Annotated in this window: 47 protein-coding genes (1 of these 47 running past the window's edge); 36 read left to right on the plus strand and 11 right to left on the minus strand. The window is 65.6% G+C overall.

Annotation, left to right across the window (positions count from 1 at the left end; all coding sequences use genetic code 11):
- Window positions 1-332: 332 nt before the first annotated feature.
- The 4 genes from ACIP9X_RS20355 to ACIP9X_RS20370 are packed head-to-tail and all read left to right on the plus strand — an operon-like array spanning window position 333 to window position 2980.
- Entirely contained in the window at window positions 333-1892 is a 1560-nt protein-coding gene (locus ACIP9X_RS20355; protein ID WP_400481559.1) for a phage tail sheath family protein, read from the plus strand.
- 25 nt (window positions 1893-1917) lie between these two features.
- Entirely contained in the window at window positions 1918-2361 is a 444-nt protein-coding gene (locus tag ACIP9X_RS20360) for a phage tail protein (RefSeq protein WP_400481560.1), read from the plus strand.
- Window positions 2358-2825, plus strand: a complete 468-nt coding sequence (locus ACIP9X_RS20365) for a hypothetical protein (protein WP_400481561.1) — start codon at window positions 2358-2360, stop codon at window positions 2823-2825. Before ACIP9X_RS20360 ends, ACIP9X_RS20365 begins: the two co-directional genes overlap by 4 nt.
- Complete coding sequence (locus tag ACIP9X_RS20370) at window positions 2822-2980, plus strand: DUF6760 family protein (protein WP_395403622.1); 159 nt, start codon at window positions 2822-2824, stop codon at window positions 2978-2980. The genes ACIP9X_RS20365 and ACIP9X_RS20370 overlap by 4 nt, the downstream gene beginning before the upstream one ends.
- Before the next feature lie 1188 nt (window positions 2981-4168).
- Here ACIP9X_RS20370 and ACIP9X_RS20375 read toward each other — a convergent pair.
- Window positions 4169-4342 (minus strand): hypothetical protein, encoded by a 174-nt coding sequence (locus ACIP9X_RS20375; protein ID WP_400481562.1) that lies wholly within the window; start codon window positions 4340-4342, stop codon window positions 4169-4171.
- Between the two features lie 708 nt (window positions 4343-5050).
- Between ACIP9X_RS20375 and ACIP9X_RS20380 the strand changes: the two genes are divergently transcribed.
- The 8 genes from ACIP9X_RS20380 to ACIP9X_RS20415 all read left to right on the plus strand — a co-directional run bounded on the left by ACIP9X_RS20380 (window position 5051) and on the right by ACIP9X_RS20415 (window position 13201).
- A complete protein-coding gene (locus ACIP9X_RS20380) occupies window positions 5051-5911 on the plus strand; it encodes a hypothetical protein (protein ID WP_400481563.1) in 861 nt (286 codons plus the stop codon).
- A gap of 7 nt (window positions 5912-5918) precedes the next feature.
- Entirely contained in the window at window positions 5919-6353 is a 435-nt protein-coding gene (locus tag ACIP9X_RS20385) for a phage tail protein (RefSeq protein WP_400481564.1), read from the plus strand.
- A gap of 15 nt (window positions 6354-6368) precedes the next feature.
- The gene (locus ACIP9X_RS20390) at window positions 6369-7214 is read left to right on the plus strand and encodes a peptidase M23 (RefSeq protein ID WP_400481565.1); all 846 of its coding nucleotides are present in this window, start codon (window positions 6369-6371) and stop codon (window positions 7212-7214) included.
- Complete coding sequence (locus ACIP9X_RS20395; RefSeq protein WP_400481566.1) at window positions 7204-9024, plus strand: VgrG-related protein; 1821 nt, start codon at window positions 7204-7206, stop codon at window positions 9022-9024. The genes ACIP9X_RS20390 and ACIP9X_RS20395 overlap by 11 nt, the downstream gene beginning before the upstream one ends.
- 40 nt (window positions 9025-9064) lie before the next feature.
- Window positions 9065-9478, plus strand: a complete 414-nt coding sequence (locus ACIP9X_RS20400; RefSeq protein WP_400481567.1) for a GPW/gp25 family protein — start codon at window positions 9065-9067, stop codon at window positions 9476-9478.
- Window positions 9478-11427: a putative baseplate assembly protein gene (locus ACIP9X_RS20405; protein ID WP_400481568.1), complete on the plus strand. Its 1950-nt coding sequence runs from the start codon at window positions 9478-9480 to the stop codon at window positions 11425-11427. The genes ACIP9X_RS20400 and ACIP9X_RS20405 overlap by 1 nt, the downstream gene beginning before the upstream one ends.
- 1 nt (window position 11428) lies before the next feature.
- Window positions 11429-12004 carry a phage tail protein I gene (locus ACIP9X_RS20410; protein WP_400481569.1) on the plus strand — a complete coding sequence of 192 codons (576 nt, stop codon included), beginning with the start codon at window positions 11429-11431 and terminating at the stop codon, window positions 12002-12004.
- 750 nt (window positions 12005-12754) lie between these two features.
- A complete protein-coding gene (locus ACIP9X_RS20415) occupies window positions 12755-13201 on the plus strand; it encodes a hypothetical protein (protein ID WP_400481570.1) in 447 nt (148 codons plus the stop codon).
- 3 nt (window positions 13202-13204) lie between these two features.
- On the opposite strand, the gene ACIP9X_RS20420 is transcribed toward ACIP9X_RS20415, so the two are convergent.
- Entirely contained in the window at window positions 13205-15682 is a 2478-nt protein-coding gene (locus tag ACIP9X_RS20420; protein ID WP_400481571.1) for a BTAD domain-containing putative transcriptional regulator, read from the minus strand.
- A 612-nt stretch (window positions 15683-16294) separates the two neighbouring features.
- Complete coding sequence (locus ACIP9X_RS20425) at window positions 16295-16924, minus strand: L-threonylcarbamoyladenylate synthase (RefSeq protein ID WP_400481572.1); 630 nt, start codon at window positions 16922-16924, stop codon at window positions 16295-16297.
- A gap of 59 nt (window positions 16925-16983) precedes the next feature.
- Between ACIP9X_RS20425 and ACIP9X_RS20430 the strand changes: the two genes are divergently transcribed.
- Window positions 16984-17190 (plus strand): hypothetical protein, encoded by a 207-nt coding sequence (locus tag ACIP9X_RS20430; protein ID WP_400481573.1) that lies wholly within the window; start codon window positions 16984-16986, stop codon window positions 17188-17190.
- 42 nt (window positions 17191-17232) lie between these two features.
- Here the strand turns inward: ACIP9X_RS20430 and ACIP9X_RS20435 are convergent, their stop codons facing one another.
- The gene (locus ACIP9X_RS20435; RefSeq protein WP_400481574.1) at window positions 17233-17967 is read right to left on the minus strand and encodes a hypothetical protein; all 735 of its coding nucleotides are present in this window, start codon (window positions 17965-17967) and stop codon (window positions 17233-17235) included.
- A gap of 248 nt (window positions 17968-18215) precedes the next feature.
- Between ACIP9X_RS20435 and ACIP9X_RS20440 the strand changes: the two genes are divergently transcribed.
- Window positions 18216-18662, plus strand: a complete 447-nt coding sequence (locus tag ACIP9X_RS20440; RefSeq protein WP_400481575.1) for a VOC family protein — start codon at window positions 18216-18218, stop codon at window positions 18660-18662.
- Between the two features lie 25 nt (window positions 18663-18687).
- Here the strand turns inward: ACIP9X_RS20440 and ACIP9X_RS20445 are convergent, their stop codons facing one another.
- Complete coding sequence (locus tag ACIP9X_RS20445; RefSeq protein ID WP_400481576.1) at window positions 18688-21087, minus strand: phosphoketolase; 2400 nt, start codon at window positions 21085-21087, stop codon at window positions 18688-18690.
- Window positions 21088-21260: 173 nt separating this feature from the next.
- On the opposite strand from ACIP9X_RS20445, the gene ACIP9X_RS20450 reads away from it, so the two are divergent.
- The 4 genes from ACIP9X_RS20450 (at window position 21261) to ACIP9X_RS20465 (ending at window position 24018) form a co-directional block, all read left to right on the plus strand.
- Window positions 21261-21689 carry an HAD domain-containing protein gene (locus tag ACIP9X_RS20450; protein WP_400481577.1) on the plus strand — a complete coding sequence of 143 codons (429 nt, stop codon included), beginning with the start codon at window positions 21261-21263 and terminating at the stop codon, window positions 21687-21689.
- A gap of 274 nt (window positions 21690-21963) precedes the next feature.
- Entirely contained in the window at window positions 21964-23190 is a 1227-nt protein-coding gene (locus ACIP9X_RS20455; protein WP_400481578.1) for an anion permease, read from the plus strand.
- Complete coding sequence (locus ACIP9X_RS20460; RefSeq protein ID WP_400481579.1) at window positions 23187-23408, plus strand: hypothetical protein; 222 nt, start codon at window positions 23187-23189, stop codon at window positions 23406-23408. Before ACIP9X_RS20455 ends, ACIP9X_RS20460 begins: the two co-directional genes overlap by 4 nt.
- Before the next feature lie 52 nt (window positions 23409-23460).
- Entirely contained in the window at window positions 23461-24018 is a 558-nt protein-coding gene (locus ACIP9X_RS20465) for a dihydrofolate reductase family protein (protein WP_400481580.1), read from the plus strand.
- 7 nt (window positions 24019-24025) lie between these two features.
- Here ACIP9X_RS20465 and ACIP9X_RS20470 read toward each other — a convergent pair whose 3' ends face one another.
- A complete protein-coding gene (locus ACIP9X_RS20470) occupies window positions 24026-24562 on the minus strand; it encodes a hotdog fold thioesterase (protein ID WP_400481581.1) in 537 nt (178 codons plus the stop codon).
- Between ACIP9X_RS20470 and polA the strand changes: the two genes are divergently transcribed.
- The 3 genes from polA (at window position 24561) to rpsA (ending at window position 30470) form a co-directional block, all read left to right on the plus strand.
- The gene (gene polA, locus ACIP9X_RS20475; protein WP_400481582.1) at window positions 24561-27380 is read left to right on the plus strand and encodes a DNA polymerase I; all 2820 of its coding nucleotides are present in this window, start codon (window positions 24561-24563) and stop codon (window positions 27378-27380) included. The genes ACIP9X_RS20470 and polA overlap by 2 nt on opposite strands.
- An 81-nt stretch (window positions 27381-27461) precedes the next feature.
- Window positions 27462-28766 (plus strand): GNAT family N-acetyltransferase, encoded by a 1305-nt coding sequence (locus ACIP9X_RS20480; protein ID WP_400481583.1) that lies wholly within the window; start codon window positions 27462-27464, stop codon window positions 28764-28766.
- 228 nt (window positions 28767-28994) lie between these two features.
- On the plus strand, window positions 28995-30470 hold the full coding sequence (gene rpsA / locus ACIP9X_RS20485) for a 30S ribosomal protein S1 (RefSeq protein WP_026537355.1): 1476 nt from the start codon (window positions 28995-28997) through the stop codon (window positions 30468-30470).
- A 112-nt stretch (window positions 30471-30582) separates the two neighbouring features.
- Here rpsA and ACIP9X_RS20490 read toward each other — a convergent pair whose 3' ends face one another.
- Window positions 30583-31149: a type 1 glutamine amidotransferase domain-containing protein gene (locus ACIP9X_RS20490; RefSeq protein ID WP_400481584.1), complete on the minus strand. Its 567-nt coding sequence runs from the start codon at window positions 31147-31149 to the stop codon at window positions 30583-30585.
- 93 nt (window positions 31150-31242) lie between these two features.
- A complete protein-coding gene (locus ACIP9X_RS20495; protein ID WP_400481585.1) occupies window positions 31243-31923 on the minus strand; it encodes an IMPACT family protein in 681 nt (226 codons plus the stop codon).
- Between the two features lie 94 nt (window positions 31924-32017).
- Between ACIP9X_RS20495 and coaE the strand changes: the two genes are divergently transcribed.
- From coaE to ACIP9X_RS20515, 4 genes are all read left to right on the plus strand, one after another.
- Entirely contained in the window at window positions 32018-33274 is a 1257-nt protein-coding gene (gene coaE, locus ACIP9X_RS20500) for a dephospho-CoA kinase (protein WP_400481586.1), read from the plus strand.
- Between the two features lie 40 nt (window positions 33275-33314).
- Entirely contained in the window at window positions 33315-35414 is a 2100-nt protein-coding gene (gene uvrB / locus ACIP9X_RS20505; protein ID WP_400481587.1) for an excinuclease ABC subunit UvrB, read from the plus strand.
- Between the two features lie 252 nt (window positions 35415-35666).
- Complete coding sequence (locus tag ACIP9X_RS20510; protein ID WP_400481588.1) at window positions 35667-36704, plus strand: TerC family protein; 1038 nt, start codon at window positions 35667-35669, stop codon at window positions 36702-36704.
- A 140-nt stretch (window positions 36705-36844) separates the two neighbouring features.
- Window positions 36845-38230 (plus strand): MFS transporter, encoded by a 1386-nt coding sequence (locus tag ACIP9X_RS20515; protein WP_400481589.1) that lies wholly within the window; start codon window positions 36845-36847, stop codon window positions 38228-38230.
- On the opposite strand, the gene ACIP9X_RS20520 is transcribed toward ACIP9X_RS20515, so the two are convergent.
- Both ACIP9X_RS20520 and ACIP9X_RS20525 read right to left on the minus strand, forming a co-directional pair.
- A complete protein-coding gene (locus ACIP9X_RS20520) occupies window positions 38216-39493 on the minus strand; it encodes an alpha/beta fold hydrolase (protein WP_400481614.1) in 1278 nt (425 codons plus the stop codon). The genes ACIP9X_RS20515 and ACIP9X_RS20520 overlap by 15 nt on opposite strands.
- A gap of 91 nt (window positions 39494-39584) precedes the next feature.
- Window positions 39585-40085 (minus strand): GNAT family N-acetyltransferase, encoded by a 501-nt coding sequence (locus tag ACIP9X_RS20525; RefSeq protein WP_400481590.1) that lies wholly within the window; start codon window positions 40083-40085, stop codon window positions 39585-39587.
- Window positions 40086-40265: 180 nt separating this feature from the next.
- On the opposite strand from ACIP9X_RS20525, the gene yidC reads away from it, so the two are divergent.
- Window positions 40266-41225, plus strand: a complete 960-nt coding sequence (gene yidC, locus ACIP9X_RS20530; RefSeq protein WP_400481591.1) for a membrane protein insertase YidC — start codon at window positions 40266-40268, stop codon at window positions 41223-41225.
- A 103-nt stretch (window positions 41226-41328) separates the two neighbouring features.
- On the opposite strand, the gene ACIP9X_RS20535 is transcribed toward yidC, so the two are convergent.
- Window positions 41329-43872: a DEAD/DEAH box helicase gene (locus tag ACIP9X_RS20535; protein ID WP_400481592.1), complete on the minus strand. Its 2544-nt coding sequence runs from the start codon at window positions 43870-43872 to the stop codon at window positions 41329-41331.
- Window positions 43873-44010: 138 nt separating this feature from the next.
- Between ACIP9X_RS20535 and ACIP9X_RS20540 the strand changes: the two genes are divergently transcribed.
- The 10 genes from ACIP9X_RS20540 to yvcK form a co-directional block, all read left to right on the plus strand.
- Window positions 44011-44787: a trans-aconitate 2-methyltransferase gene (locus ACIP9X_RS20540; RefSeq protein ID WP_400481593.1), complete on the plus strand. Its 777-nt coding sequence runs from the start codon at window positions 44011-44013 to the stop codon at window positions 44785-44787.
- Window positions 44788-44937: 150 nt separating this feature from the next.
- Window positions 44938-46731: an ABC transporter ATP-binding protein gene (locus ACIP9X_RS20545; protein WP_400481615.1), complete on the plus strand. Its 1794-nt coding sequence runs from the start codon at window positions 44938-44940 to the stop codon at window positions 46729-46731.
- Window positions 46732-46798: 67 nt separating this feature from the next.
- Entirely contained in the window at window positions 46799-48646 is a 1848-nt protein-coding gene (locus ACIP9X_RS20550) for an ABC transporter ATP-binding protein (protein ID WP_400481616.1), read from the plus strand.
- Window positions 48643-49023 (plus strand): GntR family transcriptional regulator, encoded by a 381-nt coding sequence (locus ACIP9X_RS20555; protein WP_400481594.1) that lies wholly within the window; start codon window positions 48643-48645, stop codon window positions 49021-49023. The genes ACIP9X_RS20550 and ACIP9X_RS20555 overlap by 4 nt, the downstream gene beginning before the upstream one ends.
- Before the next feature lie 63 nt (window positions 49024-49086).
- Window positions 49087-52014 (plus strand): excinuclease ABC subunit UvrA, encoded by a 2928-nt coding sequence (gene uvrA, locus ACIP9X_RS20560; RefSeq protein WP_400481595.1) that lies wholly within the window; start codon window positions 49087-49089, stop codon window positions 52012-52014.
- 131 nt (window positions 52015-52145) lie between these two features.
- Window positions 52146-52862: an HAD hydrolase-like protein gene (locus ACIP9X_RS20565; protein ID WP_400481596.1), complete on the plus strand. Its 717-nt coding sequence runs from the start codon at window positions 52146-52148 to the stop codon at window positions 52860-52862.
- Window positions 52849-53517, plus strand: a complete 669-nt coding sequence (locus ACIP9X_RS20570) for a lysophospholipid acyltransferase family protein (protein WP_400481597.1) — start codon at window positions 52849-52851, stop codon at window positions 53515-53517. Before ACIP9X_RS20565 ends, ACIP9X_RS20570 begins: the two co-directional genes overlap by 14 nt.
- 71 nt (window positions 53518-53588) lie before the next feature.
- Window positions 53589-55652 carry an excinuclease ABC subunit UvrC gene (gene uvrC, locus ACIP9X_RS20575; protein WP_400481598.1) on the plus strand — a complete coding sequence of 688 codons (2064 nt, stop codon included), beginning with the start codon at window positions 53589-53591 and terminating at the stop codon, window positions 55650-55652.
- 103 nt (window positions 55653-55755) lie between these two features.
- A complete protein-coding gene (rapZ, locus tag ACIP9X_RS20580; protein WP_400481599.1) occupies window positions 55756-56679 on the plus strand; it encodes an RNase adapter RapZ in 924 nt (307 codons plus the stop codon).
- A protein-coding gene (gene yvcK / locus ACIP9X_RS20585) for a uridine diphosphate-N-acetylglucosamine-binding protein YvcK (protein ID WP_400481600.1) crosses the window boundary here: on the plus strand, window positions 56679-57671 show its 5' portion. It continues 21 nt past the right edge of the window; 993 of the gene's 1014 nt are visible here — the first part of the coding sequence; its start codon is at window positions 56679-56681; its stop codon lies off the right edge, out of view. Before rapZ ends, yvcK begins: the two co-directional genes overlap by 1 nt.

Raw genomic sequence — 57671 nt, forward strand, 5'->3', positions numbered from 1 at the left:
CAACGCGCTACGACAAACTCGCACTCACTTACCGCGGCGGAGCCGTCCTCCGGGCCGTCAGCATTTGGCTGACAGCTTTAGGAGACACGCCCTAGACGCCTCGCGTGATTCTGCAGGAGCAAGTTCAGCCACGCACGTGTCGAACGGCCCGAGCACGAGAGAGCCTAAGTGGCTTTGTTCTCGATTCCGACTTCGCCTGACCGCGACACTCGGCGAATCACTGCCCCTTCGTGCACCCCATCCTTCCCGTGAGCGCATCCGCATAGCCGTACCGTCGCACCCAGTCTCCGCGTGACCCTTGAACCACGTTTTGGGTTCAACGAGGAGACGAAATGCCGAACTATCTTTCGCCCGGTGTGTACGTGAACGAGGTCGAGGCAGGTACCCGGCCTATCGAAGGCGTAGGCACCGCCGTTGCTGCGTTCGTCGGACTGGCATCCAAGGGCCCGGACAACCAGCCGACTCTGGTGTCCAACTGGACACAATTCTCCGAGACCTTCGGGGACTTCATCCCCGGCTCCTATCTCGCCCATGCCGTGTACGGTTACTTCCTCAATGGGGGAGGCAATTGCTACGTCGTACGCATCGGGGCCGACGGAGCGCGTGACGAGAAACCGAAACAGCAGGCTCCCAAAGCCGTAACGGCCGCCCCGATGGCTGAACTGGGTGGCTACCGCCTGACCGCCAAGTCCAATGCGGCCAACCCGAAGCCTGTCTCCGTGGAGATAGCCGACGCCGGCGGAGAGAATCCGTCAGAGGACCAGTTCAAGATTGTCATCACGGTCGAGGGTAAGCCGCCCGAGGTCTGGGATAACGTCACCACCAAGCGCGGGCCAAATAACGCCGCCACGAAGGTCAGCGCGGAATCGAAGATCGTCACCATCGAGGAGGTCGCCACCGGCGGCGCCCTGGTCAAGCCGGACAAGGGCACCATCCAGCTGGTCCAGCCCGAACCAGAACCCGAGCCACCCACCGCCGACGAACTGAACGCGGACGACTACGTCGGCGACGCCGCCGACCGCACCGGCTTCAGCGGGCTGGAGGCAGTCGACGAGGTGACCATGGTCGCCGTGCCGGACCTGATGGCTGCCTATGAACAGGGCTCGATTGATGCTGAAACGCTCAAAGCCGTCCAGCTCGCGGCGATCGCCCACTGTGAGCTGATGGGGGACCGCGTTGCGATCATCGACCCGCCGCCCAACCTGAACGCGCAGCAGATCAAGGACTGGCGGATGGACGGCGGAGGCTTCGACTCCAAGTTCGCGGCGCTCTACTGGCCCTGGGTCAAGGTCTTCGACCCCTCCACCGGAACAAACAGGTTCGTCCCGCCCTCCGGCCACATGGCAGGCGTCTGGGCCCGCAACGACGACACCCGCGGCGTGCACAAGGCTCCCGCAAACGAGGTGATCCGCGGTGTCACCAGCCTGCAGACCCAGATCACGAAAACTGAGCAGGAACTGCTCAACCCCATCGGCGTCAACTGCATCCGCACCTTTCCTGGCCGCGGCATCCGCGTTTGGGGCGCGCGCACCCTGTCCAGTGACGCGGAATGGCGCTACCTCAACGTCAGGCGGCTCTTTAACTACCTTGAAGAGTCCATCCTCCAGGGCACGCAGTGGGCCGTCTTCGAACCCAACGACCCTGCCCTCTGGGCACGGATCCGCAGGACCATCAGCGCCTTCCTCACAAATGAATGGCGCAAGGGGGCCCTCTTTGGCGTCACCCCCGAGCAGGCGTTCTTCGTCAAGTGCGACGCCGAAACCAACCCGGCAGAGGGAATCGACGCCGGCCAGGTGGTCTGCCAGGTCGGCGTGGCTCCGGTGAAGCCGGCTGAGTTCGTCATCTTCCAGCTGTCACAGTTCTCCGGCGGCACCAGCCTCGTGAGCGAATAACTTCCAGTTCAAAAGGAGCAAGACCATGGCCCTCGGCGATTTTGACAACTCATCAGCGAACGGATTCACAGTCACCATTGACGGGATCGAAGTGCCGAGGGTGATCGAGGTGAGCGGCCTCAAGACCGAGGTCGACAAGATCGAGCTGAAGCAGCAGACCAAAGACGGCAAATACGTTGTCCGCCAGCTGATCGGCCGGCCCAAGGCCGGGGAGCTGACCGTCACGCGCGGTTTGACGCAAAGCAAGACCATCACCGACTGGCTCAAGACAGTGATGGAAGGCGACGTCGCCGGTGCCCGCAAGACGGCCGCCGTCGCCCTTCTCGACTACAAAGGTGAAACGCTCAAGACGTACAACTTCGTGAACTGCTGGGTAAAGAGCGTGGAGCTGAATTCGCTCAAGGCAGGCGCCACGGAACAGGCCACCGAGAAGTTCGTCATCTGCTACGACGAATCGACCATCTCATGATGCAACGGACACACGGTATGGCCGTGCTGCCGGATTTGGAGGCTGACAGTCCCGGGCCGTCAAGGGCGCCAGCCGGCCCAACCGACAGACAGCCGCTCCGCACCGAGTTCAACTTTGAGCTTCCCAGAGGCTACGTTGACCAGGACGGCACCGTCCACAAGACAGGCGTGATGCGCCTGGCCACCGCCAGGGACGAATTGCTGCCGCTCTACGATGCCCGGGTCCAGGAGAACGCGGCGTATACAACAGTCGTCCTCCTCGGCAGAGTCATCACCTCGCTCGGCACGCTGGGGGCCGTCACGTCGGCCGTCGTGGAGAACATGTTCGCCTCCGACGTGGCCTTCCTCCAGGATTTCTATCGCAGGATCAACGCCGAGGGCCACACCCGGATCGCCGTCACCTGCCCCGAGTGCTCCCACCGCTTCACCGCCGACCTCGCTGGTGGCCGCCTGGGGGAATCATGACGTACGCCCCGGACCGGATCTATGAGGAGGTGTCCTACGTGGCTTATCACTTCCACTGGCCCCTTGACGACATCCTGGACCTGGAACACGGCCAGCGGCTCCGCTATGTCCGGGAAATCGCGGGAATCAACACCCGGCTTTCACAGGAGCGCTGAACCGTGCGGTGGCCCTGGCAACGCGAGCGCTCTGAAGCCGGGCACCGTACGTCCGTGTCCGAGGCGGCACCGCCGCCGGCAGTACAGCCGCTTCCGGTGCCGCCCGCCGGCTGGGCTTTCCTGCCTCCGCTCCAGCGCACCATCGGCCCCATGGAACTTGCGCACGGTCCCGAGCGCTTTGCCGGTTCGCTCGCGGCCTGGACTAACCCCTCCTTTACAGGAGCTATGAGTCATCTGGTCACGGCAGACGCACCGCCGGGGGTGATAGACGTCGACGGCGGCGGCACGGCCGCCGGGGAAGCCTATAGTTCGGTGCCGCCGGAGATGACTCTGCTCGTTCCCCCAGCGCGTTCACGCCCGGGGGGCGGAATTAATACGGCGGTGCAGCGCACTACGGTCACGGCGGACGCCCCAGCCGGGGCTGCTCCGGCTGCCCCCGCGGCCCCGGCACTGGGCGAATTTGTGTCCGAAGCCGAACCGCGTCCGGCTCCGCCGGAGGGAGCCGACGCCGAGTTGGTACCAGGACCAGGGGTTGACGACGGCGGGAAGCTGGCTGGGGAGCGGTCCGTCCCCCCACAACCGACGGCAGCGGTGCAGAGGGCTACTGCCCCCACCCAGGTCCCGCCTGCGCAGGGCGTCCAAGTTAGGGGCGGCGACACCAAAGACCCAGTGCTTCCGCTGGCGGTTACGGAGGCGGCCAATCCCGGCGCAGATCCGGCATCCGAAGACCGGATTCCTGAATGGGAGACACCCGCATCCCTCAATGCGGGCTGGGAGATCGTGCCTCCGATCCGGCCAAGCTCCACGGATAGCGCCTCGGACGGAAGTGCCACCTATGTGTCCCTGCCTGTCCCGCCGGCCGTACAGCGCGCCGCCGAGGACAGGCCCACCGAACGGACCTCGGTCCCGGCACCGCTGCCGACCGTGTATCCGAGCCGCCTCGGACTTGGGAGGCCCCTGTCGTTCTCGCCGCCTGAATCCTCTGACATGCCCGCGCCCCCGGTTCGATTCGGTCAGGATGCAGTCTTGCCGGTGCAGCGGACGCTCGGTCCGTACGAGGCAGCGCCCGTACAGCGGCGGATGGATCCGGGGGACTCCGCTGCAGATCCGGGCACGCGCCCATCCGCTGAAGCAACGGCCACACCCTATGCCGGTCAGTCAGATCCAGGGAAGTTCCCTCAGAGCCGGTCATCGGAACCGGGCGTCGAGGGCCTCGATGACGGTGTAGCCCCTGGCAGCGGCGCCACCACGGAGGCGGATATGGTTGCCACTAGCCCGGTCCGGGCTGGCGAAGAAGATTCCCGGGTCGGCGAGGACGCCGGCGGCGAGAACGCCGGGATCGATGCCACTGGGACGCTGCAACCGTCGCGGCCGGCACCCCCGGAATCGTCGGTGCAGCTGATCTCGGATGCCTTGCCTCTACCCTCGCTGTCGCCGTCAGGAGAACGCGGCTTGCAAGCGCTTCCCTTGCAGCGCTCTCATTCTGACGGCGCTGCAGTCCTTCCTGTCGTGACCCGGCTGGCGTCCCATGAACAGGCACAACTCAACAGCCACGACGGGGGCCCACGGGGTGACTCAGAGACAGCCGGCCCAGCGAAACCGGAAGTTGCAGCTGGAATGGTGCAGCCGGACGACTCCTTCGGATATATGCCCGACGGCTCAGGTCCGGCCGCAAGCCTGGTGGGAACCGGGAGCATCTCTTCGTCTGGTCCCGACGAGGAGGCGCCTGCCCATAGCCGCCGCGTCCTCGGCGAAGCCGAGACCTTCTGGCAGCCTGGGGATAGCAGCGGCATGCTCTCCGAAAGCGGGATCCCCATTCAAAGGTTCGAGTACGGGAAGACGGAATCAGCCGAGTTGCAGGCCGGCACAGGGCTACCCCCTCACGGCATTCCGCGAGCGCTGGCCGGAGCATTACAACCTCTTGGAGCCGGGGCCATCCCGGCGCCCGGGCTGCCGGCGTCCGGAACGGTTCAGCGGGCAGTGCAGGCAACCGACACTGTGACTGCGGGGTCCGCCTTACGCGCTTCACGGCCCATGGCCAGTGGTTTGAGGGCCGCGGTCTGGCAGCGCATGACAGCAATCCCTGCGGCCGTTCAGCAGCCTGCGGCGCGGACCGTTCCGCTGGCCCCTCCGGCGCTCACCCTCCCGGGCCATCCCTCGGACCAACGTGAAGATGCGACGGACGGCCCAGACGCCTACAGCGCCACGGCGGACGGCCTGGTCAGTGAGCCGGAACCGATGCCCGTTGCCTCCCACACCGCCCCGGATACTGGCTACCAGCCCCTGGACAGAGTTCCTGCTGACTTTGGTCACACCGAAGTGCCGCCGCTGGGTGACTTGGACGAAAAGCCCGGGCCAAGTGCCGCCGTCGGAAGTGCTATTCAGCAAGAACAGCCTCTGGTCGAACAGCCACTTCAGCGCACGGTGAACCTCACGGGAACCATTCCGGCCCGCGCGAATCACTCACCTTCGCTGCTTCATCCCCGCGGAACCACCGGTGACGGCGTCGTTCATTCACTCACCCAGGACCCCGTCGTTCTGACGCTTGCTGCGCCGGTTCCGCGACCTGGCGGCCCGGGTCAGGTGCAGGATTACAGCGACAATGTCCAGCGGCTCAGCCTGCCCGAGGCGGCCGAAGCTGCGGTGCCGCCCGTAATCGGGCAGGTAAGCGCGCCGCCTGAGTTTTCCGCTCCGTCTTCTCCCGCCGAGGACCGCAGCCAAGGGCCTGCGGGAAGCACCGCGGCCGCCGAGGACGGAACCCCTCCGGCAACCGAGCGGTCGACGGCGGCAGCGCCCGGCCCGCTGGGAGCCGCAACCCCCGACCAACTGGAGGAGTTGGCCAAACGGCTGGCAGGGCCCCTGATCCGCCGGATCAAAGCCGAAATGCTGCTGGACCGCGAGCGCCGCGGCCTGCGCACTGATTCGAATTGAGGAAACCATGCTGGAGGACGTCGCCACCGCCGTCAGCGTCCGCTACACCGTCGCCTTGGACAACGCCGACCTGGGGACCTTTTCCACGTGCGAGGGCCTCGGCTGCGAGGTGGTGATGGAAACCCGGGAGGAGGGCGGCAACAACTCGTTTATCTGGCAGCTCCCCACCCGTCTCAAGTATCCGAACATCACCCTCACCCGGCCCTTGGGGAAGGACACGGAGAAGATCGCCAAGTGGTTCGCAAGCATGGCGTCCGGATACACCCGCTGCACCGGCGTCATCCAGGCAATGACCGCCAACGGCACCAAGATAGCCGGGTGGGAACTGTACGACGTCGTTCCTGTCCGGTGGAAGGGGCCCTCCTTCAACCCTGACCAGCCGAAAGTCATCATGGAAACCCTGGAAATCGCCCACCACGGATTCGTCGCGAAGCTTGGCTGACGGAAGGAGCATGACGTGACCACAGTGGCAGTCCCGGCACCCGCCAAGGGATCCGCGGGGTCCAGCAGTCCAGCGGCCGCTGCCGCTGCCGGAGGCGCTGCCGGACGGGGCGGAGAAAAGGCACTCGAACTTTCGCATGCCTACCTGGAGCTGTTTGAACCGTCCATAGACGGATCACTGGACAAACCCGGTCCGCGGTTCGGCCAGATTAATTTCCAGTTCAACCCCAAAGAACTGACCATGGGCAAGTCAGCCTCTTGGGCCCGGCAAACGGCCAAGGGCAACGGAAAGGCGGGCCCACCGCAATACAAGGGGCCGATGCCCTCCAAGCTGTCCCTGGAAATGTTCTTCGACGCCTCCGGGAAGCAGGACGACGCGGTGGTCCAGCGTGTCAAGGCACTGTTCGACTGCTGTGTACCCACCGAAGCTTCGCTGAAGCAGCACAAGGGTTCACCACCGTGGGTGATGTTCCGGTGGGGCGAACTCACCGGCTTCCATGCGTACATATCCAGCGTGCAGGTCAAATACACGCTCTTCACCGCTGCCGGGCTGCCGGTCCGGGCCACCTGCACTGTCACGCTGGAGGAAATAGCCGGAAACCCGCCCAAACAGAATCCGAGCTCCGGCGGCGTGGTGCCGCGGCGGGTCCACGTGCTGGTGGAGGGGGACACCCTGGCGGGTATTGCCTACCGCGAGTACGGTGACCCATCGCTGTGGCGGGCCGTAGCAGCCGCGAACGGGATCGACGATCCGATGCACCTCCGTCCCGGCAGCTCAATACTGCTGCCGGCCGTGGATGAACTAACGTCCGGGACGCCGGCGAACTCCGGCCGGATGCGGGAGGTGGTCCGTGGCTCATAGCGAGGAGTTCAGCAATGTGCTGCTGGTGGAGGTGGCCGGCAGGCCGCTGCCGCCGGAGATCGCCGCACGGCTGGTGGCCGGCTATGTCGATGACAGCAGCAACGTCCCGGACCTCTTCCTGCTCCGGTTCACCGATGAATTTTCCATCGTCCTGGAGAAGGCCGGCTTCAGCATCGGTGCACCAGTGAAGCTGTCGGTACAGCAGAGCGGCCCCGGCGGTCCGGTGCCGCTGCTGGAGGGTGAAGTGACTGCGCTGGAGACCGAGATGGACCACGAAGGCCTCCACACGATCGTCCGGGGCCTGGACCATTCCCACCGGCTGTTCCGGGGGCGGCGCATTGAAGCATACCTGCAAAGCACAGCCGCCGACATTGTCCGGCGGGTGGCCCAGCGCGCGGGAATCAAGGCCGGCACCATCACCGCGAAGGGCCCCGTCCTGCAGCACGTGGCACAGGACGGCATCAGCGACTGGGACTTCCTGCATCGGCTCGCCGTCGAATCCGGGGTGGTTCTGTCCGTGTCGGGCGGTGAACTGCACTTCACGGCGTCGACGGACTCCGCCACGGCGCCGGCCGGGACCGGCGGCGCGAAGGAAGACCCTCTGGTCCTTGAGCGGGGCATGAACCTCGTGGCACTGCGCGGCACAGTCACCTCCGCGGACCAGGTCCCGGATGTGGAGGTCCGCGGCTGGGATGTCACCGCCAAGAAGGCCATCGTGGCCGTTGCACAGGCGAAGACGCGCAGTGCCAAACTGCCGGAAGTGGACCCGGCCGCGCTCGCCGGGAAGTTCGGAAGCCCCCGGTACGTTGCTCCTCCCACAGCCTTTGACCAGGCGGCCCAATGCGACGCTGCCGCAGCTTCCCTCGCCTCGCGCCTTGGGGGCGCCTTTGCTGAACTTGAAGGCCTCGCCCGGGGCAACCCCAAGCTGCGGGCAGGCACCGCCGTGGTGCTCAAGGGCGCGGGCAAACCCTTCGACGGCCAGTACACGCTCAGCTCTTCGCGCCACGAGTTCAGTCCCGACACCGGCTACCTCACAACGTTTGCCGTCAGCCACGAATCCGAGCGCTCCCTCTACGGGGTAGCCGCCGGGGGTAACAGCCGCGGCGCCGTGCCGGCAGTGGTCAATGCCGTCGTTACGGCCGCGAAGGACCCGGAGAACCAGGGCAGGGTCAAAGTGAAGTTCCCGGTGCTGTCCGACAACTACGAAAGCTGGTGGGCCCGCACCGTCCAGGCTGGGGCGGGGGCCTCGCGCGGCGCCGTCGTCCTCCCTGAAGTGGGGGATGAGGTCCTGGTGGCCTTCGGCCACGGCAGCTTCCAGCAGCCGTTCGTGCTCGGCGGCCTGTACAACGGCCAGGACCAGCCGGACAAGCCCTGGGCGGACCACGTGGGCTCGACCGACGGCGCCGTTACACGGCGCGCCTTCGTCTCGCGCACCGGAATGCTTGTGGAATTCCTCGAATCACCCGACGGCGAAAAGGTCACGGTCAGCACCAGCGGCGGCAAGCAGAAGATCTCACTCGTCCAGAAACCGGACGCCGCCATCGAGATTCATTCGGAAGGGCCGGTAAACGTCACAGCAAGGAAGGACGTTGCCGTGACGACGTCGACGGGCCAGGTGACCATCAAAGGCAAGAAAGTGACGGTGGAAGCCCTCTCGGAACTTGAACTCAAGGGCGCGACGGTCAAGATCTCCGGCAGTGCGTCCGCCGAGCTGAAAGCCCCGGGTGTCAAGGTCGCGGGGGACGCGACGGCGGAACTCTCGGGCGGGGCAACAACCACCGTCAAGGGCGGTCTGGTCCGCATTAACTGAGTCCGGCCTGAAGGTGCGGACAACGACAGGAGGCAGCGCGGTGGGGCAGGAGTTCATAGGTGCCGGGTGGGCGTTTCCGCTGCGGACGGACCGGACCGGCAGCATTGCGCTGGTCCGGGATCAGCGCGAAATCGAGGAGAGCATCCACCTCATCCTGGCAACGTCCCCGGGAGAGCGGCCCATGCGGCCGGAGTTCGGCTGCTCTGTCCACGACTACGTCTTCGCGCCCGCGAACGCGGCAACGGCGGGGGACATCGCCTACGCGGTGCGCGTGGCCCTGGACCGCTGGGAGCCCCGGATTACGCTGGAAAATGTAGCCGTCAACTTCGACGGCGTGGATGCCGGCCTGCTCCTCATCGACGTGCAGTACACGATCAGGGGCACCAACGACCCCCGGAACCTGGTCTTTCCGTTCTATGTCATTCCGCGCAACGGCGAGGAGGCCGCTTCCTAATGCTCCCTTCACCCAACCTCGATGACCGCCGTTTCCAGGACCTCGTGGACGACGCGAAACGCCTGGTGGCCCATTATTGCCCTGAATGGACCGACCACAACGTCTCCGACCCCGGCGTAACCCTCATCGAAACCTTCGCCTTCATGGTGGACGAGCTGTTTTACCGGCTGAACCGGGTGCCCGACCGCCTGTACGTCGCCTTCCTGGAATTGCTCGGCGTCACACTCCATCCGCCCACCGCTGCCTCGGTCGAGCTCCTGATGAGGCTGTCGGCGCCGCAGCCCGATGCCGTCGTTATTCCGATGGGGACCGAGGCATCCACCCGGCGCACCGAGGAAGAGGAAGCAGTCGTGTTTGCTACGACCCGCGAGCTGACCGTGCCGCCGCGCCGCTTGGCGCATGTCCTGACACAGGCGGACGGTGCTGCGGGGGTGCCCCGGACTGAGGCCCTGCAGGGAGACGGCAGCTTCGCCTGCTTCGGAACGCCACCGGTGCCCGGCGACGCCTTGCTGTTGGGATTGAACGACGCCGCCCCCTCATGCGCCGTTGTATTGCGATTTGAGTGTGAGGTCAGGGGCGTAGGTGTCAACCCCACCCATCCGCCCCTGGTATGGGAAGCCTGGGACGGCAGTTCCTGGGTGACCTGTGATCTGGACAGCGACGGAACCGGCGGACTGAACCGGCCCGGTGACGTGGTGATTCACTTGCCGCACCACCATACGGCGTCTGTTCAGGGTGGTTCGCGGGCGGGATGGCTAAAGTGCCGTGTGGTGGACCCGCTTCCGGGCTACCCGTCCTACAGCGCTTCCCCTACCGTTCGTTCCGCCGGAGCCTTTACGATTGGCGGTTCCGTTCCGGCCATCCACGCCGAGACAATCTACGACGAAGTTGTCGGCATGTCCGAAGGCGTGCCAGGCCAGTCGTTCGAACTGGGCCGGCACCCAGTGCTGCCCTTTGGCGATGACTTCATCGTTGAGGTTGCTTCCGGCCCCGGCTGGGAGACCTGGGCGGAGGTGGACTCGTTCGCCGGATCGGAGCCAGAGGACCGGGTGGTGGTGCTCGACCGGACGGCCGGTCTGCTACGTTTTCCGCCGGCGGTGCGGGAGCCCGACGGTTCGCTTCGCAGCTACGGGGCCGTGCCGCCGGCTGGAAGCCCCATTCGGGTTCCGCGCTACAGCACGGGAGGCGGTCCGCGGGGCAATATTGCGGCCCAGGCACTTTCGGTGTTGCGTTCCACCATTCCGTTTGTCAACGGCGTGGAGAACCGGCGCGCCGCCCAGGGAGGCGTGGCTGGGGAAACCATTGAGGAGGCAAAGGAACGGGGGCCGCTCGCCCTCCGGACACGGGACCGGGCAATTACGGCAGAGGACTACGAGCAGCTTGCAAAGCGTGCCGCCCCGGACATCGCCCGCGTCCGGTGCATCCCCGCCGATGCCCCCGAGGATGCTGGTGGCGTGAGAATCCTGGTGGTTCCCGCCGCGGTACCGGATAAGGACAACCGTCTGACCTTCCGGGACCTTGTGCCGGATGTCGAGACTTTGGCAAAAGTAGCCGCCTACCTGGACGAGCGCCGTCCCGTTGGGGCCCGGGTGTTGGTCGAACCGCCCTTCTACCGCGGCGTGACAGTGGTTGCGCAGCTGACGGCCCGTCCGCGGGTCTCGACGAACCGGCTGCGGGAGGAGGCCCTGCGGGCACTCTACAGCTACTTCGACCCGATCCGGGGAGGGCCCGATGGCGAAGGCTGGCCGTTCGGCAGGCCTGTCCACGCAGGCGAAGTGCACGCCGTCCTCCAGGGTTTGGCAGGCACTGAGATCGTCGACGAGGTGTACGTCTTTGCCGCGGACCCGCTGACGGGGAAGCGGGGAGAACCGCAGCAGCGCATAGAAGTCAACCGGAATGCCCTGGTTTTCTCCTTCGATCATCGGGTCCGCGTTTCGGAGGGGGCCTGAGATGAGGGGCATAGTGCCGGGGCTGGGAAGTGCGGTGCCGCTGGCGGCGCGTCTTCCAGCCGTCCTGCAGGAAGACGCTTTCCTGCAGCGTCTTCTGATGGCTTTCGACGACTCGATTGCCCCCGTGTTCACCACGCTGGACGGACTGGCGTGCTATTTGGATCCGCGGCTGGCGCCAGAGGACTTCCTGGACTGGCTTGCCGATTGGGTGGGCGTCAGGGTTCATGAGTCGTGGCCCACCTCCCAGCGGCGGGACGTCGTCGCACACGCAGCAGAAATTCATCGGCGGCGTGGCACAGTTCCGGGCTTGGCGGATGCCGTCCGGCTCGCCGTCGGGGGTGTACGCGACGTAGTCGTCGAGGACAGCGGCGGAGCAGCCTGGTCCCAGGCGCCGGGAGCGGAACTGCCCGGGCATGCCACCGCGAATCTTCACGTCAAGGTGTACGCGGATGCCATTGGGGACGTGAGCGTGCCCGGGCTGGAGCGGATTATCAGCTCTGTAAAGCCGGCACACGTTCCACACACCGTTGAGGTCATTCCTTCCAGCGGTTCTTCCACGACGGCTCCTGAGGAGTAGGCAGTGCTGATCTGTGGAGAATGCGGTGCCCGCAACGACGACGGCGAGAGCTTCTGCAGTGCCTGCGAGGCTTACCTTGGATGGCAGCGGCCGGCGGCTGCCGAGGGCAAGGCATACCCGCCCGGTCCCCGGACCGTCGCCCGCCCGGAACCGCCACCCGAAACCGTAGTGCTGCCGCAAATACCTGCGCCACAAAAAGCGAAATCATCCCATTCCCCGGGACAGCAGGGCACGGGAGGAAAGGGTGCGAGCGATAGCGGCACACCCCGAACTGAAGGGGCAGAGCGGGCCGGGAAGCCAAGTACCGGTGCAGGGCGGCGGGCCGTCCCTGACAGCCCCGCAGGGACGCACCCCCTCGGCTTCCCTGACGGCGAGCCCGTTCCCGTCAAGCCCGGTGAACGAGTAATCCGGGCCCCTCAGCCCGACCGGGAGCGCGGTCGACCCCACCCAGAGGCCGGCTCACTCATATGCGCCACCTGCGGAACCGGGAATCAGCCCGACCGCAGCTTCTGCCGAAGGTGTGCTGCCAGCTTCACAGCAGATGCTTCGGTCCGAACTACACCCAGATTGCCGTGGTGGAAGCAAGTGCTAGGGTCACCAGAGCAAATGGCGTTGCCGGCAGGGTCACGTCCGAGGTGGAAATCGAGGCGTTTCCCGACCAAATCGGCGGCATCGCTGGCTGTGCTTGGATTACTTGGCGGGGCGGCGTCGGCAAACAGTGACTCTATTGGGCGTGCACCGCAAAGGGTCATGGACGAGATTCTGCAAGCCGAGGTTCGTCCAAGTCGAGCTACGGCTCCATTTTCTATCGGCGGGAAAGGTGCCGAGTCTGCTATCGACACACACTCGAACACTTCATGGATGGTGAACCTAGATGGCGGTAAGCCTCCTCATCTGGAAGCTACATTCCCCGGGCCGAATCGGTTGGTCTATGTGTTCATCACGGGGATGGCGTCGCAGCCGGTAACTTCAGGCGCAGAGCAGCGGCCGGCGAAGGTTCTCATATCTGTCCGCCGTGAGGGTACGGAAGGCGCCTTCCAAAATTTCCCCGAAGTCGAGGTTCCTCAGGATCCTGACCGCCATGGTTACTACATAGGAGCGGACAACGTAACAGCTGTGAAGCTGACCATCTTGGCACCGAGCAGTTCCGAAGCCAAGACCGTCTCCATGGCAGGAGTTCAGTTTACAAGGCGGTAGCTCTCAGGTTTCAGTCGTCATTACAGGGCCGAGGGGAACGCCGAGCGACCTAAGCATGCCGCGGTATCTCCGTTCGGCATGCTGGGCCGCAGCGAGGTCTCCAGACGAGCGGCAGATCCCTATAAGTGTCCGCCATGACTCGTCCCTCCACGGGTCAATCTCGACGCTTCTCGACGCGGCCGCCGCTGCTGCAGCCCGGTTGCCTAACGAGAGTTCAAGTGTAGCCAGTGCCGCTGCCGCCTCCGCGGCCCGGAGTCGATACCGTTCCCTGGCGTCCGTTACCCACTCCGCAGTCCCGTCCTCGGGCAACACCTCGCCGACGTAGAGTTCGACAGCCTGACGCAGTTTCGCCGCCGCCTCCTCGTGGTTGCCGGCTGTCCGCGCCGCCGACCCATCGTGGAGAGCTCGGTCGAAGTGCGACAGATCCAGGTTTGACCCGTCATTGAAAAGCAGGGCATAGGCTTCCCCTTGCCGCATTATGGACTGCCGGCTTTCGGCGGGGGATCCCTCCGGCAGTAGGACACGGCGAAGACTCGACAAGCTCACTTGGAGGTTATGCAGCGCCGACGGCGTGTCCAGGTCAGCCCACAATGCCCCCGCGAGCTGCTCGCGGTGTACTGGCCGCCCTGCATTCAGGGCGAGCATGCGAAGGACAGTCCGCGCCTGGGGACGTACCCGCGTCAAATCCACACCGGCTCCGCCGACGCGGATGGAAAATCCGCCGAAACAGCGGATATCAAGAGTCGGCAGGGGCGGGGTCTGGGATACAGGAGAAGTTAATCCGTTCGATGCCGATGCTGGGAGTGTCACAGACGCGTCCTGGGTACGAGCTTTCTCCGTCTTTGCCTCAGGTTTAAGCCACGTCCATGGCCTGCAGACGAACCCGGCCGATTTGGCAGTTTCGGCGGCCGCCTGCATTAGGTCGGTGTGACGTTCCGGGCTTGCTTCGGCCATCGCCGCGTAGGCGACGGCAAGTGCGCCCGGGACCTCCGCGGTGCGGGCGAAAGCTTCGGCTGTCTGGGCTTCTTCACCGGCGTTAGGCAGATCCTGAGTCGCACAAACAAGTGCTTTGGCCGACTGGACCCATGCTTCGAGGGCACCGGCATCCAGCTTTCGGAAGCGGTCGGCGAGAGCTTCCAATGCGAGGTAATCTGGCCTTCCGGCCTGCAGTTGCGAGAGTATATCTGCGGCAGCGACCAGTGCCGCGCCCCACTCATCTCCACGCAACTCGCAGTCTTCAACCACGGCCAGCACCGCGGCCTGCCGACCCGCGGCTCCGAATAATGCGGATTGGATTCCTCGGGCCAGACGAGCAAGCCACGAGAAACCGAGGCGGTCTGCCTGCCGTTCAACAGCGTCCACTTCGTCGGCGGGGCCGCTTGCATCTGTAGCTGTCGAGTCCGGGCCGAGAACGGCCAATGCAAGCTGTGCAGCGAGGGCCGGCACCTGGTCGTCGGAGCTTTCGGCACACCGCGTGAGAAACGGAAGCGCGCCTCGTTGATCGCCCGCGAGTAGGAGTGCTATCGCCTTGGCCAGGAGGTCTTCGGGCTTTCGGGGATGGTGCACGGACCTTGCTGCCGACGCGGGGTTGCCATGGCTGGCCGCCCTGAGGATACCGACGGCACCAGGACCTGTGGCCGGGTGGTCTCCTGCCCAGACGACAGCCGTGTCTCGGAGATCTTGAGCTATCCGGAGATGTTCCTCGTCACCGCTCAGCTTCGGGACTTCGGCTGCCGTACGGTAAGCACCGGCGGCGCAGCCGTCATCTAGTTGGCAACGTGCCAGTGCCAAAGCGAAGAGCACATCCTGGCCGGTTAGCGGCTCCGGGACGGTTGCTGCCCACCGGCAGGCGCCGGGAAGGAATGTGTGGTGTCGTGCGCGGACCATCATCTGCCGCACGTTGTCCCAATTCCGGCCTTCTGCCAGGATCGCCATCCCAGCCCGATAGTCGCCTTCCTGCTCCAGAATGGCTGCTGTCCTTTGCCGGACACCCTCTAACGGGCTCCGAGGTGAGTCGGCCAGTCTGGCAACTAGATGCTGGCGTACTACCTCCGGAAGGCGAAATGCCGTGGCGCCATCGTCCCTCATGAGGATACCCAGATCAGCCAGTTCGTTGAGAATCCGACCGGTCCCGCTGGTCTCCAAGAGCACGTCGCATCGAGCTGGCGTCAGCCGGTCCAGCAGACAAGTGCGGAGGAGCAGTTCCTCCATATCCGGGGACGTCCCAGCCAGTACATGGTTCGCCACGTAATCCTGGGCATAGCGGGGTGCGGGGGCAAGCGACTCGGCTGCCCGCCGGCGTTCAACTGAGGAGCGGTTTTTTGTTGCTGTGTGAAAGAGGTGGAGGGCTGCTGCCCACCCGTCTGTCCGGCGGGTCAGGTTGAAGGCGCCGGCCGCACCAAGGGGTTGTTTATAGGTTGTTCGGAAGAGCTGCTCCACTTCAGGGGTGCGGAAGCGCAATTCGTCTGGTCCAACTGTCACAAAGGATGGAACCTCAGAGCGGGCAAGGTTGAACGAGGGCGGACGCCTGCTGCCCACGAAGAAGCGTATTAGCGGAGAGCCCAGGGAAAGCAACTGTTCAAATTCAGCCTCCGCGCAGCTGCCCGCCATCATGTGCAAGTCGTCTACAACGAAAGTGAAGGGGCAGCTCAGTTTCTCCGCCATCACTGCAAGTTCAGGTAGGGATTGGGCAGGATCGTCACCGACCGCTATTGCCAGGGCGGTCCTGAAAGTGGCCAGCATCCGTCCGGGGACTGCGTCTGTAGGAGTCGCCCGGTACCAGAAGGCAGTACCCTCTTCCTGGGCAGCCCAGTGTGCCAGGAGGGTTGTTTTCCCCATTCCCGCGGGAGCAATGACGAGACCAAGGGTGGCGCCTGCGGACCCCTTGAGAGCATGAACAAGCCGGGGCCGCACGAGCCCGGTCACCGCCGGGGCAGTGCTGCAACGCCAGTGTTGCGTATCTGCCATGCTGTCCTGCTCTCACGAAAGGGTCTGGGTCCCAAGCGTGGACAACAGTGTAAGGGCCGTCCGAGGAGGGCACGCAGTATTAAGCCGCTACCAGCGCGTTGTGACAGCCGGCGTCACAGGCTGAAATCAGAGCTGCCATTCGAAGCGGGACGGATCCCCGGTTCCCCTTCGCACCACCTCGGCGGACCCGCCGGAGAAGTCGATGACTGTCGTCGGCTCCGCCCCGCAGTCGCCGGAGTCGACGACGGCGTCCACCACGTGGTCGAGCCGCTCCTTGATTTCCCAGCCCTGCGTCAGCGGATCTTCCTCGTCCGGCAGCAGCAGGGTGCTGGACAGCAGAGGCTCGCCCAGCTCGGCCAGGAGCGCCTGCACAAAATTGTGGCGGGGAATCCGCACGCCCACCGTTTTCTTCTTCGGATGCAGCAGCCGGCGCGGCACCTCTTTGGTGGCAGGCAGAATAAAGGTGTAGCTGCCCGGCGTCACGGATTTGATGCTGCGGAACACGTCATTGCCGATGTTCACGAACTGGCCCAGCTGCGCGAAGTCCCGGCACACCAGCGTGAAGTGGTGCTTGTCGTCGAGCTGGCGGATGGCCCGGATCCGGTCCAGGGACTCCCTGTTGCCCAGCTGCGCCCCCAGCGCGTAGCAGGAGTCGGTGGGGTAGGCGATCAGGCCGCCGGAATGCAGGAGGTCCACGATCTGGGAGATCGCACGCGGCTGCGGGTCCTCGGGGTGCACATCAAAGAATCTCGCCATGGCTAGAGCCTACGGCCCAGCGCCTGTTCCCGCACATCTCCCGAGGCTACGGTGGAGACATGGAGTTCCTGAGGGGTTCTTTGTACCTGGACGTCACGGCCAAGGGTCTCGGTTTGATCGGCGTGGCTATGATGATTTTCGGCCAGGGCGGCTGGTTCACCGTCGGCGTCGTCCTCGTCGTAATCGGGGTGCTTGTGGGCGGGTGGTCCATGGTGGCCGCCAGGCGGCTCCGGCGGCGGGGGTGGGACGGTGTGAACCGCGCCTGACCGCCGGGCCGCTGAGCGGGCCGCTGAGCGGGCATCTGTGAGTCAGCCGGCTGCGAGCGCCGCGTTGACCAGCTGGACAAGCTCGGGCGCGGAAGCGGCGGTTACGGCATTCACCGCGCCACTCTTAACCGCGGTGGCTGCCAATGTGCCCTTAACACCGGTCACGGTAACCATTGCCTGCTTCTGTCCGGTGGGGAGCGTCTGGACGGTCAGGGCGCCCAGAGACCTGTCGGCCTGAACGTCGGTCTCGATGGGCTTCATTTCGCTCGTGATCTTTTGGCCCTCCAACTCCACGGTGAACGTCGAGCAGATGCCCACCGCCCCGTCGCTCTTGCCGAACTGCTCAGCCATGACAGCGGCGTCCTTTACCGCGAAGACAGTCACTATGGTTGCCGTTTTGGCTTTTGCCGCCAGGCTGGCCCCTGCCGCATAGGTGCTGCCCTCCGGAACCTGGCTGTTGTTGTCGGCCAGCACCGCGCACGCTTTCGGGGTGATGACCGCAGTTTTCAGCAGTTCCCTGGCGGCTATCAGCCCCTGGTCGATCTGGGCGGCAGGCACAACAGTCAGGGACTGGCCCTGAGCGTCCTTCAGACCACTCACAATCGACGTGAGGTCCTCGTTGGAGTAGGTCTTTGCGGCAGTCGCAGTGGCCGCTGGCGCTGATGAAGAATTGGCCCCGGGTTGAGTGGATGAGTCGCCGGGAGCGGCGCCGCCGCAGCCGGTGACGGCGATGACGGCCGTCAGTGTGAGCGCGGCTGGTGCGATGCGTCGGTGCATGATGGATCCCCGTTCCGTTCACCTGTCTGCCGGCGGATCCGGCAGGTTCCTTGCCGCGAATGCTCAGAGCCTACGGCGAACTCCGCGGCAGCACCATAGTCACGGGAACCCGGAATGTACAGAACTTTAAAGCGAACTTTAAAGAGACCCGCGAACCCCTATCAAAGCGGCGGCGGGTTGGGGCAACATGTGTAGTGCTCTGCCACTGCGCATGGCATCCACCACGTCCAGCCTTGAAGGAGAATCCCGTGCCCACCATCCTCAATCCGTACCTTGGCTTCCGTGACACCGCCCGTGAGGCCATGACTTTCTACCAGTCTGTTTTCGGCGGGGACCTGCAGCTAAGCACCTTCGGTGATTTCCACGCCAGCGAAGACCCGGCGGAAGCCGACAAGATCATGCACGGGATGCTGACCTCGGAAAAGGGCTTCGTGCTCATGGGCTCTGATACCCCGGACTCCATGGATTACTCGGCCGGGAGCAGCATTTCCATATCACTGAGCGGGGACGACGAAGCTGAACTGCGTGGCTACTACGAAAAACTGTCCGGCGACGGCGGCACCGTCACCGTCCCAATGGAGCCGGCGCCGTGGGGCGACATCTTCGGGATGTGCACGGATAAGTTTGGCGTCGCGTGGCTGGTCAATGTCAACGCGGCCCAGGTCAACGCAGCCCAGGCAGGTCCTGCTTCCTAGCCGCCAAGTAGGCGTTGAGGGGATCTTAGGAACCGGGCGGCGACCACACCCACGCGCGGATTTCGGGGAGGTCCTCGAAATGCTCACGGATGTAGTCCGCGTGCGCCTCCAGCTGCCGGCTGCAGTGCTCGGCGAGCTCCTCCATTCCCGGCAGCCGGCGGTGCATGCGGTGCAGTGCTTCAAGCGCGAGGTGGTACCGGCTCATCCGGTTGAGCACCACCATGTCGAAAGGCGTGGTGGTGGTGCCCTGCTGGCTGTACCCGCGCACGTGGAAACGTTCCGGGTTCGGGCGCCCGTGCAGCAGCTGGTGGAAAGAGCGGGCGTAACCGTGCCATGCCACCACCACCTCGCAGGTGTCTGTGAACAGCGAGGTGAACGTCCCGTCGTCGAGCCCGTGCGGGTGGACGTCCCGCGGCGGCAGCACCATGGCGTCCATGACGTTCACCACCCGGACCCGGGCGTCAGGGACATGGCGCTGCAGCAGCCAGGCCGCCGCCAGCATCTCTTCCGTGGGGATGTCTCCTGCGGAGGCAAGGACGATGTCCGGCGTCTCAAAGTTTGTCTCGTTGCCAGCCCACTCCCAGCGTGACGCGCCGGCCTCGGCGTGGGCACGCGCCTCCTGCAGCGTCAGGTATTGCGGATGCGCCTGCTTGTCCACCACAACGAGGTTGACGTAGTCGGTGCTGAGCAACGCGTGTTCCGCAGCCGCCAGCAGGGTGTTGGTGTCCGGCGGAAGGTAGATGCGGGTCACTTCACCCGAAAGGGACAGCACGGTGTCGATCAGGCCGGGTCCTTGGTGGCTGAAGCCGTTGTGGTCATTGCGCCAGCACGTGGAGGTCAGGAGGATGTTGAGGCTCGGAACGGGGGAGCGCCATTCCAGTTCGCGTGCGTGCTGCAGCCATTTGGCATGCTGCACCGTCATGGACGCGCTGACCATGGCGAACGCCTCGTAGCTGGCGAAGAAGCCGTGCCGCCCGGTCAGCAGGTAGCCCTCCAGCCAGCCCTGGCACAAGTGCTCGGAGAGGACTTCCATGACGCGCCCGTCTGGTGAAACGTGGTCGCTCGACCCGGCGGTGTCACCGGTTCCGGGCGGCAGCAGCAGGCAGCGGTCGCTCGCTTCGAAGACTGCCCCGAGGCGGTTGCTGTTGGTCTCGTCCGGGCAGAAGAGCCGGAACCTCGGATTGTCCTTCGTGTCCCGGTACAGGTCCCGGAACAGCTCGCCGAGTGGTTTCGTGGTCTCGCTGCTCGTCGAGCCGTGCTCGCCGGGGTCCACTGCGTACCGTTCCAGCTCGGGGATGACGAGCGGCACGGAGGGCCGGCCGTTGGCCGCAGGCACCGATCCCATCCGCAGCGGTCCTTCGGGGGCCAAAGCGGCCAGGTCGGGCTCCAGCCTGCCCCCGGCGTCGAACAGCGCCTCGGGCTCATAGGAACGCATCCACTGTTCGAGCAGTGCCAGGTGTTCCGGGTTGTCCTTCACTCCTGACAGCGGGACCTGGTGGGCGCGGAACGTTCCCTCCACTGCGCTGCCGTCCACGGTTTCGGGGCCGGTCCATCCTTTGGGAGTCCGCAGGATGATGGCAGGCCAGCGGGCGGCGGCAGCGACGCCGTTGCTGCGCGCAGCCTTCTGGATGCTGCGGATCCCGGCGTAGGCGCTGTCCATCGCCGAGGCCAGGTCCCGGTGGACCCGCTCCGGGTCGTCACCGGAGACCGTGACGGGAGCCCAGCCGTGGGCATGAAGCAGCGCCTCCACGTCGTCGTTGGACCGCCGGCCCAGGATTGTCGGGCCTGAGATTTTGTGCCCGTTCAGATGGAGCACCGGCAGGACGGCACCGTCCCTGCCGGGGTTAAGGAAGAAGGGTGCGTCCCAGGAGGCAGCGAGCGGACCTGTTTCGGCCTCGCCGTCGCCCACTACGCAGGCGGCAACCAGGTCCGGGTTGTCCATGACGGCGCCGGTCGCATGCATCAGCGAATATCCGAGCTCGCCGCCTTCGTGGATCGAGCCCGGGGTGGCCGGACCCACGTGGCTTCCCACTCCGCCGGGGGTGGAAAACTGGCGCGCCAGCCGCCGCAGGCCTTCCTCGTCCCGGCTGACCTTCGGATACAGCTCCGAATAGGTGCCTTCCAGGTACACGTTGGCCACGACAGCGGGGCCGCCATGGCCCGGACCGGCGAGGAACAGGACCTGTGCGCCGGTCCGTTTGATCAGCCGGTTCAGATGCACGTAGACCAGGGACAGCCCCGGGCCCGTTCCCCAGTGTCCGAGCAGGCGCGGTTTGATGTGCTCCGGCTTCAGGGGCTCCCGGAGCAGCGGGTTTTCCTGCAGGTAGATCTGCGCCACAGTCAGATAGTTTGCCGCGTTCCAGTACCTGTTCAGCAGCTCGAAATCTTCGGTCGCAGCAGCAGCGGCTGCCGGGTTGTCGCCCATGCCCTTGCCTCTCGTCGGATATGCTCCAGCGCTGACGGGCACAGTCTATCCGCAGGGCTGCACCCTGCCCTGGCCTTGCTGCCCCTGCCCGTCCTGGCCTTTCCCTCGCCTATGCGGCCCCCTTGCCCGGCCGCGCGACTGGTCCGTAGCGTTAGCCGCGGGAAGGACCAAGCATGAACAGTGACGAGGGAAGGAACAACGCAGCACCACGAGTCTCCCTCTACCTCGATGTGGACGGCGTGGTCTGCCCGTTCGGAGCGGCCGACAACACGCCGTGGGGCTCGGTCTGGAATTATGCGTTCGCTGGGATGCTTGAGGTGGCCTATGCCCCGGAGCTCGTGCAGGCCCTGAATGCGCTTGTGGGGATTCCGGACCTGCGATGCGTCTGGCTGACCAGCTGGGAGGAACTGGCGCCGGGGTTTCTGTGCCCGGCCACCGGCATCGACGGGGCAGAGTGGCCGGTGCTGACGGCCGGCGGTGCCGGCAGTGGAGCCGACTGGTGGAAACTCGAAGCCCTGCAGTCAGACCTTGAGGCCTCCGGCACAGAGCGCCTCATCTGGGCGGACGACCAGCTGGCTTTCGAGCGCCAGGCCCAGGCCTAGGCCAGGGTCCTTGGAGGTCGGGCGCTGCTCGTCTCGCCGGATCCGAGACGGGGCCTGACCCCTTTGGACATGGAAGCCATCCGGGTCTTCGCGGAGCAGCAGGTTTGATCTGCTGGACGTGGCGCGTACGATCTATAGGGTTTCAAACCCGTTCTGCAGCCACTGCAAGCCCAGCCGCGTGAATTATCAGTAAATAAGCGGTGAACTATGCTGTGCAGGGCAGTCGGGGGACATGTGGAACTGCTGATCGTCGACTCTGCAGATTGGGCAACAGGTGGATATCACCTTAATGGTGGCGCTGGTCATAGCACTGGCCTTATTTTTCGACTTCACCAATGGATTTCATGACACCGCGAACGCGATGGCCACGCCCATCGCCACCGGCGCCATCAAACCCAAGACGGCGGTTGCACTCGCAGCCGTCCTGAACCTGGTGGGCGCGTTCCTGTCCACGGAAGTGGCCAAGACGGTCTCCGGCGGCATCATCCGCGAGGGAAATGACGGGATTCAGATCACCCCGGACATTATTTTCGCCGGACTCATGGGCGCCATCCTGTGGAACATGATCACGTGGCTCAAGGGCCTGCCCTCGAGTTCGTCGCACGCCCTGTTCGGCGGGCTGATCGGTGCCGCGGTCGCCGGCATCGGCTTCCACTCCATCAACCTGGAGTCGCTGATGCAGAAAGTCATCCTGCCGGCGATCTTCGCGCCCCTCATTGCCGGCATCGTTGCATACGTCTGCACCCGCATCGCCTACGCCCTCACCTCCCGGCACGATCCGGAAACGGGCAGCAAGCTGACGCAGAAACGCGGCGGCTTCCGGACCGGCCAGATCTTCACCTCCAGCCTGGTGGCACTGGCCCACGGCACCAACGACGCCCAGAAGACCATGGGCATCATCACCCTGGTGCTGATCGCCGCCGGAACGCAGGAGCCGGGGTCAGGCCCGGAGTTCTGGGTCATCGCAGCCTGCGCGTTCGCCATCGCCATCGGAACCTACGCCGGCGGATGGCGCATCATCAGGACCATGGGCGCCGGGCTTACCGAGGTCAAGCCCGCACAGGGCTTCGCCGCGGAGACCAGCACCGCGTCCGCCATTCTCGCCTCCTCACACCTGGGCTTCGCCCTTTCCACCACGCAGGTGGCCTCCGGCTCTGTCATCGGTTCGGGAATGGGCCGCAGGGGCACGAGCGTCCGCTGGGCCATGGTGGGCCGCATCGTTGTCGGCTGGCTCTTCACCCTCCCGGCGGCGGGCATCGTCGGAGCGCTGACGGCGCTCCTGGTCAAGACCGGCGTCGTCGGCGTGGTCATCGCCGCAGTGGCCGGTACCGGAGCGGTGCTGTACATGTTCCTCGTGTCCCGCAAATCCGCTGTGGGCCACCACAACGCCGTCGAGGTGGAAGAAGCCGGGCAGGCAGTCCGCTTCGCAAAGAAGAAGGGCCTCGCCCGGTCACGCGCCGCGCGTGCCAAGGAGAACAAGTCGGAGGATACGCAGCGATGAAGTGGATGGAACTCCTGATCGTAGCCGGTGCCACGCTCACCGCCGCTGTGACCGTGGTGGTGCTCTACTCGCTCGGCGTCCGGCTGACCGCCATTGCCGGAGACCGCCAGGCTGCCGCCCCGCTGTGGGTCCGTTACCTGTCCTACGCCTGCTTCGGACTCTGCGGAGTCGCCGTGCTGTTCGGGCTGTACCTGATCATTCCCTACTTCAGCGGCTAGCTGACCGCACGACCTCTGGGAACCACCGGCGGGAGTCGCTAGGCTGGGCCCCATGTCAACTGTCCAGTACTACGTGGCGTCCTCCCTCGACGGGTTCATCGCAACAGCCGACGACGACCTTGCCTGGCTGCTGCAGTTCGACGGCTTCGAGGGCGGAAAAGAAAGCTACGACACCTTCATGGCCGGCGTGGGCTGCATCGTCATGGGCGGAAGCACCTACCAGTGGCTCATGGACCACGAGCCGGGAAACTGGCCGTATCCCGGTACCCCCTGCTGGGTCTTCACCCACCACGAATTCACCGCCCCGCCGGGTGCCGACGTCACGTTCGTCCGCGGTGACGTCAGCGAGTTCGCAAACGACTTCACCAGGGACGCCGCAGGGAAAAACGTCTGGGTGGTCGGAGGCGGTGACCTGGCCGCCCAGTTCGCCGACGCCGGTCTGCTGGACGAGCTCATCGTCTCGATCATCCCCGTCGTGCTGGGGCAGGGGAAGCGGCTGCTGCCGCTGAAGGGCCCGACGCCGCCGCTTGAGTTGGCGGACTCCCGCACCCAGGGCCGGGGGATCGTGGAGTTGCGATACCGTTTCGCGGGAACGGGCAGCACCCCCTAAGCCGCGGCTATGCGCCGATGTCCCGGATCAGGTTCGTGATCCGGGCGGTTGAGAGTCTGCGGCCCTGCTCGTCCGTCATCACAATCTCGTGGGTGGTCAGCGTCCGCCCAAGATGGATGGCGGTGCACGTTCCCGTCACGGTGCCTGATGCGACGGCGCGGTGGTGCGTCGCGCCCACTTCGATGCCCAGCGCCTGACGGCTCGGCCCGGCGTGCATCCCCGCAGCGAAGGATCCGAGGGTCTCGGCCAGCACCACATGGGCGCCTCCATGGAGGATGCCCGCTACTTGTGTGTTCCCTTCGACGGGCATGGTCGCCACCGTCCGCTCCGGGCTCATCTCCAGGAACCGGATTCCCATCTTCACCACCAGGGCGCCGATGCCGTACCCGGCAAGCCAGTCGTGCAGGTGCTCCGGCACCCCCGCAGCAAACAGTTCGTCCCTGAACTGCATTTCGACGGCGGTGCCGGCCTCGTCGTCGGAGTGCGCCTCGACGGCGGATCCGGCTTCCCCGGCAGGCTGGCCGGGCGTGAAATTGTCCATCATGGCAACTAGGCTGGCACCTGTGAGTGAAACAACCAAACCGGCCCCTTTCCCGTCTTCAACCGAAACTCTTCAGGACATCGCAGTGTCTACGCCTGCCGGCCCGTCGGTGTCGGCCACCGAGGCTCCGGTGATTCCCCTGACGGACCAGCCCCGGCTCCTGGTGCTGGACGGGCACTCCATGGCCTTCCGGGCCTTCTTCGCCCTCCCGGCCGACAAGTTCTCAACGACCAGGGGCCAGCACACCAACGCGATCCATGGCTTCACATCCATGCTGATCAACCTCATCAAGGAACAGAAGCCCACCCACATCGCCGTGGCCTTCGACGTCTCGGATGACACCACTCACCGCAAAGCCGAATACAGCGAGTACAAGGGCGGCCGCAACGAGACTCCCCGGGAGATGAGCGGGCAGATCGACCTCATCGACAAGGTGATGGGCGCCTGGGGCATCAAGACCATCAAGATGCCCGGTTACGAGGCGGACGACATCCTGGCCACACTGGCCGCCATGGGCGAAAAGGCCGGCTACGAGGTCCTGCTCGTCTCGGGTGACCGCGACGCCTTCCAGCTCATCACTGACAACGTCTTCGTGCTGTACCCCAGGAAGGGTGTCAGCGACATCCCGCGCATGGATGCCGCGGCCGTCCAGGAAAAGTACTTCGTCTCGCCCGGGCAGTACTCGGACCTCGCGGCGCTGGTGGGGGAGACCGCAGACAACCTCCCCGGCGTCCCCGGCGTCGGACCCAAAACGGCCGCCAAGTGGATCAACCTCTACGGCGGCCTGGAAGGCGTGCTGGAGCACCTCGACGCCATCGGCGGGAAGGTGGGCGACGCGCTGCGCGCCAACGTGGACGCGGTCAAGCGCAACCGCAAACTGAACAGGCTCCACACCGACCTTGACCTGCCGGTGACGCTGGACGAACTGGCGGACCCGCAGCCGGACCGCGAGGCACTCGAGGCGCTGTTTGAGGACCTTGAATTCAAGACCATCCGCGCCCGGCTGTTCGAGCTGTACGCCGCCGAGATCCCGGAAGCGGAACGCGAGACCCTGGCGAGCCGGGACTTCGCGACGTTGCAGGATGCCGAGGCGCTCCGGGCTTTCCTCGAGGCAGGGACGGGGCAACGGTCAGCCCTCGCCGTGGACGTGCTGCAGGGCAGGATCGGCGAGGACGCTGACGCCGTTGCGATCGTCCGGGATGACGCCGCGGCGTACATCGACCTCACCGCACTGGATGCCGACGCGGAGAACGTGCTGGTGCAATGGCTCCGGGATAAGGGTTCGCCGAAAGTCATGCACGGCTACAAGGCAGGGCTTAAGGCGCTGGCCAACCGCGGGCTTGGCCTGGAGGGCGTGGTGGATGACACCTCCATTTCCGGCTACCTCATCGAGCCCGACCGCCGCACGTACGAACTCGCGGAGCTGGCCCAGCACCACCTGAATATCCATGTCTCGCCGGAGGCCGCGAAGGCCGGCCAGCTGGAGCTGGCGTTCGACGACGACGCTGCCGCTGCATCGGGGGCGCTGGTCCAGGTGGCCGCCGTCGTCCATAAACTGAGCCGGTTCTTCGAGTCGGAAATGCAGGAACGCAAGGCCGAGGAGCTGCTGGCAACACTGGAGCTGCCGGTGAGCCGTGTCCTGGCCGACATGGAGCAGACCGGCATCGCTGTCTCCATGGAGCTAATGGACGAGCAGCTGGCGGATCTCGCAAGGGTCATCGACGACGCCCAGGAGCGCGCGTTCGCCGCCATCGGGCACGAGGTGAACCTCGGTTCGCCGAAGCAGCTGCAGACCGTCCTGTTCGATGAACTGCAGCTGCCGAAGACCAAAAAAATCAAGTCCGGCTACACCACGGACGCGGCCTCGCTGAAGAACCTGCTGGAGAAGACCGGGCACGAATTCCTGGTCCAGCTCATGGCGCACCGGGAATCGGCCAAGCTGCGGCAGATGGTGGAGACGCTCAAGAAGTCAGTGGCCGAGGACGGGCGCATCCACACCACCTATGCGCAGAACGTGGCGGCAACGGGGCGCATCTCCTCCAACAACCCCAACCTGCAGAACATCCCGATCCGCAGCGAGGAAGGCAGGCGGGTCCGGGGCATCTTCGTGGTCAGCGACGGGTACGAATGCCTGCTGTCCGCCGACTACTCGCAGATCGAAATGCGCATCATGGCGCACCTCTCCGGAGATGCCGGGCTGATCGAGGCCTACCGGCAGGGCGAAGACCTCCACCGGTTCGTGGGTTCGTCCATCTTCCACGTGCCGCCCGCTGAAGTCACCAGCGCGATGCGTTCCAAGGTCAAGGCCATGTCCTACGGCCTGGCCTACGGGCTGACTTCCTTCGGGCTGTCCAAACAGCTGGAAATCTCGGTTGACGAGGCCAGGACGCTGATGAAGAACTACTTCGACCGCTTCGGGGCCGTGCGCGATTACCTCCGGGGCGTGGTGGACCAGGCCAGGATCGACGGGTACACGGCCACCATCGAAGGCCGCCGCCGCTATCTGCCGGACCTCACCAGCACCAACCGGCAGCTCCGGGAGAACGCCGAGCGCATCGCCCTGAACTCGCCGATCCAGGGATCCGCGGCCGACATCATCAAGCGCGCCATGCTGGGCGTGCATTCCGAACTCGCCGCGCAGGGGCTGAAATCGCGCATGCTGCTGCAGGTGCACGACGAACTCGTCCTGGAGGTTGCCACCGGTGAACGCGAGGCTGTCGAGAAGCTTGTCACGGAGCAGATGGGGGCCGCGGCGCAGCTGAGCGTGCCCCTGGACGTCCAGATCGGCGTCGGAAGCAGCTGGTACGACGCCGGCCATTAAGGAAGACTGGCCACCAGAAAACGCGGCCACTAGATAACGCGGCACCGGAACCAGCAGCGCACAACGACGGGGGAGAAGTACGTGCCAGACACACAGGGGCCTGACCAGTACGTGCTCAGGAGGTTCCGGGCCGCGGAGAAAGACGGCGCCGATTACGACTCGGGCGCCGCCTGGATCCGGGCCGTGGGATTCGGTTTCCACGACAGCAGCCGCAATAACGGGTTCATCCGGAAGCTCATGGACATGTACCGGACGGATAACCGCGAGCTGACCGGTGTCTATCAGGCCGGGGACGTCGCGCCGCATTCCTTGGGAGCGGACATCCCGGTGGCCACATTCGCGACGCTGCGGAAGGACCTCAACGTCGGCTACGGCCGCCAGATTCCGGCGCAGCTCGTCACGTCCGTCACCGTGCGCGGCACGCACCGGCGGCGGGGCCTGCTGCGCCGGATGATGACGGAGGACCTCGCAGCCGCCCGGGCCGACGGCCTGGCCGTCGCGGCACTCACCGCTTCGGAAGGGTCCATCTACGGCCGGTTCGGCTACGGCGTGGCGACGTTCGAGCGCAGCATCAAAGTGGACACCGGGCCGAGGTTCCGTCTCCGCCACGCCGCGACGGGCACGGTGGAGATTGCGGACCGCAAGGTCCTCCTGGACCTGGCCCCGCACGTGTTCGGGCGGGTCCACCGGCTGACGCCCGGGTCCATCCTGCGGCAGGAGGCCTACCGCCAGACCGTGTCCGGCATGTGCGGCCGCGACGGCAGCGAGGATGAGTCCATCCGCTGTGCCCTGCACTACGACGCGGCCGGCGCCGTGGACGGCTACGTCTCCTACAAGTTCGCCGGGTGGGACAGCAAGCCCTACACGATTGAGGTTGTGGACCTTGTGGCGGCCACCGGTTCCGCCTACCTCGAGCTCTGGCAGTTCCTGGGAAGCATCGACCTGACTGAGCGGGTCAGCTGGGCCGACGCTCCCGTGGACGATCCGCTCACGTGGGCCCTGGAAGATCCGAGGCGTATCGAATCCTCGGACCACCGCGACATGCTCTGGCTCCGGATCCTGGACAGCGGCACAGCCCTCGCGGCGCGGCGCTATTCAGAGGATGGCGCCCTGACCCTTGAGGTTACCGATGCCCTGGGCATGGCCAACGGCACCTACGTCCTTCAGGTCAACGACGGGGAGGCCAGCGTGACCCCGGCTTCGGCAGGTGTGAGGCCGGAGTTGTCGCTGGACGTGGCGGAACTCGGGTCCATCTACCTCGGCGGAGTGTGTCCGGTGACACTCGCCACGGCCGGCCGGATAGCCGAGCACGTGCCAGGGGCGGCGCTGAAAGCACGCCTCATGTTCGCCGTCGAACGCTCACCGCACTGCCTGACGCACTTCTAGCGGGTAAAACTGCACTTCAGCGCCGCAACGCGCCGCCAGCGCTTTGACCGCCGTTCCCGCGAGCGACTAGAATAAACGGGCGTGTACTACGTGCACGCATCTCTAATCCACAAAATCAGGATGACCCGGCAGATTCATGTGACCTGCCGCTCGTTGCGCCTGCGTTCCATAACGCGGGGGCGATGGTTTGCCTGACCGACTAACTATCCACAACGGAGCCCCTACTACATGACCATCACCTCCACCGAGAAGCCCGGTACCCCCGTAGTCGCGATTAACGACATCGGTACCGCTGAGGACTTCCTCGCAGCTGTCGACGCCACCATCAAGTACTTCAACGACGGAGACCTCGTCGAGGGTACCGTCGTCAAGGTCGACCGCGACGAAGTTCTGCTCGACATCGGTTACAAGACCGAAGGTGTCATCCCCTCCCGCGAGCTTTCCATCAAGCACGACGTTGATCCCGGAGATGTTGTCTCCGTTGGCGATCAGGTCGAAGCCCTGGTGCTCACCAAGGAAGACAAAGAAGGCCGCCTGATCCTCTCCAAGAAGCGTGCTCAGTACGAGCGCGCCTGGGGCGACATCGAGAAGGTCAAGGAAGAAGACGGTGTTGTCACCGGTACCGTCATCGAGGTTGTCAAGGGTGGTCTTATCCTCGACATCGGTCTGCGCGGCTTCCTGCCGGCATCCCTCGTCGAGATGCGCCGCGTGCGCGACCTGGCTCCGTACATCGGTCAGCAGATCGAAGCCAAGATCATCGAGCTGGACAAGAACCGCAACAACGTTGTGCTGTCCCGCCGTGCATGGCTCGAGCAGACCCAGTCCGAGGTCCGCTCCACCTTCCTCAACAAGCTGGAAAAGGGCCAGGTCCGTCCCGGCGTCGTTTCCTCCATCGTCAACTTCGGTGCCTTCGTGGACCTGGGCGGCGTAGACGGTCTCGTCCACGTTTCCGAGCTGTCCTGGAAGCACATCGACCACCCGTCCGAGGTTGTCGAAGTTGGCCAGGAAGTCACCGTCGAGGTCCTCGAGGTCGACCTGGACCGCGAGCGCGTCTCCCTGTCGCTCAAGGCAACGCAGGAAGACCCGTGGCAGACCTTCGCCCGCACCCACGCCCTCGGCCAGGTTGTTCCGGGTAAGGTCACCAAGCTCGTTCCGTTCGGTGCGTTCGTCCGCGTCGAAGACGGCATCGAAGGCCTGGTTCACATCTCCGAGCTCGCTGTCCGCCACGTTGAGCTGGCTGAGCAGGTTGTCTCCGTTGGCGACGAGCTGTTCGTCAAGGTCATCGACATCGACCTCGAGCGCCGCCGCATCTCCCTCTCCCTCAAGCAGGCCAACGAGGGCGTGGACGCCGACAGCACCGAATTCGACCCGGCACTCTACGGCATGGCCGCCGAGTACGACGAAGAGGGCAACTACAAGTACCCGGAGGGCTTCGACCCGGAGTCCAACGAGTGGCTTGAAGGCTACGAGAACCAGCGCGCCGCCTGGGAGCAGCAGTACGCTGACGCCCAGACCCGTTGGGAAGCCCACAAGAAGCAGGTTGCCCAGCACGCTGCCGACGACGCTGCAGCTGCAACGTCCGGTGAGAGCGACTCCGGCACCACCAGCTACTCCTCCGAGCCGGCTGCCACCGAGACCGGTGCAGGCACGCTTGCTTCGGACGAGGCTCTTGCAGCACTGCGCGAGAAGCTGACCGGCAACTAATTGCCACAAGGCTAAATTGCCAACATAAAAGGTGGCCGTCCCCGGGAGGGGGCGGCCACCTTTTTGGTGCTCCGGGTGCGGAACTCCCGCTGCCTTGGAGTGGCAGGCAGTGTCAGGCGGTCTGCCCTGCGTGCTCGCCTTCGGCGATTTCCTCCAGCACCTTGTCGTTGAAGGCCGGGAGGTCGCCCGGCTTCCGGCTGGTCACCAGGCCCTGGTCCACCACTACCTGCTCGTCCGTCCAGTTGGCGCCGGCGTTCTTGAGGTCGGTCGCGAGCGTGTGGTACGATGTGAGGTTCCGGCCCTTGACCACGCCCGCATCAATCAGCAGCCACGGGCCGTGGCAGATCGCGGCCACGGGCTTGTGCTGCTCGAAGAAGCTCCGGGCGAAGTTTTGGGCGTCCTTGTCCACCCGCAGGTGGTCGGCGTTCACCACGCCGCCGGGAATCACCAGCGCGTGGAAGTCCGAGGCGTTGGCATCCGCCAGCGTTAGGTCGACGTCGAAGGTGTCGCCCTTGTCCACGCCTTCGAAGCCCTGGAGCTTGCCGCTCTTCGGCGCTACCAGGACCGGTTCTCCGCCGGCGTTCTTGACGGCGTCCCAGGGGCTGGTCAGTTCTACCTGCTCGACGCCGTCCGTCAGCAGGAAAGCCACCCTCTTGCCGGTGATGTTGTGCTCGGACATGTCTCCTCCTTTGCCTGCGAATGCCTTACAGCGTCCACACTAGGAAACGGAAAGTCCTAAGCAAGCTGATGATTGTTGCCCCGGCCGTCACGGTCAGAGGTCAACCCACTCGGTGCCTTCCGGCTCCAGGGCGGCCGCTCCGGCCGTTATGGCCGCGAGGTGGCCGGCGGCGTCGGCCAGCGCCGCGGGCGAATCCGGAAGGGCCAGCCGCAGGACCGCGGAGTTCGCCTCATACCCTGTCTCCGCCATGGCGTAGCCTGCGCTGCGCAGGTCATTTTCCAGGCGACCGGCCGCGGCGTGCGGCATCCTCACGGCACAGATCCTCAGGCGCCGGCGCTGCACCAGCGGGGACAGGGCCAGCGCGGTCGACACTGATTCCGAGTAGGCCCGCACCAGTCCGCCGGCACCCAGCAGCACCCCACCGAAATACCGCACGACGACGGCACTCACGTCGCTAAGGTCCGTGACCCCCGGGGCGGTTTCCCGCCGGAGCAGCGCCTCCAGCATGGGGACGCCGGCCGTGCCGGACGGCTCGCCGTCGTCACTGGAACGCTGGATGTCCCGGTCGGCACCCAGCACGAATGCGGAGCAGTGGTGCCGTGCATCGTGGAATTCCCGGCGCAGGTCCGCCACGAGGGCCCGGGCGCCTTCCTCGCTTTCGGCGCGGCGCAGCACGGTGATGAACCGCGACCGCTTGATCTCCAGCTCGTGGCGGAAGTCGGGGCCGGCGGCGAGGGTGGTGAAGGACAGCGTCCTGCTCTCTTGCTCTTGCACCGCCCAAGTCTAGTCCGGGCATGGGCCCACGCCGCGAGGGTTCCCTGGGCGACCGGAGCGAGGTCAGGGGAGAGGTGGGGACTAGTCTGGAGGGGTGCTGAAGATCGGGTTGACGGGCGGGATCGCCTCGGGGAAGTCAATGGCAGCGGTGCGCCTGAAGGAGCTGGGCGCGGTGCTCGTGGATGCTGACACGATAGCGCGTGAAGTCGTGGAGCCGGGCACGCCCGGGCTGGCCGCCGTGGCGCGGGCCTTCGGGGAGGAGATCCTCGACGCCGAGGGGCGGTTGGACAGGCCGCGTCTAGGTGCCATTGTCTTCCAGGATCCGGAGCGGCGTGCCGAGCTGAACGGCATTGTCCACCCCCTGGTCCGGCAGCGGGCCGCCGCGGTGATCTCCGCAGCCCCCGCCGACGCCGTCGTGGTACAGGACATCCCCCTCCTCGTCGAAACAGGGCAGCAAAGCAGCTTCCATCTCGTCGTGGTGGTCGACGCCGCGGCCGACGTGCGGGTCGAGCGGATGGTCCGGCATCGCGGCATGACCGCAGAGGAAGCCCGCTCGCGTATGGCCGCCCAGGCCTCGCGCGACGTCCGGTTGGCCGCCGCCGATGTGGTCCTGGACAACTCCGGTTCGCCGGACAACCTGCGCCTGGCGGTGGACAGACTCTGGGAGGACCGGCTGCTGCCCTTCGCCCGCAACCTCAGCGCATCCGCCGTCGCCGTCCGCCGCGGCGGGCCGGTGCTGGCCCCGCACGACCCCGACTGGGCGCGCCAGGCCTCCCTGCTGTCGGCGCGGCTGCGCGCCGCCGCACCGGAGGACATCCTCGCCGTTGACCATATCGGGTCCACCGCCGTGCCCGGACTTGACGCGAAAAACGTGATCGACCTCCAGCTCGCCGTGGCGGACCTGGAAACAGCGGACCGCATCGCCCCTCTGCTCGGGGCCGCAGGCTTCCCCGTCTGGCCCGGTATCCTCATGGACAGCCCCACGGCCAGCCGCCCCGATCGCGCCGCCTGGTCCAAGCGGCTGCATGGGAACGCGGATCCCGGACGGCCCGTGAACCTCCATGTCCGGGTCGCGGGTTCAGCCGGCTGGCGTTTCGCCCTGGGGTTCCGGGACTGGCTGACCGCTGTTCCGGCTGCCCGGGAGGCCTACGCGGGGGAAAAGCACCGCGTCGCGGCCCTTCATGCTGCAGACACGTCCACGGCCGGCTACGCGCAGGACAAGGAAGCCTGGTTCACGGTGACCGGCGGCCCCGGCATGGAGCAGTGGGCCGCAAGCAGCGGCTGGCAGCCGCCGTCGTACTCTGCTGCGGGCAGCACCTCCACCGGCGCTGCCGGTACAGCCCAAAGCTGAATCAGGGGAACCGGTCCGCGGCCCGCTGTAAATTAGATACATGAGTCTTGCGCAGGAGATCAACCGCGTCGTCGCGCCGTTCGAGGTCATCAGCGAGTTCAAGCCGGCCGGCGACCAGCCGGCGGCCATCGCGGAACTTACTGAACGAATCAAAAACGGCGAGAAGGACGTGGTGCTCCTCGGCGCTACGGGTACCGGAAAAAGCGCCACCACAGCCTGGCTGATCGAGCAGATCCAGCGGCCAACCCTGGTGATGGTGCAGAACAAGACGCTCGCCGCGCAGCTGGCCAACGAATTCCGCGAGCTGCTGCCAAACAACGCGGTGGAGTACTTCGTCTCCTATTACGACTACTACCAGCCCGAGGCGTACGTGGCGCAGACGGACACCTTCATTGAGAAGGACTCGTCCGTCAACGAGGAGGTGGAGCGCCTGCGCCACTCGGCCACGAACGCGCTGCTGACGCGGCGTGACGTGATAGTCGTGGCCACCGTTTCCTGCATTTACGGCCTTGGCACGCCGGAAGAGTACATCGCCGGGATGGTGACCCTCCGCAAGGGAGCGGAGATGAACCGCGACGATCTGCTCCGGAAATTCGTGTCGATGCAGTACACCCGGAATGATATGGACTTTCACCGCGGCACGTTCCGGGTTCGCGGCGACACTGTGGAAATCATTCCGATGTACGAAGAGCTTGCGATCCGGATCGAGTTCTTCGGCGACGAGATTGAGAACATCTATACGCTGCACCCGCTCACTGGGGAGGTAATCCGGGACGAGACCGAGATGTACGTCTTCCCGGCCTCGCATTACGTGGCCGGTCCGGAACGGATGAGCCGGGCGATCAAGCGAATCGAAGACGAACTTGCCGAGCGGCTCGCGGTGCTCGAGAGCCAGAACAAGCTGGTGGAGGCCCAGCGGCTCCGGATGCGCACCACTTACGACCTCGAGATGATGCAGCAGATGGGTTTCTGCAACGGCATCGAGAACTACTCATCACACATTGACGGCCGCGCCCGCGGAACCGCCCCGCACTGCCTCATCGACTACTTCCCGGACGACTTCCTGCTGGTCATTGATGAATCCCACGTTACCGTGCCCCAGATCGGGGCCATGTACGAGGGCGATATGTCCCGCAAGCGGAACCTGGTGGACCACGGCTTCCGGCTGCCTTCCGCGATGGACAACCGCCCGCTCAAGTGGGACGAGTTCCAGGACCGCGTGGGTCAAGCGGTCTACCTGTCGGCCACCCCGGGCAAGTACGAGCTCGGCAAGGCGGACGGCTTCGTCCAGCAGATCATCCGGCCCACCGGACTGATCGACCCCGAGGTGGTGGTCAAGCCCACCAAGGGCCAGATCGACGACCTCCTGGGTGAGATCAAGACCCGCACCGAGAAGAATGAACGCGTCCTGGTCACCACCCTCACTAAGCGGATGGCGGAGGACCTCACCGACTACCTCCTGGGCCACGGCATCAAGGTGCAGTACCTTCACTCGGACGTTGACACCCTCCGGCGGGTGGAGCTGCTGCGCGAGCTCCGGATGGGCGTCTTCGACGTCCTCGTGGGCATCAACTTGCTCCGCGAAGGCCTTGACCTGCCTGAGGTGTCCCTCGTGAGCATCCTCGACGCCGACAAGGAGGGGTTCCTCCGTTCCTCCACCTCCCTGATCCAGACCATCGGCCGCGCGGCGAGGAACGTGTCCGGGCAGGTGCACATGTACGCGGACCGCATCACCGACTCCATGGCGCATGCCATCGACGAGACCAACCGCCGGCGCGCCATCCAGGTCGCGTACAACACCGAAAACGGGGTGGATCCGCAGCCGCTGCGGAAGAAGATCGCCGATATCACCGACCAGATTGCCAAGGAGGACGCCGACACCCAGGAGCTGCTGAACAGCAACCGCCTGGCCAAGGGCGCCAAACGGGGCAAGTCGGCGGCCAAGGGTGCTGCCACCGTCCGGGCGGACGGCCTGGCCGCGGCACCTGCCGAGGACCTTGTGGGGCTGATCGAGCAGCTGACGGAGCAGATGCACGGCGCCGCCGCCGAGCTGCAGTTCGAGCTGGCCGCCCGGATCCGCGACGAAGTGAGCGAGCTGAAGAAGGAACTCCGCCAGATGCACGCAGCCGGCCACGCCTAGGCGCCTCATGCCCGTGTGCCGCCGGTCACAGTCGCGGCCGTCCGGTACCGGCGGTGCGGTCACGGACGCGGGCGGGTGCCGGCGTGCTGTAAAGTTGAGGTCAAGTAGGGGAGTATCCCGAGCGCTACGGACGTCAACACGCAGGGCACAGATGCCTTGCCGGGCGTAGCGGGCAACCACATCAGCACCAAGTGCACAGGTTCGCCGGAGAGACTTACACCAGTTTTTTGTACCCTGCGAAAGGTTAACTCTGTGCAGCTTCCCGTCTGGTTCGAGGTCGGCTCGTTCGTCGCCCTCGGCATCATCCTCCTGTTAGACCTGCTCCTGGTGGTGCGGCGTCCGCACGAACCCTCCATGAAGGAAGCCGGTTTGTGGGTCGCCTTCTATGTGGCTCTTGCCCTGGCCTTTGCCGGTGCGATGTTCGCGTTTGCGGGCCCGGAGTACGGCGGGCAGTTCGTTGCCGGCTGGGTGACCGAATACAGCCTCAGCATCGACAACCTCTTCGTCTTCATCATCATCATGGCGCGGTTCTCGGTGCCCCGTAAGTACCAGCAGGAAGTGCTGATGGTGGGCATCATCATCGCCCTCATCCTGCGCGGCATCTTCATCATGCTCGGCGCCATCGTCATCGAGCAGTTCAGCTGGGTCTTCTACATCTTCGGCGCCTTCCTGCTGTGGACTGCCTGGAAGCAGGCCAAGGACGAAGGCGAAGACGAGGAAGACAAGGAAAACGCGCTCATCGCGAAGATCCGCAAGGTCATCCCCATGTCGGAGAAGTTCGACGGCGGCAAGCTCCGCACAGTGGTTGACGGCAAGAAGGTCTTCACCCCCATGCTCATCGTGTTCGTCACGATTGGCATGACGGACCTGCTGTTCGCCGTGGACTCCATCCCCGCGATCTTCGGCCTCACGCAGAGCGCGTTCATCGTCTTCACCGCGAACATCTTCGCGCTCATGGGCCTGCGGCAGCTGTACTTCCTGCTCGGCGGCCTCATGAACCGCCTGGTCTACCTCAAGCATGCGCTGTCCATCATCCTGGCGTTCATCGGTGTGAAGCTGGTCCTGCACGCCATGCACGTCAACGAACTGCCGTTCATTAACGGCGGCCAGCACATCGAGTGGGCACCCGAGATCCCGACGTACGTCTCGCTTGCTGTCATCGTCGGCACCATCATCATCGCCGTGATCGCCAGCCTTATCAGCTCGGCTGCGCAGCAGGCCAAGCTGGATGCCCGCCTCGAGGAGGATGCGCGGAAGAGCCGGACCGGCGTCGACGCCGACGTCGAGTAGACGGAAGGCTTTCCCGGCTCCCGGCGGCGCCCTGCACGACTGCCTGACAGAAAACCCCGGCCACCTTGTGGCCGGGGCTTTCGTTTAATGCCGGGCCGGTAACCGGTTCCGGCGCCTGCCTCCGGGACTATGCTCGGAGGATGGCAACCACTTCCCGGACGGACCCGGATGTCCGCCTGGTGCAACGGCGTACCGTGGTGCTCCTGGGGTCCGCGCAGCTGTTCAGCGCTATCGGAACCGGGGCGACCGTCTCCATCGGTTCGCTGCTGGCCGTCGATTTGTCCGGTTCCGAGGCATGGGCCGGCTCAGTCGCCACCATGATGACGCTCGCGGCCGCGATGGCGGCGTTGCCGCTCGCCTCGCTTGCTGAACGGCGCGGACGCAGGATCAGCCTTGCCACGGGACTGGCCGCGGCCCTGGCCGGGGCCGTGCTCATCGTCGTGTCCGTGGTCTCCGGGGTCTTCGCGATCCTGGTCATTGGTGCCGCAGGCGTCGGGGTGGGGACTGCCGCGAACCTCCAGGCGCGGTTCGCCGCCGTCGACCTTGCGGACGCCGAACACCGCGGCCGCTCCCTGTCCGCCGTCGTCTGGGCCATCACCATCGGGGCCGTGGCCGGGCCCAACCTGATCCAGCCCGGCGCTGTGGTGGGCCAGAGCCTGGGGCTGCCGCCCATCGCCGGGCCGTTTGTCATCTCCGGCGCCGGGCTGGTGCTCGCCTGCGGCCTGCTCCTGGCCGGGCTACGCCCCGACCCGCTCCTTCTGGCCCGGCAGCTGGCCGGACCTCCCGCCGGACCTCCCGCCGGAGCCCAGCCGGCCGGTCCACCGACGGACAGTGTTGCTGGCGGACCGCCAGCGGGCGCAGCGCCTACCGGAGGTTCACTCGCCCGGGGATTGCGGGCCGTCCGCCATGCGCCGGCCGCGATCCTGGCGCTGGCCGCCGTCGTGGGTGCCCACGCGGTCATGGTGGGCGTCATGTCCATGACCCCGCTCCATCTGCAGGAGATCGTCGCCGGTCCGGGCAGCGTTCACGGCAGCCACACCGCGGGCAGCGATGTCCTGGTCATTATCGGTTTCACCATTTCGCTGCACATCGCAGGAATGTTTGCCCTCTCCCCGGTGATGGGCTGGCTGACGGACAAGCTGGGGCGGATCCAGACCATCGCCTTCGGCTTCGCCATCCTGACCGCTGCCGTGCTGGTGGCGGGTTTCGGGCAGACGTCGACGGCGGCCGTTGCCGTGGGCCTCGTGCTGCTGGGGGTGGGGTGGTCGGCGTCAACCATTGCAGGCTCGACGCTCCTGGCCGAGAGCGTCGCGCAGCAGGACAGGGTGGCCGTGCAGGGCGTTTCGGACATGCTGATGGGCGCGGCGGGCGCCGCGGGCGGTGCCGTCTCGGGCCTGGTGCTGAGCTGGGTGGGGTACCTCGGCCTCAATCTGGCCGGCGGCCTGCTGGGAGCGGGTGTCCTTGCGGCGGCGGTCGTTGTGTTGCTGGCCGCGCGGTCCCGGGAGGGACGGTCAGTTCCGGACTGACCGCACCATGCCCAGGAGCCGGCCAAAGATGGCTTCCCCGTCGTCGGCGATGCCGTCGTGGTGGAAGTCGGCCGTTTCCCACGCCTGCAGATTACGCACCGCTGCGGCAGTTGCGAGGGAAAGTCCGCGCTCAACGTAAATGTCGTTGGTGTAGACGGCGGCGGCGGCCGGCACTATGTTGGCGGCCAGCTGTGCCGGATCATACAGCGGTTTCCAGTCCATCTTGGCGGCCAGCAGCTCAGCTACTTCCTTCAGCGGCCGCAGCGCGTTGTCCTGGTCGAAGTACCACGGGTAGATCATTTCGCCGGTCAGGAGGATCTGCGGGGCGTCCGGGCTGAACTCCGGAAATTCCCGGAGGACCCGCCAGGCCGCCCAGTCCGTCGCCGGGCCCTGGGCGTAGATTGACTCATGCATCAGCGCGTACAGGGGGTTCGTGGCGCGGGAGACGTGCGGGCGGACCTGCTCGAGGAAGGTGTCAGACAGCCTGGGGCCCCGGGGAGTGTCCACGAAGGCGTCCTCCAGCAGGTTGTGCAGCCCGTCCACCCTCGTATTGCCGCCGAGGAAGGATCCCACCATCTGGAAGCGTTCCACCGTGAGGCGTTCTCCGCCGGGCAGGAATTCCTCGATGGTCCGGAGGTGCCGGACGATCCGGTCGACGGTTTCACGGTCTTCCGGATACCAGCCGAAGTATTCGGCATTGCGGGCGGCAACCCGTTTGAACGTCTCGCGGTACACCCGCTCCGCCGTGCCCTCCAGCGGGGCGAGTCCTCCGGTGATGAGCACTTCCCGCAGGCCTTCCGGCGCGAAGGAGAGGTACGTCAGTGCAATGAAGCCGCCGTAGCTCTGGCCGTAGATGGTCCACGGTTCCGACCCCAGTGCACGGCGGATCAGCTCGGCGTCGGCAACGATCGAATCGGCGCGGAAGTGTTCCAGATAGCGGGCCTGTGCCTCGGCGCCGCCGCGCAGCGGCAGCGTGTTGCGGTCCGCGGGGGAGGACAACCCGGTGCCCCGCTGGTCCAGCATGAGGATGCGGAAATCCTTGGCGGCGGCTTTGCTCCAGCCGCCCAGCGACATGAACCGGTTGCCGCGGCCGCCGGGGCCGCCCTGCAGGTACACAAGCCAGGGGAGCTGTTTCGCAGCAGTTTCAGTGTGCTCCGCCGACACGTATTCGCGCGCGAAAACCGTGATCGTCTCGGCGCCGGGATCCTCCGCGGAGCTGAAATGGTCCAGCGGGACCGTGAAGTAGTGCTCGGTCGTGCGCATCCCGCGAAACTCGTGCCTCCCGCGGACGGTGTGGACGGCGCGGTCGGTGCGAGGGACGGTGGTGGTGTGGACGGCGCTATGCGCCGCGAGGTCAGCCACGCGCCCCGGCCCCGCTGCGGGCTCCAAAGGCGGCGAGGGCGTCTCCGGTGAGGCGGAAGGTGGACCATTCCTCCATCGGGTTGGCTCCCAGCTTCCGGTAGAAGTCGATGGAGGGCTCGTTCCAATCCAGGACGCTCCACTCAACACGCGCGTAACCGCGGTCGACGGCGGTCGCTGCCAGGTGCTGCAGGAGGGCCTTTCCGTGTCCCTCGCCCCGGGCCTCGGGAGTGACGTAGAGATCCTCGAGATAGATGCCGTGCACACCTTCCCAGGTCGAGTAGTTCAGGAACCACAGCGCGAAGCCGCGGACCTGCCCTGCCTCGTTTTCCGCCATGTGGGCGAACACCCGGGGGCTCTCGCCGAAGAGCACGCTGTGCAACATCTCCGGCGTGTTGCGGACGGCGTCCGGTTCCTTCTCGTAGATGGCCAGTTCGTGGATCATCTGCAGGATTACAGGGACATCGGCGGGGGTGGCAGGACGGATAACACTCATGATCCGAGCTTACTGGGTGAACAGTCCAGCACTTGAGTTAGGCTCTCGATATACGCTCCGGCCGATCGACGAAGACGTCCTGATTTTGTCTGCCCGGGACGGCTTCTATAAGCCTGGCTGCGCAGAGTAGCGGGGCACCGGCAGTCCCGCCTGACCGAGCCTGACAGATAGGGGCCTGGTATGGACTTGTTTGAAACAATCATGTTTCCGTTCAAATGGTTTGTGTCCATCATCATGGTGGGCTTCCATGAGGGCATGAGTGCGCTTGGAATGCCGGCTGCCAGCGGCTGGACCTGGACATTGTCCATCATCGGCCTGGTGCTGGTCATCCGGGCAGCCCTCATTCCCGTCTTCGTCAAGCAGATCAAGGCCCAGCGCGGCATGCAGTTGCTGCAGCCGGACCTGAAGAAACTCCAGAACAAGTACAAGGGGAAGAAGGACCAGCTGTCCCGCCAGGCCATGGCGCAGGAACAGATGGCTATGTACAAGAAACACGGCACCAACCCGTTCTCGGCCTGTCTGCCCCTGCTGATCCAGATGCCGTTCTTCCTGGCACTGTTCACAGTCCTGTCCGGCATCACCTCGGCGCGCGACAAGGGACAAGGCATAGGTGCAATGAACCACGAGCAGGTTGTGCAGTTCGATGAGTCGAGTATCTTCGGTGCACCGCTGAACGCGGCCCTGCTGTACCACTCAGACGGCAACCTTGCAGTGATAGTCCTGACTATCCTGATGATCCTGGCTATGACGGCCTCGCAGTTCATCACGCAGAAGCAGATCATGGCCAAGAACATGTCCGAAGAGGCAATGGCCAGCCCGTACATGCGCCAGCAGAAGATGATGCTTTACATCCTGCCGATCGTCTTCGGCGTTGGCGGCATCAACTTCCCCATCGGTGTCCTGATCTACTGGACCACCACCAACCTCTGGACCATGGGTCAGCAGTTCTTCGTCATCCGCCGCATGCCCACGCCGGGATCGCCGGCCGCCAAGGCCCTCGCCGAGCGCCGGGCTGCCAAGGGACTCCCCGTACTGCCGATCCTCAGCGGAAAACGCGAAGGGGCCGGAGCCGCTCCCATCGTCGTCCAGCACAAGGGTCAGCGCGTCCAGCCACACCGCAAGCCCAGGAAGAAGAAATAGCCGGCGGATCCTGGCTGACCCGGCAGCGGGGAATGCTGGACAGGTGTTGACCTATGACACTAACCGACAGGACCAAACTCTCCAGCGGTCCAACGCACCTCAGTCAGAGCCTGTTGACGTCCGTCACCCGGACGACGGCGGTGCCGGTTTCGTCGGACGCGGCAAGGTCGACCTCCGCGGAGATGCCCCAGTCGTGGTTGCCGGCGGGGTCATCGAAGATCTGCCGGACTTTCCACACGCCGGGTTCCTCAGCGATGATGAGCAGCCCAGGCCCCCGGGCGTCGGGCCCGGTGCCGATGTCGTCATGTTCGTCGAAGTAGTCGTCCAGCACGTCTTCCCAGCGGTCCGCGTCCCAGCCGCTATCGCCGTCGAGCTCCCCGAGAGCAGTGGCGTCCTCCTCCGCGAACAGCTCCACGCGCCGGAACATCTCGTTCCGGACCATGACACGGAAGGCCCGGATGTTGGAGGTCAGCGACGGAGGCGGCGGTGGCGGCGCGTCGTGCGGTGTTGGCGCCGCGCCGGAGGTCAGCTCCTCCCATTCATCGAGGAGGCTGGAGTCGACCTGGCGGACCAGTTCGCCGAGCCAGGCGATGAGGTCCTCCAGGTCCTCGCGGAGGGCATCCTGGGGCACGGTCTGGCGCAGCGCCTTGAACCCGTCGGCCAGGTACCTCAGCACGATGCCCTCGGAACGCGCCAGTCCGTAGAACTGGACGAACTCGCCAAAGTTCATGGCCCGTTCGTACATGTCGCGGATGATCGACTTGGGCGCCAGTTCAAAGTCGCCGATCCACGGCGCTGCCCTACGGTAGACCTCGAAGGCCTCGCCGAGGATCTCCGCGAGTGGCTGCGGGTAGCTCACCTCGTCCAGCATCGCCATGCGCTGCTCGTATTCGATGCCGTCAGCCTTCATCGCCGCAATGGCCTCGCCGCGGGCCTTCTTCTGCTGGGCAGAGAGGATCTGCCGCGGCTTCTCCAGCGTGGCCTCAATGACCGAGACGACGTCGAGCGCATACGACGGCGACTCGGGATCCAGCAGCTCCAGCGCGGCCAGGGCGAAGGGGGAGAGCGGCTGGTTCAGTGCGAAGTTGGGCTGCAGGTGCACAGTGAGGCGGACTGTGCGGCCGTCGGGCCCCTGCTCAGACGGCGGGATGCGCTCGACAACCTCCGCGGCGAGCAGTTCGCGGTAGATGGCCAAGGCCTTCTTCATCAGCCGGAGCTGGGACGGGCGCGATTCGTGGTTCTCGGTGAGCAGCCGGCGCGCCGCCGCAAACGGATCGCCGGGCCGCTCCATGAGGTTCATCAGCATGGCATGGGTGACGGTGAAACTCGAGGTCAGGGGTTCCGGAACGGATTCCACCAGCCTCTTGTAGGTGGGCTCCCCCCAGGAAACAAAGCCTTCCGGCGGCTTCTTCTTCACCACCTGGCGCAATTTCTTCTGGTCATTGCCGAACTTCGCCGTGGCCTTGGCCATGGCGCGGACGTTCTCCACCACGTGCTCCGGCGCCTGCACCACCACCGTGCCGGCAGTGTCGTAGCCTGCCCGGCCGGCCCGTCCGGCGATCTGGTGGAATTCCCGTGAGTTGAGCAGGCGGGTGCGGACGCCGTCGTATTTGCTCAGCGCGGTGAGCAGCACGGTCCTGATGGGGACGTTGATGCCGACGCCGAGCGTGTCGGTGCCGCAGATGACCTTCAGGAGGCCTGCCTGTGCCAGCTGTTCCACGAGCCGCCGGTACTTGGGCAGCATGCCCGCGTGGTGGACGCCGATGCCGTGCCGGACCAGACGGTTGAGGGTCTTGCCGAAGCCCGCCGCGAAGCGGAAGTTGGCGATCAGCTCGGCGATCCGGTCCTTCTCTTCCCGGCTGCAGACGTTGATGCTCATCAGCGTCTGGGCGCGCTCGATGGCTTCGGCCTGGCTGAAGTGCACCACATAGACCGGCACCTGCTTGGTGGACAGCAGTTCCTCCAGCGTCTCGTGCACGGCGGTCTCGTGGTAGTAGTAATGCAGTGGAATGGGGCGCTCGGCGGAGCTGACGGTCGTAGTGGGCCGGCCGGTGAGCTTGGTCATGCCCTCCTCGAAGCGGCTGACATCACCCAGGGTTGCGGACATCAGCAGGAACTGGGCCTGGGGCAGTTCGAGCAGGGGCACCTGCCATGCCCAGCCGCGTTGGGGATCCGAGTAGAAGTGGAACTCGTCCATGATGACGGAGCCAAGATCGGCGGCGGCACCTTCCCGCAGGGCGGTGTTGGCGAGGATCTCAGACGTGCAGCAGATGATCGGTGCGTCCTGGTTGACCCCGGAATCGCCGGTGATCATGCCCACGTTCTCCGCGCCGAAAATCTCGCAGAGGGCGAAGAACTTTTCCGACACAAGCGCCTTGATCGGGGCTGTGTAGTAGCTGCGTTCGCCGCGTGCCATGGCTTGGAAGTGCGCTGCGATGGCCACGAGTGACTTGCCTGACCCCGTGGGCGTCGCCAGGATCACGTTGGCGCCGGAAGCAAGCTCCATGATCGCCTCGTCCTGGGCGGCATACAGTTCAAGCCCCCGGCTTTCGGTCCACTCCAGGAAGCGCATGTAGAGGGAATCCGGGTCTGCCTCCGCCGCTGCTGTCCGTGCGGCCGGGGCGGGGAGCTGTTCAACGAGTTTCATTGCTTTCCAGCTTAGTGCCGTATGCCTGAGGGGCGTGCTTTCATCCGGGGGCGGCGTTAGGCTCGCGTTGGTTGGCCCTTTAGGGCAGCTGCAGGTCGGCAGACACGGCCTGCCCGCAGTTGTCCCCTGGAGGCTTTTGTGAAATGGGATCCCGCCAAGTACGTGCAGTTCGGCGACCACCGGCGGCGGCCGTTCTTTGACCTGACGGCCCGAATCGACGCAGCAACCCCGCGTGAGGTGGTTGATCTTGGGTGCGGTCCGGGAAACCTGACTGCCACCCTCGCGGAGCGCTGGCCGGAAGCGAAAGTGGTGGGCCTCGATTCCTCCGCAGAGATGCTGTCCAAGGCTGAAGCCCAGTCAGGATCTGTGGCGAATCTGGAGTTCCGGCTCGGGGACATCGCCGCCTGGACGCCGTCCGCCGAAACCGACGTGGTGGTGAGCAACGCCGCCCTGCAGTGGGTCCCGGAACACGTCGACCTGCTCCCGGCATGGCTGGCGGCACTCCGCCCGGGGGCGTGGTTCGCCCTCCAGGTGCCCGGCAACTTCACGTCCCCGTCCCACACCCTGATGCGCGAGCTCGCGGAATCCCCGGCCTGGGCAGAAAAGCTCAACGGCGTGCTCCGCCATGAGGATGCCGTCGCCGATGCAGCACGCTACCTCGAGATCATGCTGCGCGCCGGCTATGCGGTGGACGCCTGGGAAACCACCTACCTGCAGGTACTTCCCGGGGACAACGCGGTCCTCGAGTGGGTACGCGGGACGGCGCTGCGTCCCGTCCTTGCGGCCCTGCCGCCCGAGGACGGGAGCGAGTTCGAGCGGGTCTACGCGCAGCGGCTGGCCGGTGCGTATCCGTCTACCGAGTACGGCACCGTCTACCCGTTCCGCCGGATCTTCGTGGCGGGCCGGAAACTTTAGGGCGGGCCGGGCGGAAGCCGGGCGCGTCTTAGGCACCCTGAAGGGGGAGCTGTGAGGTAGCTTACAAGGACGAAGCGGTTGTGGGGCCCGGCGGTGAAGGCTCCTGTTCTGCACCAGCCATGAAGGAGGCGCCCGGTGCTCTTTCGGCTTATGCGCAGCTTCCTGTCTGAACACCGTGCCGCGGTGTGGGCCATCCTTGCGCTGCAGATGCTCCAGACCGCCGCCAACCTGATGCTGCCCACGCTGAACGCAAGCATCATTGACGACGGCATACTGGCCGGCCGTAGCGACGTGATCCTGGAGCTGGGTGGCTGGATGGCGGCGCTGTCCGTCGTCCAGGCGGGCACGGTGCTGGGCGCAGGTTACCTGGCCGCGGTCGTGGCAATGAAGCTCGGCCACCGGCTCCGGCGCAGCCTGTTCGCCCAGGTCCAGGCCATGTCCTCCCAGGAGGTCAACGGGTTCGGCGCCCCCAGCCTCGTTACCCGGGCCACGAATGACGTGCAGCAGATCCAGACCTTCGCTGTACTGGTGTTCACGATGCTGGCCGCCGCACCGGTCATGGGCATCGGCGGGATCGTCCTGGCTGTACAGCAGGACGCGGCCCTGTCCGCCGTCGTGATCGTGGTGGTGCCGCTGCTGGTGCTCATCATGGCACTGATTGTGCGGCGGCTGATTCCGCTGTACCGGCAGGGGCAGACGCTGATAGACGGCGTCACGCGGATCCTGCGTGAACAGATCATCGGTGCCGGCGTCATTCGTGCCTTCGTCCGGCAGGACCATGAGGCCGCCCGCTTCGCCGAGGCAAACCGGAAGCTGACCGGCAACAACCTGCAGTCGGCCCTGCTCGTGGCAGGAATGCTTCCTTTGATCATGATCGTGGTGAACCTGTCCTCTGTGGCCGTGGTCTGGTTCGGCGGGCACCTCATCGAGGCCGGGGACATGCAGGTGGGGGCGCTTTCCGCCTTCATCGCCTACATCCTGCAAATCCTGCTGGCCATCATGATGGCAATGTACGTCTTCATGACTGCTCCCCGGGCGGCCGTCTGCGCGGAGCGCATCCAGGAGGTGCTGGACGTGCAGCCCGCCATAGCGGGTGGTGACAAGCCCGCCGGCGGTTCACCTGCGGGCGCGCGGGGGCCCAATCCCGCTGAGTCCGATGCCGTGGGTTTTGATGCCGCCGGTTTTGATTCCGCCGACGGTGATACGACAGTCGAGTTCCGGAACGTCACCTTCGCCTATCCCGGGGCGGAAACCCCCGTCCTTGCCGGCATTTCCTTCACCGCCCGGCCTGGTTCCATCACTGCCATCATCGGCTCAACAGGCAGCGGAAAGTCCACGCTGCTGAACCTGCTGCCGCGCTTCGTGGATGCCGTCGACGGCGTGATCACCCTGGGCGGGCGGGACGTCCGCACCTTTGGGCTGAATGACCTCCGGCAGCGGATGGCGGTGGTGCCGCAGCACGCCTACCTCTTCTCCGGAACGGTGGCCGGGAACCTGCGCATGGCGGCCCCTGACGCCACGGAGGAGGAGCTGTGGCAGGCCCTCCGGCGGGCGCAGGCTGACGAATTCGTCCGCAGGCTCCCGAACGGCCTGAACGCCGCCATCGGACAGGGCGGTACCGGGCTTTCCGGAGGGCAGCGGCAGCGGCTCTGCATCGCGAGGGCCATTCTCCGCAAGGCGCAGCTGTTCCTGTTGGACGACAGTTTCTCGGCCCTGGACTACGCCACCGAAGCCAGTGTCCGTCACGCCCTGGCACCGGTCCTGGAGAAGGCCACCACGCTCGTCGTGGCCGAACGGATTGCCAGCATCATGGATGCGGGGCAGATTCTCGTCCTCGACGGTGGCCGCCTTGTGGCCCAGGGAACCCACGCCGAGCTCCTGAAGATCTCCCGGACATACCGTGAAATCGCAGAGTCCCAGCTCGAACTGAACCAGTTGCCATGAAGGACTCGGCTGCCATGAGGGCTGAACTGCCGTGAGGGGTGCACACGCAGCCGCACGGCCACCCCGGATGTTCCTTCCGGCGGCAGCACGTTTGATCGGGCTCCTGGCTCCGGTCAGGGGCAGGATGCTCGCCGCCATTGCAGCGACGTGCGCCTTCGCGGCCCTCAACGTCGCGGCGCCCAAGCTCCTCGGGGACGCCACGGACGTCGTGGTTGAGGCCTTCGTCGGCGGTGCCTTCGACCAGGGCAGGCTGGCAGGGCTGCTCCTGGTGGTGGCAGTGATGTACCTGGGAACGTCGCTGTTCAACTGGCTGCAGGGCATGCTGACGGCGAGCGCCGTGCAACGGCTCGTCTTTAACCTGAGGGCCGCCGTCGAAAACAAGGTGCACCGGCTACCCTCCTCGCACTTCCAGGAGCAGGCGCGCGGTGACGTGCTCAGCCGGGCGACCAACGACGTCGACAATATTTCCCAGGCGCTCAACCAGCTGCTCACGCAGATGATCACGGCCGTCCTGATGCTTTGCGGGTCACTGGCCATGATGCTGTGGATCTCACCGCTGCTGGCGGCCATAGCGCTGGTTTCCGTTCCGGTGTCCACACTCATCACCGTGATGATTGCCCGGAAGTCCCAGGCCTACTTCGCAGAGCAGTGGGCTTCGACGGGAACGCTTAACGCCCATATCGAGGAGTTTGTGACCGGACACGAAGTCATTAAGGCGTTCGGGCAGCAGGAAGCTGTTGCGGAGATTTTCGCGAACGGAAACGACCGCCTGGCCCGTACCGCAGCCAAGGCGCAGTACATGTCCGGGGCCGTGCAGCCCCTGATGGTGTTCATTGCGAACCTCAACTACGTGGCCGTTGCGGTGGTGGGCGCGCTTCAGGTGGCGGCGGGAGCCATGACCATCGGCGGCATCCAGGCGTTCATCCAGTTCAACCGGCTGTTCACCCAGCCCATGGGGCAGATCGGGGGCATGCTCACGCTGATGCAGTCGTGTGCGGCCTCCGCAGAACGCGTCTTTGCCCTGCTTGATTCGGAGGAGATCGCCGACCATCCGGCGGCCGGCCGTCCGGTGCCGGGCCGGACCGCTACGAAACGTGCCGCCACAGAACGTCCCGCTGCAGAACGTCCCGCTGTGGAACCTCTCGCTGTGGACGGGGCCCTTGAGCTCAACGGGCCGATCGAGTTCGAGGACGTGACGTTCGGCTACGTCCCGGACGCTCCAGCCGTCAGGGGCCTGACCTTCTCGGTCCAGCCCGGACAGACAGTGGCCATCGTGGGCCACACCGGGGCGGGCAAAACCACCGTGGTCAATCTGCTGATGCGCTTCTACGAGCTCGACTCCGGCCGCATCACGTTCGGCGGCACCGACATCGCGGAAGTGCCGCTGGACACGCTGCGCTCGCATTTCGGCGTCGTGCCGCAGGACGTCTGGCTCTTCAGCGGAACGATCAGGGAGAACATCGAATACGGGCGGCCCGGCGCAGCTGACGCAGAAATCATGGCCGCTGCCGAAGCCACCCATGTGGACCGCTTTGTCCGTGCCCTGCCGGCCGGATACGCCACACAGCTTGGCAACGGCGGCGATTCCCTGAGCCAGGGCCAGCAGCAGCTGATCACTATTGCACGCGCGGAGCTGGCCGGCCGCGCCGTCCTCATACTGGACGAGGCCACCAGCTCCGTGGATACGAGGACCGAGCTGCAGATCCGGCTGGCCATGAAGAAGCTGAGGCAGGGCAGAACCAGCTTCGTCATTGCCCACAGGTTGTCCACGATCCGTGACGCTGATCTAATCTTGGTCATGGATCACGGACGCCTCGTTGAACAGGGAACCCACCAGAGCCTGCTGAACGGCGGCGGATACTACACACGGCTGTACAACGCTCAGTTCCGCGGGCTCGGAGAGCCCGCCCTGTGAGTACCGGCCAGTCTTTCCCGGGGCGGTGGAAGCCCAACCACGGCAGCTCCGTGGCCCTCTATGAACAGCTCCGGCTCCACATCATCGAACAGGCGGACCAGGGGAACATCCCGCCGGGAACCCGGCTGCCTGCCGTCAGGAGCCTTGCCGAGGTCCTCGGTGTGGCTCCCCACACCGTGGCCAGGGCCTACAAGGAGCTTGAGGCTGCAGGGGTGGTGGCCACGAAGGGGCGGAACGGGACGGTCGTGTGCGCACGGGACGAACGCTGGGGGGCGCTCTCGGCTTCCGCTGCCGACTACGCCGCAGCGGCCAAGGCGCAGGGAGCGACGTTCGCGGAAGCGGTCCATCTGCTGGCGGCGGCCTACGATGCCGAATAGCCGGTGCAACTGCCGGCGCTTGCCGCGTGGGTGTTCGAAGAAGTTTTCGATTAGCATTGTATGGTGCCTAAAGCCGTAGCTGAAGAAACAGCCGTAGATACCCACTCCGCCGTCGTGCCACTGAACTCTGCGAAACCGGGGCGTCCGGACCTCTCCCGCCTCGTGGTCAAGGGCGCCAGGGAACACAACCTGCGCAACGTTGACCTTGATCTGCCCCGCGACGCCATGATCGTCTTCACCGGACTCTCCGGCTCAGGCAAGTCCTCCCTCGCCTTTGACACCATCTTCGCGGAGGGCCAGCGCCGCTACGTCGAATCGCTGTCGGCATACGCCCGCCAGTTCCTCGGACAGGTGGACAAGCCCGACGTCGACTTTATCGAGGGTCTTTCGCCGGCTGTGTCGATCGACCAAAAGTCGACGAGCAAGAACCCGCGGTCCACCGTCGGCACCATCACCGAGATCTACGACTACATGCGCCTGCTGTGGGCGCGTGTCGGACGCCCGCACTGCCCTGTCTGCGGCGAGCCGATCATCAAGCAGACCCCGCAGCAGATCGTGGACCAGCTACTGGAACTCGAGGACGGCACACGCTTCCAGATCCTGGCGCCGGTGGTGCGCGGACGCAAGGGTGAATTTGTCGAACTCTTCAAAGAGCTGACCGCAAAGGGCTACTCACGTGCCCGCGTGGACGGCGACCTCATCCAGCTCAGCGACCCGCCCAAGCTCGGCAAGCAGTTCAAGCACACCATCGAGGTGGTGGTGGACAGGCTCGTGGTGAAGGAGGGCATCCGCCAGCGGCTCACCGACTCCATCGAGACGGCGCTCGGGCTTGCCGAAGGCCGCGTGCTCGCCGATTTCGTGGACCTCGACGCGGACGACCCCGGCCGGCTGCGCGCGTTTTCCGAGAACCTCGCGTGCCCCAATGAGCACCCGCTGGCCATCGACGAAATCGAGCCGCGCTCGTTCTCGTTCAACAACCCGTTCGGTGCATGCTCGGCCTGCAGCGGAATCGGCAGCAAGCTCGAAGTCGATGAAGAGCTCATCGTCCCCAACCCCGAGCTTTCCCTCTCCGAAGGCGCCATTGCCCCCTGGTCCCTCGGCACCGCCACCACCGAATACTGGAACCGTCTGCTGGACGGGCTCGCCAAGGAGGTGGGCTTCTCCATGGACACCCCGTGGGAGAAGCTGCCGGCAGACGTCCGCCAGACTGTGCTGCACGGCAAGGACCACAAAGTGGTGGTGCAGTACCGCAACCGCTTCGGCCGGGAGCGCAAATACAGCACCGGCTTTGAGGGCGCCATCCAGTACGTGCACCGCAAGCACGGCGAGACGGACTCGGACTGGGCGCGTGACCGCTACGAGGAATACATGCGCCAGGTTCCCTGCCCGGCCTGCAACGGTGCCCGGCTCAACCCGGCGTCGCTCTCCGTTCTCATCAACGGCAAGTCCATTGCGGAGGTAGCCGCGCTGCCCATGCGGGAATGCGCCGAATTCCTCAACAATCTCGTGCTGACGGGCCGGGAGGCGCAGATCGCCCACCAGGTTCTCAAGGAGATCCAGGCCCGGCTCACCTTCCTGCTGGACGTCGGTCTGGAGTACCTGAACCTCGAACGCGCGTCGGCCACCCTCTCCGGCGGCGAGGCGCAGCGTATCCGGCTTGCCACCCAGATCGGCTCCGGCCTGGTGGGCGTGCTCTATGTCCTCGACGAACCCTCGATCGGGCTGCACCAGCGGGACAACCGCCGCCTCATCGAGACCCTCACCCGGCTCCGGGACATGGGCAACACCCTCATCGTGGTGGAGCACGATGAAGACACGATCCATGAAGCTGACTGGGTTGTGGACATCGGGCCCGGCGCGGGGGAGCACGGCGGCCAAGTGGTCCACTCCGGCTCCTACAAGGCACTGCTCGAGAACAGCGCGTCCCTTACCGGGGACTACCTCTCCGGCCGCAAGAAGATCGATATTCCCAAGAAGCGGCGCAAGTACGACAAGAAGCGCGAACTGAAGGTTGTCGGAGCCCGGGAGAACAACCTCCTCAACGTCGACGCCGCCTTCCCGCTGGGCCTCTTCACCGCAGTCACCGGCGTGAGCGGTTCCGGCAAGTCGACCCTCGTCAACGAGATCCTCTACAAGGTGCTGGCCAACAAGCTCAACGGGGCCAAGCAAGTGGCCGGCAGGCACCGCACCATCCAGGGGCTGGAGCATCTGGACAAGGTGGTCCATGTGGACCAGAGCCCGATCGGGCGCACCCCGCGCTCCAACCCGGCCACCTACACGGGCGTCTTTGACAACATCCGTAAGCTCTTCGCGGAGACCACGGAAGCCAAGGTCCGCGGCTACATGCCCGGACGGTTCTCCTTCAACGTCAAGGGCGGGCGGTGCGAGGCCTGTTCCGGCGATGGCACCCTGAAGATCGAGATGAACTTCCTTCCGGACGTGTATGTGCCATGCGAGGTCTGCCACGGTGCACGGTACAACCGGGAAACGCTCGAAGTGCATTACAAGGGCAAGACCATCGCGGACGTGTTGAACATGCCCATTGAGGAAGCCGCAGAATTCTTCTCGGCCTTCTCGCCCATCGCCCGCCACCTCAACACGCTGGTGGACGTCGGCCTCGGATACGTCCGCCTCGGTCAGCCCGCCACTACGCTCTCCGGCGGCGAGGCCCAGCGCGTGAAGCTCGCGTCCGAACTGCAAAAGCGTTCCAACGGGCGCAGCGTCTACGTCCTGGATGAGCCCACCACAGGGCTGCACTTCGAAGACATCCGGAAGCTGCTGCTGGTGCTCCAGGGCCTGGTGGACAAGGGCAACACCGTGATCACCATCGAGCACAACCTGGACGTCATCAAGAGTGCGGACTGGATCGTTGACCTCGGTCCCGACGGCGGCTCCGGCGGCGGGCGGATCGTGGCGTCGGGCACGCCGGAGCAGCTGGCCAAGTCCAAGGAAAGCCACACCGCAACCTTCCTGGCCGAAATCCTCAGCTAGGAAAGCAGCAGCAGGCGCGGGTCGGGATCTCCACGACCGCCGCCACCGCCGGGGACGCATGCCGTGCGGGGAAGTATTCCCCGCGCGGCATGTCAGTTTGTGCAAAAGTGCACTCATGAGAAACTAAGCCGGTGACTTCAACAACAGTGCCCGTGATCTTCGACCTGGACGGCACTCTTGTCGATCCGAATGGCGGCATAACCGACGGAATTGCCGCGGCCCTCAGGGAGTTCGGACTTCCTGTCCCACCCCAGGAGCTGCTCGACGCGATGGTTGGGCCGAAGCTGAGCGACTCACTGCTGACTGTGGCCGCCGTTCCTCCCGCCATGCTGGAGAACGTGATACGCAGCTACCGGATGCGCTACCTTGATACCGGCATCGCCCAGAGCCGCCTGTATCCGGGAATCCTGGAGCTGCTGGACAGCTTCGCCGCGGAGGGCAGGCCGGTGGCAGTGGCCACGCAAAAGCCGGAAAATCTCGCGCCCCTCGTCCTCCAGCACCACAAGATCCTGGACCGCTTCGTGTCGGTCCAGGGTTCTGCTGTGAACGAAGCCGCCCCGGCTGCCGGACGGGTCGGCAAGACCGGCATCATCGCAGCCGCAATGGCGGACCTGCGCACGCAGCACGCAATGATGGTGGGGGACCGCGCACAGGACGTCGCCGGCGCAATCGCCAACGGCATCGACTGCATCGGCGTTCGGTGGGGTTTCGCCCCCGACGGCGAGCTCGAAGACGCAGGTGCCGTGGCTGTGGTCGATGACGCCCCGGCGCTGCGCACCACGGTCGAGCAGCTGGAGTCAGTCCGGACAGCAGCGTTGAGCGAGGTGCGCAACGATGGAACTGTTTGACGGCATCCGGTGGACCACCCGCGGGCTTATCTCGGGATCGTGCAGGCCCACGGTCATCGGCCTGGAGAACGTGCCGAAGGAGGGCCCGTTCATCGTGGCCCCCAACCACCTGTCCTTCCTGGACAGCGTCATTGTCCAGGCACTGATGCCGCGCCCTGTCGCCTTCTTTGCCAAGGCTGAATACTTCACCACCAAAGGCGTCAAAGGCCGGATCATGAAGTCGTTCTTTGAAGCCGTCGGATCCATCCCTGTGGAACGCGGGGAGCAGGCCGCCAGCGTGCAGGCACTGAAGACTTTGCTGGACATCCTCGAGGACGGCAGGGGCATCGGCATCTACCCCGAGGGAACCCGCTCCCGGGACGGGATCCTTTACCGCGGCCGGACCGGCGTCGGCTGGCTCGCCCTGACCACGGGCGCCCCGGTCATTCCCGTCGGCCTCATCGGCACGGAAAAGCTGCAGCCCGCCGGCCGCAACGCCGTGAAGCCGCAGCATTTCACCATGAAGGTGGGCGAGCCCCTGTACTTCGAGAAAACCGGCCCGGACCACTCGCTGCCGGCTCGGCGGCAAGTGACTGACCGGATCATGGACGCCATCGCGGAACTCAGCGGGCAGGAACGCTCCACCAGTTACAACCAGAGCAAGGTCCTCGAGTAGGCACCTGGCCGGCCCTGGCCGCCAGTAGGCCACTGGCAAACGCCGGGCCGCCGGCTCAGTAGACTGGAACTGTGGCAGATCTAGCAAGTTACCGCCCTAAGACGGGTGAAATTCCAACCAACCCGGGCGTTTACAGGTTCCGCGATCCCCACGGCCGGGTCATCTACGTGGGCAAGGCCAAAAACCTGCGCTCCCGCCTGAACTCGTACTTTTCCAACCCTGCGGGCCTGTTGCCCAAGACCCACGCGATGGTCTACGCGGCCAGCAGCGTCGAGTGGACCGTGGTGGGCAGCGAGCTGGAATCGCTGCAGCTGGAATACACCTGGATCAAGGAATTCAAGCCGCGGTTCAACGTCGTTTTCCGGGATGACAAGACGTACCCGTACCTCGCCGTCACGATGGGGGAGAAGCTGCCCCGCGTGCAGGTCATGCGCGGCGAACGCCGCAAGGGCACACGCTACTTCGGCCCTTACACCGCGGGGGCCATCCGGGAAACCATGGACACCCTGCTGCGGGTCTTTCCCGTCCGCAGCTGCAGCGCCGGTGTCCTCAAGCGTGCCCAGGCCAGCGGCAGGCCCTGCCTGCTCGGCTACATCGATAAATGCTCCGCTCCCTGTGTCGGCCGGGTCACGCCCGAGGAGCACCGGGCGCTGGCGGAGGACTTCTGCGCCTTCATGGGCGGAGAGGCCAAGCGCTTCATCGCGCGGCTCGAGAAGGACATGGCCGCGGCCGTAGCCGAACTGGACTACGAACGCGCGGCCAGGATCCGCGACGATATCACTGCCCTCCGCAAGGTCTTTGAACGTAATGCCGTGGTGCTGGCGGAGGACACCGACGCGGATGTCTTCGCGCTGCACGAAGACGAGCTCGAAGCCGCCGTCCAGGTGTTCCACGTCCGGGGCGGCCGGATCAGGGGCCAGCGCGGCTGGGTGGTCGAAAAGGTCGAGGACTTCACCACCCCGGACCTCGTCGAACACCTGCTGCAGCAGGTCTACGGCGAAGATGCGGAAGTCCAGGGCAGGCTTCCCCGCGAAGTGCTCGTTCCCGTGGAGCCGAGCAACGCGGCCGACCTGGCAGTGTGGCTTGGCGGCCTGCGCGGCGCAAAGGTGGATATCCGCGTGCCGCAGCGCGGCGACAAGGCTGCCCTCATGTCCACCGTCCGCGAAAACGCGGAACACGCCCTCAAACTGCATAAGACCAGGCGTGCCGGCGACCTCACCGTGCGGTCGCAGGCCCTCCAGGAACTGCAGGAGGCCCTGGACCTCCCCGTCCCGCTGCTGCGGATCGAGTGCTACGACGTCTCGCACGTCCAGGGAACCAACGTGGTGGCGTCCATGGTGGTGGTCGAGGACGGGCTGCCCAAGAAGTCCGACTACCGGAAGTTCTCCATCACCGGTGCTGCGGCAACCGATGACACAGCCGCGATGCACGATGTCCTCACGCGGCGCTTCCGGTACTACCTCACGGATAAAACCGCGCAGGTGGAGGTTTCCGAGCTGGTGCCGGCAGGCGGCGTCGCGGTTGGCCAACAAACAACCGGCCCCGATACAACAGGCACCAGCGCAACGGGCACCAGCCCAGCTGTGGCGCTGCAGGACACCACCACCCCGGCACCCCGCGCCAAATTTGCCTATCCGCCCAACCTGGTGGTGGTGGACGGCGGAAAACCCCAGGTCAACGCGGCCGCCCGCGCCCTCGCCGACCTGGGCGTGGATGACGTCTACGTGGTGGGCCTGGCGAAACGGCTCGAGGAAGTGTGGCTGCCGGACAGTGACTTCCCCGTCATCCTGCCCCGTTCCTCCCAGGGCCTGTACATGCTGCAGCGCATCCGGGACGAGGCGCACCGCTTTGCCATCTCGTTCCACCGCCAAAAGCGCGGCAAGGCGATGACCGTCTCCGCCCTCGACGCCGTTCCGGGCCTGGGAGCGTCGAAGCGCAAGGCGCTGCTCGCACACTTTGGCTCGGTGAAGAAGATCAAAGCGGCGACAGCTGAGGAACTGACGGAGGCCAAAGGCATAGGACCGGCGCTGGCGGCGGCCATCGTCGCCCACTTCAGTGCCGACGGCGCCGGCGCGGGCTCCGCTGACGCCCTGCCCGCCATCAACATGACCACCGGCGAAGTGCTCGAAACTTAACCAGCGTCCCGATTCTTAGCTAGGGTAAGTACGGAAATCTTGCCGCGGGCAGGGAGTGTGCGCACGCACACGGCAAGCAAAAGCAGAAATGGGGCTGGAATTGATGGCAGAGCCGACGGCAGGAACCGGCCTAGACGAGGACGGCCTCACGCCAGTCAAGCCAGTCGAGGCGGAACTGCTCGTGGTCACGGGCATGTCCGGTGCCGGGCGCAGCACCGCGTCAGACGCGCTGGAAGACCACGGCTGGTACGTCGTCGAAAACCTGCCGCCGCAGATGCTCGGAACGCTGGCCGAGCTGGTGTCCCATGCACCGCAGTCGATCCCGCGGCTCGCCGTCGTGGTGGACGTGCGGAGCAAGGGGCTGTTCGCGGATATCCGCGCCGCCCTTCACGCCCTCGCGGCCAGCGGCGTCACTTTCCGGGTGCTGTTCCTTGACGCGAGCGACGACGTCCTGGTCCGCCGCTTCGAGCAGGGCAGGCGGCCGCATCCGCTGCAGGGCGGCGGCCGGATCCTGGACGGCATTGCGGCTGAACGCGAGCTGCTGAAGGAGCTGCGGGATTCCGCCGACGTCGTCCTGGACACGTCGGCGTTCAATGTCCACGGCCTTGCCACCGCCATCACCGAGCTCTTCACCGAGACCGGCCCTGTTGCCCTGCGCCTGAACATCATGAGCTTCGGCTTCAAATACGGACTGCCGGTTGATGCGAATTATGTGGCGGACGTCCGGTTCATCCCCAACCCCCACTGGGTGCCCAAGCTTCGGCCCCACACCGGTCTTGACCAGGACGTGAGCGACTACGTCCTGGAGGCGGAAGGCGTCCCGGACTTCGTGGAACGCTACGTCATGGCGCTCGAGCCTGTCCTTGACGGATACCGCCGGGAAAACAAGCACTACGCCACCATTGCCGTCGGCTGCACCGGCGGCAAACACCGGTCGGTGGCGGTCGCCGTCGAGCTTTCCAAGAAACTGGCTCAGTACCCGCGCGTCACGGTGACCACCACCCACCGGGATCTGGGCCGCGAATAATGGGAGTGCTCACCGGCCCGCTGCCCCTTATTCCGCCGTCGGGCCTGACAGGCTCCCAGCAAAACAAAGGCCCCACGGTTGTGGCCCTCGGCGGAGGGCACGGGCTTTCAGCGTCGCTTTCGGCGCTGCGGCTGCTGACGTCAGAACTTACCGCCGTGGTCACCGTGGCGGACGACGGCGGATCCTCCGGCCGCCTGCGCGAGGAGTACGGCGTCCTGCCGCCGGGCGATCTCCGCATGGCCCTTTCGGCGCTGTGCGACGACACCGACTGGGGCCGCACCTGGCGTGATGTCATGCAGCACCGTTTCCGGTCCGCGCCCGGCGGGGGTTCCCTGGACGACCATGCCATGGGCAACCTGCTGATCGTCACGCTCTGGGAGCTCCTGGGCGATGCCGTGGCCGGGCTGAAGTGGGCCGGCGCGCTGCTTGGGGCACGCGGCCAGGTGCTGCCGATGTCCACCATGCCGCTCACCATCGAGGGCGATGTGCGCGTCACCGCCCCGGACGGGAGCAGTACCGTCACCACCATCAAGGGCCAGGCGCGCTGCGCCGTGGCCGGCTCGCTCGAAAGCGTGCGGCTCCTGCCGGAACACGCGCCGGCCTGTGTGGAGGCGCTCTCGGCGATCGAACTCGCCGACTGGGTAATCCTGGGCCCCGGGTCCTGGTACACGTCAGTGCTGCCGCACCTGCTGCTGCCCGAGATGCGGCAGGCCCTGTGTGACACCCCGGCCAAGCGCTGCCTCACGATGAACCTCGCGATGGACACCAAGGAAACGTCCGGCATGTCCGCCGCCGACCACCTGCATGTCCTGCGAGGCTACGCGCCCGACTTCAGTGCTGACGTCGTGCTGGCCGACCCCGCGTCCGTGTCGGACGTGAAGGAGTTCGAGCGGGCGGCCGGGATGATCGGAGCCGAGGTCGTCTTCGGTAAAGTAGGGGCTTCGGGTCGGCGTCCCGTCCACGACCCCCTGCGGCTGGCAACGGCCTACCAG

The organism is Arthrobacter sp. NPDC093125 (assembly GCF_044754225.1).
In the GTDB taxonomy this organism is placed as follows: Bacteria; Actinomycetota; Actinomycetes; order Actinomycetales; family Micrococcaceae; genus Arthrobacter.

Excerpts from the sequence above, each read along its gene's own strand:
- rpsA (WP_026537355.1), top strand. The coding sequence starts at position 28,995 with ATGACCATCACCTCCACCGAGAAGCCCGGTACCCCCGTAGTCGCGATT.
- ACIP9X_RS20355 (WP_400481559.1), top strand. The coding sequence starts at position 333 with ATGCCGAACTATCTTTCGCCCGGTGTGTACGTGAACGAGGTCGAGGCA.
- ACIP9X_RS20435 (WP_400481574.1), bottom strand. The coding sequence starts at position 17,967 with ATGCACCGACGCATCGCACCAGCCGCGCTCACACTGACGGCCGTCATC.
- ACIP9X_RS20460 (WP_400481579.1), top strand. The coding sequence starts at position 23,187 with ATGAAGTGGATGGAACTCCTGATCGTAGCCGGTGCCACGCTCACCGCC.
- yidC (WP_400481591.1), top strand. The coding sequence starts at position 40,266 with ATGGACTTGTTTGAAACAATCATGTTTCCGTTCAAATGGTTTGTGTCC.
- ACIP9X_RS20405 (WP_400481568.1), top strand. The coding sequence starts at position 9,478 with ATGCTCCCTTCACCCAACCTCGATGACCGCCGTTTCCAGGACCTCGTG.
- polA (WP_400481582.1), top strand. The coding sequence starts at position 24,561 with ATGGCAACTAGGCTGGCACCTGTGAGTGAAACAACCAAACCGGCCCCT.
- ACIP9X_RS20360 (WP_400481560.1), top strand. The coding sequence starts at position 1,918 with ATGGCCCTCGGCGATTTTGACAACTCATCAGCGAACGGATTCACAGTC.
- ACIP9X_RS20450 (WP_400481577.1), top strand. The coding sequence starts at position 21,261 with ATGAACAGTGACGAGGGAAGGAACAACGCAGCACCACGAGTCTCCCTC.
- ACIP9X_RS20520 (WP_400481614.1), bottom strand. The coding sequence starts at position 39,493 with ATGCGCACGACCGAGCACTACTTCACGGTCCCGCTGGACCATTTCAGC.
- ACIP9X_RS20525 (WP_400481590.1), bottom strand. The coding sequence starts at position 40,085 with ATGAGTGTTATCCGTCCTGCCACCCCCGCCGATGTCCCTGTAATCCTG.
- ACIP9X_RS20570 (WP_400481597.1), top strand. The coding sequence starts at position 52,849 with ATGGAACTGTTTGACGGCATCCGGTGGACCACCCGCGGGCTTATCTCG.
- ACIP9X_RS20550 (WP_400481616.1), top strand. The coding sequence starts at position 46,799 with ATGTTCCTTCCGGCGGCAGCACGTTTGATCGGGCTCCTGGCTCCGGTC.
- ACIP9X_RS20470 (WP_400481581.1), bottom strand. The coding sequence starts at position 24,562 with ATGATGGACAATTTCACGCCCGGCCAGCCTGCCGGGGAAGCCGGATCC.
- ACIP9X_RS20380 (WP_400481563.1), top strand. The coding sequence starts at position 5,051 with ATGACAGCAATCCCTGCGGCCGTTCAGCAGCCTGCGGCGCGGACCGTT.
- uvrB (WP_400481587.1), top strand. The coding sequence starts at position 33,315 with ATGAGTCTTGCGCAGGAGATCAACCGCGTCGTCGCGCCGTTCGAGGTC.
- ACIP9X_RS20425 (WP_400481572.1), bottom strand. The coding sequence starts at position 16,924 with ATGGCGAGATTCTTTGATGTGCACCCCGAGGACCCGCAGCCGCGTGCG.
- ACIP9X_RS20545 (WP_400481615.1), top strand. The coding sequence starts at position 44,938 with ATGCGCAGCTTCCTGTCTGAACACCGTGCCGCGGTGTGGGCCATCCTT.
- ACIP9X_RS20490 (WP_400481584.1), bottom strand. The coding sequence starts at position 31,149 with ATGTCCGAGCACAACATCACCGGCAAGAGGGTGGCTTTCCTGCTGACG.
- ACIP9X_RS20465 (WP_400481580.1), top strand. The coding sequence starts at position 23,461 with ATGTCAACTGTCCAGTACTACGTGGCGTCCTCCCTCGACGGGTTCATC.
- ACIP9X_RS20365 (WP_400481561.1), top strand. The coding sequence starts at position 2,358 with ATGATGCAACGGACACACGGTATGGCCGTGCTGCCGGATTTGGAGGCT.
- ACIP9X_RS20445 (WP_400481576.1), bottom strand. The coding sequence starts at position 21,087 with ATGGGCGACAACCCGGCAGCCGCTGCTGCTGCGACCGAAGATTTCGAG.
- ACIP9X_RS20415 (WP_400481570.1), top strand. The coding sequence starts at position 12,755 with ATGGACGAGATTCTGCAAGCCGAGGTTCGTCCAAGTCGAGCTACGGCT.
- ACIP9X_RS20410 (WP_400481569.1), top strand. The coding sequence starts at position 11,429 with ATGAGGGGCATAGTGCCGGGGCTGGGAAGTGCGGTGCCGCTGGCGGCG.
- ACIP9X_RS20385 (WP_400481564.1), top strand. The coding sequence starts at position 5,919 with ATGCTGGAGGACGTCGCCACCGCCGTCAGCGTCCGCTACACCGTCGCC.
- ACIP9X_RS20430 (WP_400481573.1), top strand. The coding sequence starts at position 16,984 with ATGGAGTTCCTGAGGGGTTCTTTGTACCTGGACGTCACGGCCAAGGGT.
- rapZ (WP_400481599.1), top strand. The coding sequence starts at position 55,756 with ATGGCAGAGCCGACGGCAGGAACCGGCCTAGACGAGGACGGCCTCACG.
- ACIP9X_RS20515 (WP_400481589.1), top strand. The coding sequence starts at position 36,845 with ATGGCAACCACTTCCCGGACGGACCCGGATGTCCGCCTGGTGCAACGG.
- ACIP9X_RS20370 (WP_395403622.1), top strand. The coding sequence starts at position 2,822 with ATGACGTACGCCCCGGACCGGATCTATGAGGAGGTGTCCTACGTGGCT.
- ACIP9X_RS20535 (WP_400481592.1), bottom strand. The coding sequence starts at position 43,872 with ATGAAACTCGTTGAACAGCTCCCCGCCCCGGCCGCACGGACAGCAGCG.